At 70.5% G+C, this 56,205-nt stretch carries 50 protein-coding genes and 1 pseudogene (2 of these 51 only partly in view); 21 read left to right on the forward strand and 30 right to left on the reverse strand.

Annotation, left to right across the window (positions count from 1 at the left end):
- Position 1 carries a 1-nt sliver of a serine hydrolase domain-containing protein gene (locus tag OG386_RS22765; RefSeq protein WP_328789665.1) on the forward strand. 1,385 nt of this gene lie to the left of the window's left edge, so only 1 of the gene's 1,386 nt is visible here; its start codon lies beyond the left edge, outside the window; its stop codon straddles the left edge of the window (only 1 of its three bases is visible, at position 1).
- Between the two features lie 26 nt (positions 2–27).
- On the opposite strand, the gene OG386_RS22770 is transcribed toward OG386_RS22765, so the two are convergent.
- The 3 genes from OG386_RS22770 to OG386_RS22780 are packed head-to-tail and all read right to left on the reverse strand — an operon-like array spanning position 28 to position 2,624.
- The gene (locus tag OG386_RS22770; protein WP_328789666.1) at positions 28–1,197 is read right to left on the reverse strand and encodes a winged helix DNA-binding domain-containing protein; all 1,170 of its coding nucleotides are present in this window, start codon (positions 1,195–1,197) and stop codon (positions 28–30) included.
- A 57-nt stretch (positions 1,198–1,254) separates the two neighbouring features.
- Positions 1,255–1,716 carry a GNAT family N-acetyltransferase gene (locus tag OG386_RS22775; protein WP_328789667.1) on the reverse strand — a complete coding sequence of 154 codons (462 nt, stop codon included), beginning with the start codon at positions 1,714–1,716 and terminating at the stop codon, positions 1,255–1,257.
- 14 nt (positions 1,717–1,730) lie between these two features.
- Entirely contained in the window at positions 1,731–2,624 is an 894-nt protein-coding gene (locus tag OG386_RS22780) for a GNAT family N-acetyltransferase (protein ID WP_328789668.1), read from the reverse strand.
- 155 nt (positions 2,625–2,779) lie between these two features.
- Here OG386_RS22780 and OG386_RS22785 point away from each other — a divergent pair, with 155 nt between their 5' ends.
- Complete coding sequence (locus OG386_RS22785; protein WP_328789669.1) at positions 2,780–3,430, forward strand: HAD family hydrolase; 651 nt, start codon at positions 2,780–2,782, stop codon at positions 3,428–3,430.
- 142 nt (positions 3,431–3,572) lie between these two features.
- Complete coding sequence (locus OG386_RS22790; RefSeq protein ID WP_328789670.1) at positions 3,573–4,760, forward strand: globin domain-containing protein; 1,188 nt, start codon at positions 3,573–3,575, stop codon at positions 4,758–4,760.
- A gap of 33 nt (positions 4,761–4,793) precedes the next feature.
- Here the strand turns inward: OG386_RS22790 and OG386_RS22795 are convergent, their stop codons facing one another.
- The 5 genes from OG386_RS22795 to OG386_RS22815 form a co-directional block, all read right to left on the reverse strand.
- Positions 4,794–5,273, reverse strand: coding sequence for an NUDIX hydrolase (locus OG386_RS22795; protein WP_328789671.1), 480 nt, complete (start codon positions 5,271–5,273; stop codon positions 4,794–4,796).
- Between the two features lie 61 nt (positions 5,274–5,334).
- Positions 5,335–6,240 carry a LysR family transcriptional regulator gene (locus OG386_RS22800; protein WP_328789672.1) on the reverse strand — a complete coding sequence of 302 codons (906 nt, stop codon included), beginning with the start codon at positions 6,238–6,240 and terminating at the stop codon, positions 5,335–5,337.
- Between the two features lie 357 nt (positions 6,241–6,597).
- On the reverse strand, positions 6,598–7,752 hold the full coding sequence (locus OG386_RS22805; RefSeq protein ID WP_328789673.1) for a cystathionine gamma-lyase: 1,155 nt from the start codon (positions 7,750–7,752) through the stop codon (positions 6,598–6,600).
- Positions 7,749–8,240, reverse strand: a complete 492-nt coding sequence (locus tag OG386_RS22810) for a low molecular weight protein-tyrosine-phosphatase (RefSeq protein WP_328789674.1) — start codon at positions 8,238–8,240, stop codon at positions 7,749–7,751. The genes OG386_RS22805 and OG386_RS22810 overlap by 4 nt, the downstream gene beginning before the upstream one ends.
- A gap of 11 nt (positions 8,241–8,251) precedes the next feature.
- A complete protein-coding gene (locus OG386_RS22815) occupies positions 8,252–8,632 on the reverse strand; it encodes a phage holin family protein (RefSeq protein ID WP_327384372.1) in 381 nt (126 codons plus the stop codon).
- A gap of 89 nt (positions 8,633–8,721) precedes the next feature.
- On the opposite strand from OG386_RS22815, the gene OG386_RS22820 reads away from it, so the two are divergent.
- From OG386_RS22820 to OG386_RS22835, 4 genes are all read left to right on the forward strand, one after another.
- The gene (locus tag OG386_RS22820; RefSeq protein WP_301369093.1) at positions 8,722–9,039 is read left to right on the forward strand and encodes a cupin domain-containing protein; all 318 of its coding nucleotides are present in this window, start codon (positions 8,722–8,724) and stop codon (positions 9,037–9,039) included.
- A 155-nt stretch (positions 9,040–9,194) separates the two neighbouring features.
- Positions 9,195–9,422 (forward strand): DUF5326 family protein, encoded by a 228-nt coding sequence (locus tag OG386_RS22825; RefSeq protein WP_328789675.1) that lies wholly within the window; start codon positions 9,195–9,197, stop codon positions 9,420–9,422.
- Between the two features lie 299 nt (positions 9,423–9,721).
- A complete protein-coding gene (locus tag OG386_RS22830; protein ID WP_328789676.1) occupies positions 9,722–10,468 on the forward strand; it encodes an IclR family transcriptional regulator in 747 nt (248 codons plus the stop codon).
- Positions 10,469–10,565: 97 nt separating this feature from the next.
- On the forward strand, positions 10,566–11,015 hold the full coding sequence (locus OG386_RS22835; protein ID WP_328789677.1) for an SsgA family sporulation/cell division regulator: 450 nt from the start codon (positions 10,566–10,568) through the stop codon (positions 11,013–11,015).
- Positions 11,016–11,159: 144 nt separating this feature from the next.
- Here OG386_RS22835 and OG386_RS22840 read toward each other — a convergent pair whose 3' ends face one another.
- Positions 11,160–12,683 (reverse strand): YibE/F family protein, encoded by a 1,524-nt coding sequence (locus OG386_RS22840; protein ID WP_443053187.1) that lies wholly within the window; start codon positions 12,681–12,683, stop codon positions 11,160–11,162.
- Between the two features lie 179 nt (positions 12,684–12,862).
- On the opposite strand from OG386_RS22840, the gene thiC reads away from it, so the two are divergent.
- Entirely contained in the window at positions 12,863–14,650 is a 1,788-nt protein-coding gene (thiC, locus tag OG386_RS22845) for a phosphomethylpyrimidine synthase ThiC (RefSeq protein WP_266594783.1), read from the forward strand.
- Between the two features lie 168 nt (positions 14,651–14,818).
- On the opposite strand, the gene OG386_RS22850 is transcribed toward thiC, so the two are convergent.
- The 4 genes from OG386_RS22850 to OG386_RS22865 all read right to left on the reverse strand — a co-directional run bounded on the left by OG386_RS22850 (position 14,819) and on the right by OG386_RS22865 (position 18,818).
- A complete protein-coding gene (locus OG386_RS22850) occupies positions 14,819–14,983 on the reverse strand; it encodes a hypothetical protein (protein ID WP_327384379.1) in 165 nt (54 codons plus the stop codon).
- 198 nt (positions 14,984–15,181) lie between these two features.
- Positions 15,182–16,000 carry a hypothetical protein gene (locus OG386_RS22855; protein WP_328789679.1) on the reverse strand — a complete coding sequence of 273 codons (819 nt, stop codon included), beginning with the start codon at positions 15,998–16,000 and terminating at the stop codon, positions 15,182–15,184.
- 148 nt (positions 16,001–16,148) lie between these two features.
- Positions 16,149–17,432 carry a metallophosphoesterase gene (locus tag OG386_RS22860; RefSeq protein WP_443053318.1) on the reverse strand — a complete coding sequence of 428 codons (1,284 nt, stop codon included), beginning with the start codon at positions 17,430–17,432 and terminating at the stop codon, positions 16,149–16,151.
- Positions 17,433–17,702: 270 nt separating this feature from the next.
- Positions 17,703–18,818, reverse strand: a complete 1,116-nt coding sequence (locus OG386_RS22865; protein ID WP_266594788.1) for a LacI family DNA-binding transcriptional regulator — start codon at positions 18,816–18,818, stop codon at positions 17,703–17,705.
- Between the two features lie 361 nt (positions 18,819–19,179).
- Here OG386_RS22865 and hisC point away from each other — a divergent pair, with 361 nt between their 5' ends.
- The gene (gene hisC, locus OG386_RS22870; RefSeq protein ID WP_328789681.1) at positions 19,180–20,259 is read left to right on the forward strand and encodes a histidinol-phosphate transaminase; all 1,080 of its coding nucleotides are present in this window, start codon (positions 19,180–19,182) and stop codon (positions 20,257–20,259) included.
- A 10-nt stretch (positions 20,260–20,269) separates the two neighbouring features.
- On the opposite strand, the gene OG386_RS22875 is transcribed toward hisC, so the two are convergent.
- Positions 20,270–20,638 carry a cyclophilin-like fold protein gene (locus tag OG386_RS22875; RefSeq protein ID WP_328789682.1) on the reverse strand — a complete coding sequence of 123 codons (369 nt, stop codon included), beginning with the start codon at positions 20,636–20,638 and terminating at the stop codon, positions 20,270–20,272.
- 191 nt (positions 20,639–20,829) lie between these two features.
- Here OG386_RS22875 and OG386_RS22880 point away from each other — a divergent pair, with 191 nt between their 5' ends.
- The 4 genes from OG386_RS22880 to OG386_RS22895 all read left to right on the forward strand — a co-directional run bounded on the left by OG386_RS22880 (position 20,830) and on the right by OG386_RS22895 (position 28,928).
- A complete protein-coding gene (locus OG386_RS22880) occupies positions 20,830–22,335 on the forward strand; it encodes a cytochrome ubiquinol oxidase subunit I (protein ID WP_328789683.1) in 1,506 nt (501 codons plus the stop codon).
- A gap of 18 nt (positions 22,336–22,353) precedes the next feature.
- Positions 22,354–23,355 carry a cytochrome d ubiquinol oxidase subunit II gene (gene cydB / locus OG386_RS22885; RefSeq protein ID WP_327384385.1) on the forward strand — a complete coding sequence of 334 codons (1,002 nt, stop codon included), beginning with the start codon at positions 22,354–22,356 and terminating at the stop codon, positions 23,353–23,355.
- A 71-nt stretch (positions 23,356–23,426) separates the two neighbouring features.
- The gene (gene cydD, locus OG386_RS22890; protein ID WP_328789684.1) at positions 23,427–27,086 is read left to right on the forward strand and encodes a thiol reductant ABC exporter subunit CydD; all 3,660 of its coding nucleotides are present in this window, start codon (positions 23,427–23,429) and stop codon (positions 27,084–27,086) included.
- Positions 27,087–27,239: 153 nt separating this feature from the next.
- Positions 27,240–28,928, forward strand: a complete 1,689-nt coding sequence (locus OG386_RS22895) for a sensor histidine kinase (protein ID WP_328789685.1) — start codon at positions 27,240–27,242, stop codon at positions 28,926–28,928.
- An 8-nt stretch (positions 28,929–28,936) separates the two neighbouring features.
- Here the strand turns inward: OG386_RS22895 and OG386_RS22900 are convergent, their stop codons facing one another.
- Positions 28,937–29,824: a Cof-type HAD-IIB family hydrolase gene (locus tag OG386_RS22900; RefSeq protein WP_328789686.1), complete on the reverse strand. Its 888-nt coding sequence runs from the start codon at positions 29,822–29,824 to the stop codon at positions 28,937–28,939.
- Positions 29,825–29,929: 105 nt separating this feature from the next.
- Here OG386_RS22900 and OG386_RS22905 point away from each other — a divergent pair, with 105 nt between their 5' ends.
- A complete protein-coding gene (locus tag OG386_RS22905) occupies positions 29,930–30,835 on the forward strand; it encodes an LLM class flavin-dependent oxidoreductase (protein ID WP_327384388.1) in 906 nt (301 codons plus the stop codon).
- A 57-nt stretch (positions 30,836–30,892) separates the two neighbouring features.
- On the opposite strand, the gene OG386_RS22910 is transcribed toward OG386_RS22905, so the two are convergent.
- The 3 genes from OG386_RS22910 to OG386_RS22920 form a co-directional block, all read right to left on the reverse strand.
- A complete protein-coding gene (locus OG386_RS22910) occupies positions 30,893–33,925 on the reverse strand; it encodes a tetratricopeptide repeat protein (protein ID WP_328789687.1) in 3,033 nt (1,010 codons plus the stop codon).
- Complete coding sequence (locus tag OG386_RS22915; RefSeq protein WP_328789688.1) at positions 33,922–35,808, reverse strand: HSP90 family protein; 1,887 nt, start codon at positions 35,806–35,808, stop codon at positions 33,922–33,924. The genes OG386_RS22910 and OG386_RS22915 overlap by 4 nt, the downstream gene beginning before the upstream one ends.
- A 142-nt stretch (positions 35,809–35,950) precedes the next feature.
- Positions 35,951–36,490, reverse strand: a complete 540-nt coding sequence (locus OG386_RS22920; protein ID WP_030009826.1) for an RNA 2'-phosphotransferase — start codon at positions 36,488–36,490, stop codon at positions 35,951–35,953.
- Between the two features lie 143 nt (positions 36,491–36,633).
- Here OG386_RS22920 and OG386_RS22925 point away from each other — a divergent pair, with 143 nt between their 5' ends.
- Positions 36,634–37,437, forward strand: coding sequence for an aquaporin (locus tag OG386_RS22925; RefSeq protein ID WP_328789689.1), 804 nt, complete (start codon positions 36,634–36,636; stop codon positions 37,435–37,437).
- A gap of 193 nt (positions 37,438–37,630) precedes the next feature.
- On the opposite strand, the gene OG386_RS22930 is transcribed toward OG386_RS22925, so the two are convergent.
- The 4 genes and pseudogenes from OG386_RS22930 to OG386_RS22945 all read right to left on the reverse strand — a co-directional run bounded on the left by OG386_RS22930 (position 37,631) and on the right by OG386_RS22945 (position 42,116).
- On the reverse strand, positions 37,631–38,545 hold the full coding sequence (locus OG386_RS22930; RefSeq protein WP_328789690.1) for a MerR family transcriptional regulator: 915 nt from the start codon (positions 38,543–38,545) through the stop codon (positions 37,631–37,633).
- Positions 38,546–38,555: 10 nt separating this feature from the next.
- Positions 38,556–39,475, reverse strand: a pseudogene (locus OG386_RS22935) (metal-dependent hydrolase).
- Entirely contained in the window at positions 39,472–41,262 is a 1,791-nt protein-coding gene (locus OG386_RS22940; RefSeq protein WP_328789691.1) for an SDR family oxidoreductase, read from the reverse strand. Before OG386_RS22940 ends, OG386_RS22935 begins: the two are co-directional and overlap by 4 nt.
- Positions 41,259–42,116, reverse strand: coding sequence for a M24 family metallopeptidase (locus OG386_RS22945; protein WP_328789692.1), 858 nt, complete (start codon positions 42,114–42,116; stop codon positions 41,259–41,261). The genes OG386_RS22940 and OG386_RS22945 overlap by 4 nt, the downstream gene beginning before the upstream one ends.
- Positions 42,117–42,333: 217 nt before the next feature.
- On the opposite strand from OG386_RS22945, the gene OG386_RS22950 reads away from it, so the two are divergent.
- The 5 genes from OG386_RS22950 to OG386_RS22970 all read left to right on the forward strand — a co-directional run bounded on the left by OG386_RS22950 (position 42,334) and on the right by OG386_RS22970 (position 46,562).
- Positions 42,334–43,323: an ABC transporter ATP-binding protein gene (locus tag OG386_RS22950; RefSeq protein WP_328789693.1), complete on the forward strand. Its 990-nt coding sequence runs from the start codon at positions 42,334–42,336 to the stop codon at positions 43,321–43,323.
- Positions 43,313–44,200: an ABC transporter permease gene (locus tag OG386_RS22955; RefSeq protein ID WP_327384397.1), complete on the forward strand. Its 888-nt coding sequence runs from the start codon at positions 43,313–43,315 to the stop codon at positions 44,198–44,200. The genes OG386_RS22950 and OG386_RS22955 overlap by 11 nt, the downstream gene beginning before the upstream one ends.
- The gene (locus OG386_RS22960) at positions 44,197–45,108 is read left to right on the forward strand and encodes an ABC transporter ATP-binding protein (RefSeq protein ID WP_327384398.1); all 912 of its coding nucleotides are present in this window, start codon (positions 44,197–44,199) and stop codon (positions 45,106–45,108) included. Before OG386_RS22955 ends, OG386_RS22960 begins: the two co-directional genes overlap by 4 nt.
- A 15-nt stretch (positions 45,109–45,123) precedes the next feature.
- On the forward strand, positions 45,124–45,843 hold the full coding sequence (locus OG386_RS22965; RefSeq protein WP_328789694.1) for an ABC transporter permease: 720 nt from the start codon (positions 45,124–45,126) through the stop codon (positions 45,841–45,843).
- Positions 45,844–45,926: 83 nt separating this feature from the next.
- Positions 45,927–46,562 (forward strand): rhomboid-like protein, encoded by a 636-nt coding sequence (locus OG386_RS22970; protein ID WP_328789695.1) that lies wholly within the window; start codon positions 45,927–45,929, stop codon positions 46,560–46,562.
- 7 nt (positions 46,563–46,569) lie between these two features.
- Here OG386_RS22970 and OG386_RS22975 read toward each other — a convergent pair whose 3' ends face one another.
- Positions 46,570–47,226: a response regulator transcription factor gene (locus tag OG386_RS22975; RefSeq protein WP_328789696.1), complete on the reverse strand. Its 657-nt coding sequence runs from the start codon at positions 47,224–47,226 to the stop codon at positions 46,570–46,572.
- Positions 47,227–47,236: 10 nt separating this feature from the next.
- Complete coding sequence (locus OG386_RS22980; protein ID WP_328789697.1) at positions 47,237–48,229, reverse strand: sensor histidine kinase; 993 nt, start codon at positions 48,227–48,229, stop codon at positions 47,237–47,239.
- Positions 48,230–48,393: 164 nt separating this feature from the next.
- Between OG386_RS22980 and OG386_RS22985 the strand changes: the two genes are divergently transcribed.
- Entirely contained in the window at positions 48,394–48,936 is a 543-nt protein-coding gene (locus OG386_RS22985; protein WP_328789698.1) for a hypothetical protein, read from the forward strand.
- Between the two features lie 137 nt (positions 48,937–49,073).
- Here the strand turns inward: OG386_RS22985 and OG386_RS22990 are convergent, their stop codons facing one another.
- The 6 genes from OG386_RS22990 to OG386_RS23015 all read right to left on the reverse strand — a co-directional run.
- Positions 49,074–49,886, reverse strand: a complete 813-nt coding sequence (locus OG386_RS22990) for an HAD family hydrolase (RefSeq protein WP_189737834.1) — start codon at positions 49,884–49,886, stop codon at positions 49,074–49,076.
- Positions 49,883–51,160 (reverse strand): serine--tRNA ligase, encoded by a 1,278-nt coding sequence (gene serS / locus OG386_RS22995; protein ID WP_327384404.1) that lies wholly within the window; start codon positions 51,158–51,160, stop codon positions 49,883–49,885. The genes OG386_RS22990 and serS overlap by 4 nt, the downstream gene beginning before the upstream one ends.
- 526 nt (positions 51,161–51,686) lie before the next feature.
- Positions 51,687–52,622: a prephenate dehydratase gene (pheA, locus tag OG386_RS23000; RefSeq protein ID WP_030713748.1), complete on the reverse strand. Its 936-nt coding sequence runs from the start codon at positions 52,620–52,622 to the stop codon at positions 51,687–51,689.
- Positions 52,623–52,664: 42 nt separating this feature from the next.
- Complete coding sequence (efeB, locus tag OG386_RS23005) at positions 52,665–54,023, reverse strand: iron uptake transporter deferrochelatase/peroxidase subunit (protein ID WP_405787931.1); 1,359 nt, start codon at positions 54,021–54,023, stop codon at positions 52,665–52,667.
- Complete coding sequence (locus tag OG386_RS23010) at positions 53,948–56,011, reverse strand: copper resistance CopC/CopD family protein (protein WP_328789700.1); 2,064 nt, start codon at positions 56,009–56,011, stop codon at positions 53,948–53,950. The genes efeB and OG386_RS23010 overlap by 76 nt, the downstream gene beginning before the upstream one ends.
- A gap of 22 nt (positions 56,012–56,033) precedes the next feature.
- Positions 56,034–56,205 carry the 3' end of a copper chaperone PCu(A)C gene (locus OG386_RS23015; protein WP_328789701.1) on the reverse strand. It continues 308 nt past the right edge of the window, so the window shows 172 of its 480 coding nt (coding positions 309–480); the start codon falls outside the window, past its right edge; it ends in the stop codon at positions 56,034–56,036.

Genomic DNA, 56,205 nt, shown 5'->3' on the forward strand with positions numbered 1-56,205 from the left:
ACCGCGCGGGCCCGGCCCCGGTCCTGATCAGGCGACGAGTTCACGCTCCAGCGGAGTACGGAAGCGCGGGGTGATCCGGGCCTCTCCCACCCATGCGGCGAGCCGCGCGGCCTCGGCGTTGATCGCTTGCTTGGCGCCTCGGCCGGGGTCGCCCAGCAGCCGCCAGACGATCTCGCCGTCGGAGCGCTGCGCCCAGCCACCGACGATCTCGCCGTTCCACCACACGGTGGGGCCGATGTTGCCGGCGTAGTCGAACAGGGCGCTCCTATGGGCGGGGTCGAGGTGGAAACCCCGGTCGGCCCAGCCCATGGCGGTGGGGTCGAGGGCGGGCAGCAGCGCCGCCCAGGGCTCCGGCGCCGGTTCGGTCCCGGCGTCCCCGGGGCTGACCATGGCGGTGCTGCCGTCTTCCAAGCGGACCTGGTCGGGGCCCACGGCGGCGAGGGCCTTGCGGACGTCCGTGAGGGTCCATCCGGTCCACCACTTGAGGTCGGCCTCGGTGGCGGGACCGTACGCGCGCAGCCATCTGCGGGCGATCTCGGTGCGGGCCTCGGCGGCGGGTACGGCGGGCCAGGGTTCGGTGTGGACCCAGCGGTACTGGCTGGAGGTCCAGGAGCCGCGCGGTCGGGCACGGCGGATACGGCCGTCGGCAGCGAGCAGGCGGATGACCCGGGTGGCGACCCCCTGCTCGGCCTCGTACTTCTTGCCGCGGCTGATGGTGATCTTCTGGCGCAGCGCGGGTACGGCTGCGGACAGCTGGCTGCCGGTGGAGGGGCCGTGGGCGTCGAGGGCGTCGAGCGCGGCGGCCTCCGCGCTGGCGAGCCACGCGGCGTCGAGTCCCTGTCCGTCCTCGTCGAGGTGCTTGAGGAGGGTGCGGCGTTCCTTCGCAGCGATCGCGCGGGCCGTGGAGGCGTCGACGTACGGGGCGAGTTCGGCGGAGACCGCGAAGAGCGTGTTGCGCATGCTGAGCAGGCGCACGAGGCTCACGTCCTCGTAGAGCGCCCGCTCGATCGCGTCCGGGCCGCCTTCGGCGAGCCGGGCCCGGGCCGAGAGGAAGACGGTCGCGGCGTCGGTGGCGTGCAGGGCGACGACGGAGTCCGCCGCCTCCGCGACGGTCGCGGCGCGGGTCGACGGAGCCAGACGGTGGCGCCGGCCGAGCCGGCGGCGTCGCTCGGCGGTGGTGACGAGAGGGAGGCTCATCCTCCCGATCGTAGGCCGGGCCGCCGACACGGCGACCCGGCTTGCCGGGACGTCCGGTCAGAGCTGGAGCTTGAACCCGACGTGCGAGGCGGTGAACCCGAGCCGTTCGTAGAAGCGGTGGGCATCGGTCCGGGTCACGTCCGAAGTCAGCTGCACCAGCGTGCAGTTCTCGGCACGGGACTTCTCGACGGCCCATTCGACGAACCGGGTGCCCAGGCCGCCGCCGCGCTCGTCGGCGTGTACGCGGACGCCCTCGATGATGGAACGGGTGGCCCCCTTGCGGGAGAGCCCCGGGACGATCGTCAGTTGGAGGGTGCCCACGACACGGTCGGCGCGGACGGCGACGACCAGGTGTTGGTTCGGGTCGCCGGTGATGCGTTTCAGGGCTGCGAGGTACGGGGTGAGGTCGTCCGGGGACTCGCGGGTGGCGCCGAGCGGGTCGTCGGCCAGCATGGCGACGATGGCGGGCACATCGGCCTCGGTGGCCGGACGGATCGTCAGCTCGGGGGTGTCGGTCATGATGCGTTCTCCTCTCAGCCCGCGGCCACGGTGAGCGGCGCCCACCGGCGGGTCCAGTCTCCGGGCAGGCCGGGGATGTCCCGGGTCATGACGGCGTTGAAGGCCACGGAGGCCAGGCCCCGGTCCTTGAGCCAGGCGAGGAGTTCCTCGTGCCGTACGTCGACATCGGTGCGCAGCGCCCGGTCGGTGCCGATCGCGAGTGCGGTGACCAGTGACTGGGCGGTTGCGGTGTCGTGGGCGATCAGCGGGCCGATGACGTGGGTGTTCATGTTGGGCCAGGCTGCCGCGTAACCGGTGAGTGCGCCGTCTCCGGAGCGGTCCTCGGCGACGACCAGCCGGTCGGCGAAGGCGGGCAGCCGGGTGATCATGTGCGTGCGGTCGGTGCCGAAGACCTCGGCGTCCAGACGCAGGATGCGGGGGAGGTCCTCGGCGGTCGCCGGCCGCACCCGGGAGGTGCCGTACGTGCCGGGGGCGCCCTCGTGCCGGAAGGCGCCCGTCAGCATCTCGGTGCGGCCGATGGTCTCGAAGCCCAGTTCTTCGTAGAGGGGGCGCCCGGAGGGAGTGGCGTGCAGGGTGAGGGGGACGCCCTTGAGTACGTCGTCGCAGACGTGGGTCATCAGACCGCGGCCCAGGCCCATGCGGGCGAAGCGATCGGCCACGAGAACCATCCCGATCGCGGCGAGCTCCGGTCCGGCATGGGTGTCGCCGTAACGGGTGACGACGCAGGCGGCCGCGAGTCCCCGGCCGTCCGGGGCGTCGACGCCGTAGCCGTTTCCGGCGGCGAGGAGCAGACGCCACTTGTGTTCCTCGCGGAGCCATCCGCGATCTTCGGACAGGTCGGCGCAACGGTGGAGATCGTCCACGGTCAGCGCCCGGATCGGTAGATCGGTGAGGTGTGGTGGTGTCACCTGGCCCAGACTGGATCATGGACTGGGGGCCGTCCAGAGGATTTGGGGTCGAATGTTTCACGTGAAACACCTGGTACCCCCGCACGGTCGGCCGAACGGTGTTTCACGTGAAACACGGTGTTTCACGTGAAACGGACCGACTAGCCTCGTTGGCTATGACCCTCCTGCACCTCTTCGACCTCGACGGAACGCTGATGTACGGCTCGGCGGCGCCGGTCGAGATCTCCCGCCAGCTGGGGCTGAGCGCCGAGATCGCCGAGCTGGAACGGGCCTTCGGCGCGCAGAAGATGGGTCCGCACCAGTTCTCCGTGGCCGCCCACGCCCTCTGGGCCGATCTGACGCCCGCGCACGTCCGGGCGGCGTTCGACGGGGCTCCCTGGCTCGCGGGGATCCGGGACGTGTGGCAGGAGATCAGGGAACGCGGGGACTACTGCGCGGTGATTTCCCTGTCGCCGTCGTTCTTCGTGGAGCTGCTATTGGAGTGGGGTGCGCATGCCGCGCACGGCTCGGTCTTCCCGGAGGTGCCGTTCACCCGTCCCGTGGAGGAGTCCGGGATCCTGACGCCCGAGGGCAAGGTCATGGTGGCGGACCGGCTCTGCGCACAGTTCGGTGTGAGCCGGGCCGACTGCGTTGCCTATGGGGATTCGGTGACCGACGCGATGCTCTTCGAGGCGGTGCCGGTCTCGGTGGCGGTGAATGCGAGGCCCTATCTCGCCGAGCGGGCGACCCATGTCTACGAGGGCCGGGATCTTCGGGAGGCATACCAGCTCGTGGGGCTGACGCGCCCGGGAGTTGACGCATCTTAGGAGGAAAGTGGGTTCGAAACGCGGAATTTCTGCATTTCCCCGCAGGCCTCAGAGCCGGCTGGCACGCTGTGAGACCCGGAACCACGGATTCACAGGCCGTGGCGTGTGCAGACCGACCGAGATGCTCGAAGCGAGGCACCGCATGGACGCTCCGCCCACCAGATCGGACAGACGCGAATCGGCCCGGATATCCGGCGAGGACGGTGCGATCGAGCCCTCACCGGATGCCGTACTCATCCGCCGGACCCTCGCGGAGATCGCCCCCGTCGCCGACAAGGTGACCTCGTACTTCTACGCTCTGGTGTTCACCGGGCACCCGGAAGTGCGCGGCATGTTCCCCGCCGCCATGGACATACAGCGGGACCGGCTCCTGAAGGCACTGCTGACCGCAGCCGAGCACATCGACAATCCCGCCGTCCTCGTCCCCTATCTGCGCCGACTGGGCACCGGGCACCGCAAGTACGGCACGATGGCCGGTCATTACCCGGCGGTCGGCGAGGCCCTCGTCGGCGCACTGGCCCGGTACGCGCGGGACAGTTGGGGACCCGAGACGCAGGCCGCCTGGGTGCGGGCGTACACCGCGATCTCCCAGATCATGATCGACGCGGCGGCGGAGGAAGAGGCTAAGGCCCCCGCGTGGTGGCACGCCGAGGTGGTCTCCCACGATCTGCGCACCCCCGACATCGCGGTACTGACCGTCCGCCCCGACCAGCCCTACGCCTTCCTCGCCGGCCAGTACGCGAGCCTGGAGACCCCGTGGTGGCCGCGGGTGTGGCGGCACTACTCCTTCGCCTCGGCGCCGCGCGCCGACGGGCTGCTGTCCTTCCACGTCAAGGCCGTCCCCGCGGGCTGGGTCTCCAATGCGCTGGTGCGCCACGCCCGTCCGGGAGACGTACTGCGACTGGGACCGCCGGCCGGGTCGATGGTGGTGGACCACACCACGGACAACGGCATGCTGTGCCTGGGCGGGGGCACCGGGATCGCTCCGATCAAGGCGCTGATCGAGGACGTGGCCGAACACGGCGAGCGACGGCCGGTGGAGGTGTTCTTCGGGGCCCGCAGTGACAGCGACCTTTACGACAAGGACACGCTGCTGGGGCTCCAGCGCTCGCACCCGTGGCTGTCGGTGCGCCCGGTGGTCGGCGACGGGCTGGCCGGACAGTTGCCGCACGCGGTGGGGGAACACGGGCCGTGGAGCTCGTACGACGCGTTCATCTCCGGCCCGCCCGCGATGATCCGCAACGGCGTGGACGAGCTCCTGCGGATAGGCATCCCCTGCGAGCGGATCCGGCACGACGCCGTGGAGGAGCTGGCCGGCATCGCCGATTGAGACCGGAGGCAGCCCACCGGTCTCAGCCCGGCGTCAGCCCAGGTCGGGAGCGTGCATGGCGCGGACACCCTCGATGTTGCCGTCGAGATAGTGCCGCAGGGACAGCGGGACGAGATGGACGGCGGCGATGCCCACCCGGCTGAAGGGCACGCGGACGATCTCGTACTCGCCCTCGGGCTCGTCTACCTCGGGGCCGTGCCGGAGGTTCGGGTCCATCGATTCGAGGCGGCAGACGAAGAAGTGCTGCACCTTCACACCGGTCACCCCCCTGTCGGCGATGTGCTCGACGGTGTCGACGAAGCAGGGCACCACATCGGTGATCTTCGCGCCGAGCTCTTCGTGGACCTCCCGGTGGAGGGCGTCGACGACGGTGGGGTCCGAGGACTCCACTCCCCCGCCGGGGGTGAGCCAGTACGGGTCGACGCCGGGCCGGGTGCGTTTGATGAGGATCAGGTCGTCACCGTCGAGCAGGATCGCGCGGGCGGTGCGTTTGACCACGGGACGTTCGGTCATGGGAGAAGAGTGGCCCGCCACTCCGCTTCTGAAACGCGCCACGGGCCGGAAAAGAGCGGGCTCACCAGTGCACTGCGGCATCCAGCAGCCGGTCGTGCGCCCGAGCGAGGTGGGCGAGGGCCAGGCTCCCGGTGCGTACGACCAGGAACCAGGTGCGCAGCGGCGGCACGGCGGGCTCCGCCAGCGCCACGATCCGACCGCTGTCGAGGGCGTCCTGACACAGGTAGCGGGGCAGGACGGCGAGCCCGGCGCCGGCCCGGACGCACTCCAGTACGGCCCGCAGGTCGGGTACGACCACGGTGGCGGACAGGGACCTGGCATCGGGCAGGGTGTCGAAAACGGCGGCCCAGTAGCGGGTGACGAGCGGCAGGCTCTCGTGGACCTCGACCAGCGGGATGCCGTCCAGTGCGGCGGAGCCCTCTTCGCACAGCCGGTCCGTGTCGACGAGGGCGGCCCAGTAGGGCGCGGCGACCAGGACGTGCTCCTCGTCGCACAGCGCGGTGGCGGTGAAGAGCCCGCCCCGGGGATGGGCGGTGGTGACGACGAGGTCGTGGTGGCCGGCGGCGAGTCCGTCGAGGGTGGCCTCGGCATCGGTCTGCGGGGCGGCGCGCAGGGTGTGGCCCTGACCGACGAGGACGGCGAGCGCGGGAAGCACGCGCAGGCACAGGAACTCGGGAGGTCCGGCGACGTGGAGGGTGCGCAATGCGCCGGCGGCCTCCCGTTCGGCCTCGGTGATCCGCAGCAGGGCGTCGAGGTGCGGGGCGGCCTTGTGGGCCAGCTCGTCGCCGACGGCGGTGGGGGTGACGCCACGGGCCCGGCGGTGGAAGAGCGGGCGTCCCAGCTGACGCTCCAAGGTGCGGATCTGCGAGGTCACGGCGGGCTGGGACAGTCCGAGGAGGGTGGCTGCGCGCGTGAAGGAGCCGGCCCGGTGGACGGCGACGAAGGTGCGCAGCAGGGTCAGGTCCATCGCTGCACCTCTCGGTGGGGGCCTTCAACTATAAATATGCAGATAGCTCCCTGTCGTTACCGTGATTGGACTCTGACGCAGAGTCAACTAGCCTTGTCGCGTGGTTCTTCGCGCGCAGAACCCGGGGCGGTCCGAGCCACCAGGGGGGAGGCTCGGACCGCTTCACACGGCGACGGCCGTCCCCGGTTCAGCCCTAGGCCCTGTCGTCAAAGTCCCGTCGGGCCCGCGACGCCCGGCACCACACCTCGCTGCGTTGTCGGGGCACCCGAGTACGTCCAGTACACGGGCGCCCCTCCGCCTTGCGATGCACGGCACCGGACGCCGCGGGCTCGGCCGACGCCACTTTGACGACAGGACCTAGGCGCCCGCGTGGTCGAGGGCGCGCAGCACGTCCGCGACCAGGTCCTCGGTGTCCTCTGCGCCGGCGGAGAAGCGGATGAAGCCTTCCGGCACGGCGTCGCCGCCCCAGCGTCCGCGCCGCTCGGCGGTGGACCGTACCCCGCCGAAACTCGTGGCGTCCTCGACCAGGTCCAGGGCGGCCATGAACCGCTCCGCGTGCGCGCGGTCGGGCAGGGTGAAGGAGACCACCGACCCGAAGCCCCGCATCTGCCGGGCGGCCGTCTTGTGGGAGCGGTCCGTGGGAAGCCCCGGGTAGCGCAGTCCGCTCACGTCCGTCCGGTGCCTCAGTGCCTCGGCGACGGCCAGTGCGTTGGCCCACTGCCGGTGCGCGCGCAGCTGGATCGTGGCGAGGGAGCGGTGGGCGAGCCAGGCTTCCATGGGCCCGGGAATCGCGCCGACGATCTTGCGCCACCGCCGGACGCGGGCGGCGAGCTCCGGATCGCGGCAGACGACGTACCCGAGCAGTACGTCGCCGTGGCCGGTGAGGCCCTTGGTACCGCTCGCCACCGAGAAGTCCGCCCCCAGCTCCAGGGGTCGCTGCCCGAGCGGGGTGGCCAGGGTGTTGTCGACGGCGACCAGGGTCCGGCCGGCGTGCGCCGCGTCCACGAGGCGGCGTACGTCGCACACGTCGAGCCCGGGGTTGGAAGGGGTCTCGATCCACAGCAGCCGGGCCCCGTCGAGGGCCGTGAGCTGGGCGTCGTCGCCGGTCGGAGCGGTGCGCACGTGGATCCCGTACGCCTCCAGCTGCTCGCGCAGCAGGGGCAGGGCCTGGTAGCCGTCGTCGGGCAGGACCACGGTGTCGCCGGTGTGCGCCTGGGAGAGGAGGACGGCGGAGACCGCAGCCATGCCGGAGGCGAAGACGATGGTGTGCACGTCCTCGCCGGGGGCCTCCAGTTCCCCGATCGCCCGTTCCAGCAGCGTCCAGGTGGGGTTGGTGTCGCGCCCGTAGGCGTACGGGCCTTCGACGTCACCGGGGAGGTGGAAATGGGCGGCGAAGACCGGTCCGGGCAGGGGCGGTTCGTTCTTGACGGCCTCGGGCAGTCCGGCCCGGACGGCTCGGGTGCCGTCGCCGAGCGCGGCCGCTCCGGCTTCCTGCGGGGCGTATTCGTTCACGCGGTGTGCTCCTTCACGGCGGCGCGTACGGCGTCCAGCAGGCCGGGGCTCGCGGCCTCGACCAGCTCCAGGCACTCCTCGAACCCGTCGAGCGGCCCGTAGTAAGGATCCGGTACGTCGGTCTCCGCGGCCGGTGCCGCCGGGTCGTAGGACCGCAGCAGCCGCACCTTGGCGGCGTCCTGCGCAGTGGGTGCGAGTGCCCGGAGGTCCCGTAGGTGCCCGGCGTCGAGCGCGATGACGAGGTCCAGGCGGGCGAACCAGGAGGAGCGGAACTGGCGGGCCCGGTGGTCCTGCTCGTAGCCGGCCGCCTCGAGGACGGCGATGGTGCGCGGATCGGCACCGTCCCCCTCGTGCCAGCCGCCGGTGCCGGCGCTGTCCACCTCGACCAGGGTCTCGAGGCCGTCGGCCGCCACGTGGGCACGGAAGACCGACTCGGCCATGGGGGAGCGGCATATGTTGCCCGTGCAGACGAAGCAGACGCGGTACATGGCAGGCCCGTTCAGTTCTTGTCGGGCAGGACCATGTTCATGGCCCAGGAGACGATGGAGATGATCAGGCCGCCGAGCAGAGCGGTCCAGAAGCCGTCGACGTGGAAGCTGAGGTCGAGCTGCGAGGCCAGCCACGAGGTCAGCAGCAGCATCAAGGCGTTCACGACGAGTGTGAACAGGCCGAGGGTGAGGATGAACAGCGGCAGCGAGAGCAGCTTCACCAATGGCTTGACGAGCAAGTTGACCAGGCCGAAGACCAGCGCGACCAGGATCAGGGTGAGCGCCCGTCGGCCCGTGCTGCTGCCGTCGTCGAGGGTGATGCCGGAAAGCAGCCAGATGGCGACGGCCAGGGCCGCCGCATTGGCGAGCGTCTTGACTACGAAATTCGTCATGTGTCTGATCGTGGCAGAGAAGATCCCGGTGGAACATCCGCAGATCAGCGGATGCAAGGGAACGATCGAGTACAAGGGGCACAACGAGGATGAAAGCCTTCCGGCTTGACGAGCTCGAAGCGGAGCGGGCCGCGAACGACGGCGCCTATCTGCAGTTCCTGCGCGAGCGGAACATGTCGGTCGGGCTGTACGCGCTCGATGCCGGACAGATCGATCCGCAGCTGCCGCACCGCCAGGACGAGGTGTACTTCGTCGTCAGCGGCCGGGCCTCGATCACCGTCGGGGAGGAGACGACGACCGTGGCGCGCGGCAGCGTCGTCTACGTCCCGGCGGGTGTTGCGCACAAGTTCCACCACATCACCGAGGACCTGAGGGTGATGGTGGTGTTCTCCCCGCCGGAGGGCTGAGCGGCCCGCTCGGATGAGGGTCGCGGCCCTGATCCCCCTAAGGGGCGGATCAGGGGACTCCGAGGGCTCGCGGGCCCCGATACGAGGCCTTGGACTCCTAGCATCGAGAGCAGGAAGTAGCGGACGAAGCCACGGACGAAGAAGAGGTCGATGACATGGACGGCATCCGAGAGATATTCGCAGGCATGCCCTGGTGGGTTAAGTGGGTCGCGGTTCCGCTGCTGGCCATCTTCGTCTTCGGTGGTGTGATCACCAGCATCCTGGGCGCGCTGATCGGGTTCGTCTTCAAGCTGCTCCTCTTCGTCGGCCTCGTCGGCGGACTGATCTTCGTCGTGAAGAAGTTCAGCGGCGGCGGCTCGAAGGCCTCCTCCGGCAAGTGGTAGCCAGGAGCAGCGGTCCGGGCGGATCCGGGATTGAGCCAGGCGAGGGAACCTGACGCGCTGAACGGCTCACATCCCCGGAATCGGTGGATAGAGTGGCAATCTATGCCGTTCCCTGGGCACCGAAAGCCGGTACCGCCGCTCCGACCTGCCGCCCTGACCTGCGGCGACGCAAACGAGCCGCCCCAGTACGACCCCCAGGATCCACGGCACGCGCGGGGGCGGCCCCCGCAGGGCGGGCCTCCCCAAAGGCCCGCTGCCACGCCTGGGGGTGAGCTTTGTCTCCGGTTCACAACGCCGGTGTGCCGACTCTGATCGGTTCGGTGCAGCGCGCGCTGAGGCTGCTCGAAGCGGCGGGTTCCCATAGCGGGGGAGCCCCGGCAAAACAGCTGGCCCGCGAGGCCGGGCTCCCGCTTCCCACCGCGTACCACCTGCTGCGCACACTGACGCACGAGGGCTATCTGCGCAGGGTGCGCGGCGTGTTCGTGCTGGGGGAGGCCGCGGAGCGGCTCGCCCGTGGGGGACTCCAGCAGAAACGTCGCGGCATGATCCTCGACTCGCTCGCGTACTTCCGCGACACGGTCGGGGCCCCGGTCTACTTCGCGGTCTACCGCGAGGGCGAGATCGAGGTCGTGGGCGTCTCGGACACTCCGGCCAGCCCGGCCTGCGAGGAGTGGGCCGACTTCCGTGAGACCGGCCATGCGCACGCCATCGGGCAGTGCCTGCTCGGGCAACTCGACGAGAAGACGCGCAAGGACTACTACGACCGTCATCCGGTCGAGGCCATCACCCCCTATACCGTCCGCGATCTCCGGTCCCTGGAAAACCGGATCGGGGCGCTGGGGCGAATGCAGCCGGTGGTCGAACGTCAGGAATATGCCCTCGGCACGATCTGTGCCGCCATCCCGCTTACGGCCGGCGATACGGTCGCGACGATGGCCATTTCTCTACCCGTCCACCAAGAAGAACGATTGCTCTATGTAGTCAATCGGCTACGGAGTGAAGTAGGCGCGCTGTTGAGCACCCTCTCGTTCTCTATCAGTATCTGAAAACTCACTCCTTGTGATCTGCTACCGCTTCCACCACTCTTGTCAAGTGGGTCCTGGGGGATCATTCCTGGCCACTTCAACTACAGCGGGGTAGTCAATGCGCGAGTCGGTACAGGCAGAGGTCATGATGAGCTTCCTCGTTTCCGAGGAGCTCTCGTTCCGGATTCCGGTGGAACTCCGGTACGACGCACGCGACCCCTACGCGGTCCGCCTGACCTTCCACCTCCCCGGAGACGCGCCCGTGACCTGGGCGTTCGGCCGGGAGCTCCTCCTCGACGGCATCAACAAGCCGTGCGGTGACGGCGACGTGCACATCGCCCCCACCCACCCGGAGGACCTGTCCGACGTTCACATCCGCCTTCAGGTCGGCGGTGACCGGGCCCTGTTCCGCGCCAGCGCGGCGCCGCTCGTCGCGTTCCTCGACCGCACCGACCGGATCGTTCCGCTCGGACAGGAGCGCAATCTGGGCGACTTCGAGGAGAACCTCGACGAGGCCCTCGACAAGATCCTCACCGAATCGCAGCAGAACGAACAGAACGCCGGCTGACCGTCCGACCGGCCGTCGGTCCGGCCGACCAGCCGCCCGACCGGCCGTTGGTCCGGCCGACCAGCCGCCCGACCGGCCGTTGGTCCGGCCGGCCGGCCGACCGGCCGCCGGTCGGGCCGAACGACCTGCCGGCGCCTCGGCCGATCAGCGCTTGCGCCGCCGACCCCGGCCGCGGACCGGCCCCGCGGCCGGGGCGCCCGCCGGGGATCCCGGTCGGTCGGCAGAAACCACCAGCGCGGCCAGTGCCGTTGTCACGGGGACCGAGGCCACCAGACCGATCGAGCCCACCAGGGTCCGTACGATCTCCTCCGCCACCAGCTCGCTGTTGGCCACCGAACCCATGCTGCTGTTCGCGATCGAGAACAGTAGGAGCAGCGGCAGTGCGGCACCCGCGTAGGCCAGCACCAGAGTGTTGACCACCGACGCGATGTGGTCGCGACCGATCCTGATGGCCGCCCGGTAGAGCGCTCGCGGCCCCATCGAGGGGTCCGCGTGGTGCAGCTCCCACACCGCCGACGTCTGGGTGACCGTCACGTCGTCGAGCACGCCCAGCGATCCGATGATCACGCCTGCGAGCAGCAAACCGCTCATGTCGATGTCCGGGTACAGCCCGTGGATCAGCCCGGTGTTGTCGTCGGTGTTGCCGCTGAGGAACGCCCAGTCGATGAAACCCGAGCCGAGCAGCCCGATCAGCAGCAGCGACACCAGGGTGCCGAGGACGGCCACCGAGGTACGGGCGGTCAGCCCGTGGCACATGTAGAGCGCGATCAGCATGATGGCGCTCGCCCCGACCACCGCGACGACCAGCGGATTCGAACCCTGCAGGATGGCCGGGAGGATGAAGAGGGTCAGTACGCCGAAGCTGACCACCAGAGCGACCAGCGCGAACAGCCCGCGCATCCGCCCGACGACGACGACCGCGACGGCGAAGATGCCGGCCAGCAGCGCCATCGGGAGCTTGCGGTTCACGTCGATCACCGAGTACTGCAGGTCACGGGGGGCGTCCGGTGCGTACGCCACCACCACCTCCTGGCCGTCCTCCAACTGCCGCGGCGCGCCCGGCTGGACGACCTCCACGAAGGTGCGGCCCTTGTCCGGGCCGCTGGTGACCTCGACGGTGGCCTTCTTGCACTCACCGGTCGGCGCGGCCTGACCCCCACTGCCCCCGGGGGCGGCGGGGGTACCGGTCGTCGGTACCTGCGCGGCGTTCACGGATTTGCAGTCGACCTGTTCGATCGATACGACCACGCCCTGCTGGGTCTGCCGGTCGAACCCCACCCCCGTGCGCTCGTGGCCGGGGGCGCCGCCCGGCCAGAGCACCACCATGCCGACGAAGACGGCCACGGCGAAGGGGATCAGTACGGCGGCGATGACCTTGCGCAGGTGCTTCGAGACGGGGGCCGCCGGGCCGTGGCCATGACTGTGGCCGTGGCCGTGGCCGTGGGACGGACCCGGGGGGTGACCGTCCGAGCCGCCGTCCGAGACGCCCCTCGAGCCACCGTCGAAGTGGCTGTCGGAGGGTCTGTCGGAGTGCCCGCCGGGGTGCCCGTCGGACGGTCCGGGGCCCGCATGCGCGTGGCCGTTGTGGCCATGGGGCTCTGTGTGCTCGATGGGGGGCTGCGGCGAGGGCGTCACCAGCAGATCATCGCAAGAGATGAGGGGGCCCACTGTTCAGCACGCCATGGATGACGCTAGCGTGGGGGCACCTTTGCACAACGCGGGAGCTCGGAGCACCGGGCTGAGAGGACGCTGATCACCGTACGGGCATCACAGATGCGTACGGGAAGAGGCTGCGTCGACCGCCGAACCTGTTACCGGGTAATGCCGGCGTAGGGAGATCAGGTCTCATGACCATTCAGGACGCACGCACGCCTGCCGTCAGCCAGGACGCCGACGGCCAGACCGAGCGCCAGCCCGGCTGGCACAAGGGATACCTGGCGGGCTCCCGCCCCGACCTCCGGGTGCCGGTCCGCCAGGTCCACCTCACCAACGGCAAGGACGTGACGCTCTACGACACGTCCGGTCCGTACACCGACCCGCAGATCGAGACCGACGTGCGCCGCGGCCTCGCGCCGCTGCGCGAGAACTGGATCATCAGCCGCGGGGACACCGAGGAGTACGCGGGCCGCCCCGTGCGCCCCGAGGACGACGGCATCAAGCACACCTCGCCGCGCGGCGGCCTCAAGAACCTCGACGCGGTCTTCCCGGGCCGACCCCGCCAGCCCCGCCGAGGCCGTGGCGGCGCCGCCGTCACGCAGCTCGCGTACGCCCGCCGCGGCGAGATCACCCCGGAGATGGAGTACGTCGCGATCCGCGAGAACGTCTCCCCCGAGGTCGTCCGCGAGGAGATCGCCGCAGGTCGCGCCGTGCTTCCGGCGAACGTGAACCACCCCGAGATCGAGCCGATGATCATCGGCAAGCGGTTCCTGGTGAAGGTCAACGCCAACATCGGCAACTCCGCTGTCACCTCCTCCATCGAGGAGGAGGTCGACAAGATGACCTGGGCGACCAAGTGGGGCGCCGACACGGTCATGGACCTCTCGACCGGCCGCAACATCCACACCACCCGCGAGTGGGTGCTGCGCAACTCCCCCGTTCCGATCGGCACCGTCCCGCTCTACCAGGCGCTGGAGAAGGTCGACGGCCGCGCCGAGGACCTGACCTGGGAGATCTACAAGGACACGGTCATCGAACAGGCCGAGCAGGGCGTCGACTACATGACGGTCCACGCCGGCGTGTTGCTGCCCTACGTGCCGCTGACCGCCCGCCGCAAGACCGGCATCGTCTCGCGCGGTGGCTCGATCATGGCCGCGTGGTGCCTGGCGCACCACAAGGAGAACTTCCTCTACACGAACTTCGAGGAGCTCTGCGAGATCCTCGCGACGTACGACGTCACGTACTCCCTCGGTGACGGCCTGCGCCCCGGTTCGATCGCGGACGCCAACGACGCGGCCCAGTTCGCCGAGCTGAAGACGCTGGGTGAGCTGAACACGATCGCCAAGCGACACAACGTCCAGACGATGATCGAGGGCCCGGGCCACGTCCCGATGCACAAGATCAAGGAGAACATCGACCTCCAGCAGGAGATCTGCGAGGAGGCGCCGTTCTACACGCTCGGCCCGCTGACCACGGACGTCGCGCCCGCGTACGACCACATCACCTCGGGCATCGGCGCCGCGATGATCGCCTGGTGGGGCACCGCGATGCTCTGCTACGTCACGCCCAAGGAGCACCTGGGCCTGCCCAACCGCGACGACGTCAAGACCGGCGTCATCACGTACAAGATCGCGGCGCACGCCGCGGACCTGGCCAAGGGGCACCCGGGCGCTCAGGAGTGGGACGACGCCCTGTCCGACGCGCGGTTCGAGTTCCGCTGGGAGGACCAGTTCAACCTGGCCCTCGACCCGGACACGGCCCGCGAGTTCCACGACGAGACCCTCCCGGCGGAGCCGGCCAAGACCGCGCACTTCTGCTCCATGTGCGGTCCGAAGTTCTGCTCGATGAAGATCTCGCAGGACATCCGCCGTGAGCACGGTGGCGACCTGAAGGCGGAGGAGATCCAGGCGGGCATGGCGGAGAAGTCCGCCGAGTTCGCGGCCTCGGGCAGCCGCGTCTACCTGCCGCTGGCCGACTGACCTGGGCGAACGCGACCGCCCGACGGCACCGTGGGGGGAGCCGTCGGTCGGTCGCTCCCTCCTCGGGGCTGCTCACCCGCCTCGGGGCTGCCCACCTGCCTCAGGGCTGCTCACCCGACTCAGGGCTGCTCCCTCGCCTCGGCCGATGATCTGGCCGGATCACGATCATCAGCGCTTGCGAAGGAGCACGAGGAAGACGAGCGCGGAACTCGCGGCAGCGGCCGCCCACGGAGTGGGGCCGTCATCCCACGTGGCTGCGGCTGCTGCCAGGGTCAGGGCGGCGTTGAAGCCCGCAAGCCCCAGGACCGCCCCGGCCGTTCGCCCGTCTTCCATCTGCGTCCCCTGCTGTGGTCGTTCATCGCTACGGTCGTAAATGACCGTATGGGCGAGATAAAGCCCACTCAAGTGATGAACGGATCATCGTGATGGTTTCCGGACATCCCGAGGCGACCTTGCGGTATCCGGAGGGCGGACCAGGCGGCCCTCCGTACGGCCGGTGGCCGGTGCGGGTCACTGACGCCCGCACCGGGGTCACTCCGGTTCGTGTTCCGGGCCGCCGAAGTCCGGACTGGTGAAGTCCGGAGGCGTGTAGCCGGGCCGCGGACTCTCCGACGGGGATCCCGGGCTGGTGAAGTCGGGCCGGCTGTACCCCAAGTTGGGGATCCGGCCGGCCGCCGGGGTGCGGGGCGTGGGGAAGCCGGGGCCGGCGCTCGGATCGGCCAGTGCGTCCCGCAGGAAGGGCATGATGCCGCGCTCCAGCAGGGCGTGCCGCCAGGCCTCGCGGGCCCGGGCGACCTCGTCGGGTATCGCCTCCGTCTCGTCCGCCCCCACCTCGGTCGCGCTGTTGCGGACGGCCGTCACCAGCAGCCCGATCACGGCGAAGAGCAGGGCGGCCGCGGTGAGCCCGCCGAAGAGCCACCCCGCCGTCAGCATGGTTTCGGCGAAGGCCGGTTCGGGCTCGATCATCTTCAGGATGTAGCCCACGAGCAGGAAGATCAGCATGGCGGTGCCCGCCAGGACGGGCGCGAGGACCGCGACCACGGCGCCGATGCCGGCGCCGCCACCGCTGTCCTGGGCGCCGTCCTCGTCCCCCGTCGTGCCGGGCGGGGCCAGTACTTCGTCGCGTCGTTCCTCGCGGACCTTCACGTAGTGCCCGTACTCGGCGGCGGCCGCGGCCGCCAGCAGGGCGCTGGCCCCCTGGGCCATGGTGCGCAGCTGTTCGGCATTCAGCCGTTCGCCGAGGGTGGCGAGTTCGGGCCGCTCGTGCGCGGCGCGCAGCGCCTCGTCGACGAGCCGATCGAACTCCGGTCGGTCTTCGGTCAGCAGGTGCGGAGCGCTGGTCATGTGCATCCCCCGATGCTCCGTAGAAGCCGGTTTGCCCGCGTAGACCCGGGCGCCGGCACAAACGGAGGAGAGCCTGCTACGGATAGAGCGATGGTAGAGCGCCCACGCCACGCCGTGACAGGGGCTTTCCGGAAATACCCCTCTCCGTAAGCTCTCAGTCGCTCAGGGGAAGTTGTACGACAAGCAGTTTGCCCGCCATCGTCACCCCGCCGTCCATCGCGATGGCCAGCCCTTCCGCGTACACGTGCGGGCCGTCCACGGCCTCGGGGCCCCGCGACCCGTCGCCGTCCTCGGTGCCCACTTCACCGAGCAGGTACGGGATGGGGCTGTGCCCGTGGACGACGCGGCTGCCGCCGTAGGTGTCGAGGAGTTCGCGTACGGCCGCCGGGCCGGTCCCCTCGTCGCGGAAGGCGAACCGCTTGGTGAACTTGCGGAAGAGGTCCCAGGTGATGTCGGCGTCGGCGCGGTTGAGGAGCTCGTGGATGGTGTCGTTGACGTCCTCGATGGAGTCGCCGTAGTCGAGGTAGGCCGTGGTGTCGGAGTGCAGCAGCAGGTGGCCCTCCTCCAGGACGGCTGCGTCCAGGCGGGACATCCACTGCAGGTGGACGTCCTGCAGGCGCTCCATGTCGGTGCGCTGGCCGCCGTTGAGGAGCCAGGCGGCCTGGAAGGTGGCGGTGCCGGCGCCGGAGACGACCGGGGTGTCGCCGAACCGCTTGGCGCCGATGAGCAGGAGCTCGTGATTGCCCATCAGGGCCTTGCAGTAGCCGCCGGCGGCGGCGGCCTCCGCCGACAGCCGCATGACGAGGTCGATGACGCCGATGCCGTCGGGGCCGCGGTCGGTGAAGTCGCCGAGGAACCAGAGCCGGGCGTTGCCGGCGGACCAGCGGCGCTCCGCGTCGATCAGACCCTGGGCGTGGAGTTCGGTGACGAGCTCGTCGAGGTAGCCGTGGACGTCGCCGACGACGTAGAGGGGGCCGGGACCCGCGGCCTGTTCCTGGGGCACGTACTGGACCTGGACGGTGTCGCCGGGGCCGCCGAGTGCGCCGCGGCCGATGACGGGCAGGTCCCGGTAGGTCGGGGTGTAGCCCTCCAGGTCGTCCTCGTCCGGGCCCCGGGGCGCCGTGTGCGCCGGTTCGGCGTCGGGGCGCGCGTGGATGCGCGTGTCGGGGTACGGGGGCTGCTGCAGGGGCGCCTGCGGCGCGGCCGGCTGATGCGCGGGCGGCTGCGGCGGGTAGCCGGGCTGCGGCGGCACGTTCGGCGTGGCGTCCTCGTAGTACGCCGGGTATTCGCCGTACACCGGGGGCTCTCCGGGCAGCCCGGTGGACGTGGATACGGCGTACAGGGCGGGTTCGGTGACGGGAACCCGGAAGTCCCGCAGCGTGTCCGTCCGCATCGCGGGTCCCTGACCGGCCCCCTGAGTCATCGACCCCTCCACCACCGTCGCGCTGCCGTACACCTGCGGACCCTCCTGACCTCCAAGGAGGAGGGTCCGTGATGTCGTGCGCCCATCATAGGAATGCGGCTCGCGCTCTGTGACGCACCAGGGGTAGTGAATCCTTTACGGAGCCGATCGTTCCTGCCGTTTTCTCCCGATATCGGCGTTGCGGAAATCCTCGACCGGTCCCTGGTTGGTGCTCAGTCGGTCCTCGGATGGTCCTTGGACGGTCCGAGGTCGGCCCGTCGGCAGGCCGACCGGACGGTCTGTCGGTCAGTCCTGGGCCGGCGAACGGGGCGGGCTGATGGTCGTGCGGGGCTGCCTGCGCTGTGAAGAGGTACGGATGATGAGTTCGGTCGGGACGACCTGTTCGACGGGGCGTCCGGTGTCCACTCCCTCGATCGCATCGATGAGCAGTTGCACGACGGCGGTGCCGATGCGGCGGGGTTTGAGGGACAGGGTGGTGATGGGCGGCTCGGTGTTGGCGTAGACGGTGGATTCGCTGCAGCACACGAGCAGCAGGTCCTCGGGGACGCGCAGGCCGTAGCGGCGGGCGGCGGCGAGCAGATCGGTGCCGTTGGGGTCGAAGAGCCCGTAGACCGCGTCGGGCCGGTCGGGGCGGGCGAGGAGCCGGTCGGCGGCGACGGCGCCCGCGCACGGGTCGTGGGCGGGGTAGGACTCGTAGACGGGGTCCTGGCCGACGCGCTCGCACCAGCTGAGGTAGGCGGTGGTGGAGAGCCGGGTGTAGGTGTCGGTGGTGGTCCCGGTCAGCAGTCCGATCCGGCGGGCGCCGGCGGCGGCGAGGTGGTCGAGCAGGCCGAGTACGGCGGCCTCGTGGTCGTTGTCGACCCAGGCGGTGACGGGGAGGGAGCCTGCGGGGCGGCCGTCGGAGACCACGGGCAGGCCTTGGCGGACCAGTTCGGTGACGACGGGATCGTGGTCGGAGGGGTCGATGACGACGGTGCCGTCGAGGGCGACGTTGGACCACACGTCGTGTCGGGAGGTGGCGGGGAGGATGACCAGGGCGTAGCCGCGGGCGAGCGCGGCGGAGGTGGCGGCCCTGGCCATCTCGGCGAAGTAGGCGAATTCGGTGAAGGTGAAAGGTTCATCCCCGTACGTCGTCACGGTCAGGCCGATGAGGCCGGACTTGCCGGTACGGAGGGTGCGGGCGGCGGCCGAGGGGCGGTAGCCCAGCCGGTCGGCCACTTCGCGAACGTGGCGGCGGGTGGCGTCGGGCAGCCGTCCCTTGCCATTGAGCGCGTCGGAGACGGTCGTGATGGAGACGCCCGCCGCTGCGGCCACGTCCCTGATGCCGGCCCGGCCCTGTCGGCCGGCGGCCCGCCGGGTGGTCTCGGTCCGGCTCACCTGATGCTTCCCTGCTGCTGTCATGGCGAGCCGATAGTAGGGCTCGGTGGGGAGGGTGGTCTGGGTGCATATGCAGGCATGGACAGGCACGTTTCTGCATGGTTCGCCACCCCCAATGACCTTGGAAATGAAGGTCATTGGTCGCTGGGGGTGAGTGTGAAGCTTGTCGTCGGGTCCGGGCATGCCAAAACGATGTGATCTCGGGCCGTTCTCAACTCACCTGCACGAGGGATGCGCGCCACGGCGCAGGCCACCGGCGCGCGCATATATGCGTGCGCTCCCCCGCATTCCTGGCGCCCCCATTCTCGGAACGGCGGAATCCTCATAAGGTGAGCAGTATTGAGTCGACGGCGACGTCGTAGTGGACGGTCGAGGAGGACCTGCGGTGAGCGAGAAGAGCCCGAAGCTGCGCGCCGAGCTGGACGGCATTCCGACGTACAAGCCCGGCAAGCCGGCTGCCGCGGGAGGGCCTGTCGCGTACAAGCTGTCCTCGAACGAGAACCCGTACCCGCCGCTGTCGGGCGTGCTGGAGACCGCGGTCGCCGCGGCCGGGAACTTCAACCGGTACCCCGACATGGCCTGCACCGGCCTCGTGAACGAGCTCGCCGAGCGCTTCGGCGTGCCGGTCGAGCACATCGCCACGGGCACCGGCTCGGTCGGCGTGGCCCAGTCGCTGATCCAGTCGACCGCCGGGCCGGGCGACGAGGTGATCTACGCCTGGCGCTCCTTCGAGGCGTACCCGATCATCACGCAGATCTCGGGCGCGACCTCGGTGCGGGTCCCGCTGACCGACGGCGACGTCCACGACCTGGACGCGATGGCCGCGGCGATCACCGACCGGACCCGGCTGATCTTCGTTTGCAACCCGAACAACCCCACCGGCACGGCCGTGCGCCGCGCCGAGCTGGAGCGCTTCCTGGACCAGGTGCCCTCGGACGTCCTGGTGGTCCTGGACGAGGCGTACCGCGAGTTCGTGCGGGACGCGGACGTACCGGACGGCATCGAGCTCTACCGCGACCGCCCGAACGTCGCCGTGCTGCGTACGTTCTCCAAGGCGTACGGCCTGGCCGGTCTGCGGGTCGGCTTCGCGGTCGCGCACGAGCCGGTCGCGGCGGCGCTGCGCAAGACGGCGGTGCCCTTCGGCGTCAGCCAGCTCGCGCAGGACGCGGCGGTGGCTTCGCTGCGCGCCGAGGACGAGCTGATGGGCCGCGTCGGGGCGCTGGTGAGCGAGCGCACGCGGGTGCACGAGACGCTGGTCGCCCAGGGTTGGACCGTTCCGGACACGCAGGCGAACTTCGTGTGGATGCGGCTGGGTGAGCGGACCGCCGAGTTCGCGGCTGCCTGCGAGAAGGCCGGTGTGGTGGTCCGGCCCTTCGCGGGCGAGGGCCTGCGGGTCACGATCGGTGAGACCGAGGCGAACGACCTCTTCCTGCACACGGCCGAGGCGTTCTTCAAGGAGCTCTAGAAGGTAAGGGTCAGGCGAGTTCCACGCGGACGGGATCGCCGTCGCGGACGGTGGACAACAGGCGGGGGTCGCCGTCGAACGAGCCGAGCACGTTGCACGGGCTCGCGAGGCGGCTCTCGCCTCCGCGTGAGATGGGTGTGGGGCCGTAGGGCAGCGCGAGGGCGTCGCCCTCGGTCCAGAACGCGACCGTGCCGGGGGCGACGACCTGCTGGGCGTCGTCCTCCAGGGCGACAGTGACCCCGGTGTCGAAGTAGACCTCCTCGCCCCAGGTGTTGGCGGAGGCGGAAATCGGAAGGGCCTCGGCCAGCGCCTTGCTGGTCGGGGTCTCGTCGAGGGTTGCGGTGAGCTGGCCCGCGGGCCAGGAGATTCGTATCTGCATGAGCCGAATTCAACAATCTGTTGAATCGATTGGCTAGAGGGGTACCCCGCTCGAAGGTGGCCGAGAGTGGTGCGACATAATGCTTGTGAATGTGAACGCGTTCACAAGCGTGTCCTGCTTCCTCCCGATATGGAGGGAACCCGCCAGGCAGACTGCGGCTGTGACCACGGCGACGACAAGGAGAAGACGACGTGGACCTAGCTTTGGCGCCGGAGACATTGGCGCGATGGCAGTTCGGTATAACGACCGTCTACCACTTCCTGTTCGTACCCCTGACGATCTCGCTCGCCGCCCTGACGGCGGGCTTGCAGACGGCGTGGGTGCGCACCGAGAAGGAGAAGTACCTCAGAGCCACGAAGTTCTGGGGGAAGCTCTTCTTGATCAATATCGCGATGGGTGTCGTCACCGGCATCGTCCAGGAGTTCCAGTTCGGCATGAACTGGTCCGACTACTCGCGATTCGTCGGCGACATCTTCGGGGCCCCCCTGGCCTTCGAAGCGCTGATCGCCTTCTTCTTCGAGTCGACCTTCATCGGTCTGTGGATCTTCGGCTGGGACAAGCTGCCGAAGAAGATCCACCTGGCGTGCATCTGGATGGTGTCCATGGGCACCGTCCTGTCCGCCTATTTCATCCTGGCGGCCAATTCCTGGATGCAGCACCCGGTCGGGTACCGCATCAACGAAGAGCGGGGCCGGGCCGAGCTCACCGACTTCTGGCTCGTACTGACCCAGAACACCGCGCTCACCCAGTTCTTCCACACGATCACGGCCGCCTTCCTGGTCGGCGGCGCGTTCATGGCCGGCATCTCCGCCTTCCACCTGGCACGCAAGAAGCACGTCCCCGTGATGCGGAGCTCGCTGCGCCTCGGCCTGATCGTCATGATCATCGCTGGTATGGGCACGGCGATCAGCGGTGACCTGCTCGGCAAGGTGATGTACAAGCAGCAGCCCATGAAGATGGCCGCTGCGGAAGCGCTGTGGGACGGCGAGGCGCCCGCGCCCTTCTCCGTCTTCGCCTACGGAGACGTCGACAAGGGCCACAACAAGGTCGCGATAGAGATCCCCGGCCTGCTGTCCTTCCTGGCCAACGACGACTTCACCTCATTCGTCCCGGGCATCAACGACGTCAACAAGGCCGAGCAGGAGAAGTACGGCCCCGGCGACTACCGGCCCAACATCGCCGTCGCCTACTGGGGCTTCCGCTGGATGATCGGCTTCGGCATGGCCTCCCTCGGCATCGGAGCACTGGGCCTGTGGCTGACCCGCAAGCGGTTCATGCTGCCGGCGCAGCTGCGGACCGGGGAGGACGAGGTCCCGCACCTGGTCCTCTTCAAGAAGCCGCTGAGCCCGAAGTTCACCAACCTGTACTGGATCGTCGCGCTCTGGACGATGGGCTTCCCGCTCATAGCCAACTCCTGGGGCTGGATCTTCACCGAGATGGGTCGCCAGCCCTGGGTCGTCTACGGAGTCCTGCGCACCAGGGACGCGGTCTCGCCGAACGTGTCCCAGGCCGAGGTGCTCACCTCGATGATCGGGTTCACGCTCCTGTACGCGGTGCTGGCCGTGATCGAGGTCAAGCTCCTCGTCAAATACGTCAAGGCCGGACCGCCCGAACTCACCGAGGCAGACCTCAACCCACCCACCAAGATCGGTGGGGACGACAAGAACCCCGACCGGCCGATGGCCTTCTCGTACTGAGGCCGAGGAGCGCACACCATGCAACTCCACGATGTCTGGTTCGTACTCATCGCCGTCCTGTGGACCGGCTACTTCTTCCTGGAAGGCTTCGACTTCGGAGTCGGCGTACTGACCAAGCTGCTCGCCCGTGACCGCACGGAGAAGCGGGTCCTGATCAACACGATCGGGCCCGTGTGGGACGGGAACGAGGTCTGGCTGCTCACCGCGGGCGGTGCCACCTTCGCCGCCTTCCCCGACTGGTACGCCACCCTCTTCTCGGGCTTCTACCTGCCGCTGCTGCTCATCCTGATCTGCCTCATCATCCGTGGCGTCGCCTTCGAGTACCGGCACAAGCGCCCCGAGGACCGGTGGCAGACCAACTGGGAACACGCGATCTTCTGGACCTCGCTGATCCCCGCGTTTCTGTGGGGCGTCGCCTTCGCCAACATCGTGCGCGGCGTCAAGATTGACGAGAACAAGGAGTACGTCGGGACCTTCCTCGACCTGCTCAACGTCTACTCGATCCTCGGCGGACTGGTCACCCTCACCCTGTTCACCTTCCACGGCACGGTCTTCACCTCGCTCAAGACCGTCGGTGACATCCGCGACCGCTCGCGGAAGCTGGCGACCCGGCTGGGCGTGGTCACCGCCGTGCTGGCCCTGGTCTTCCTGATCTGGACCCAGGTCTCGCGCGGCGACGGCCAGAGCCTGATCGCGATGATCGTCGCGGTGCTGGCGCTGGTCGGGGCCCTCGGCTTCAACCTGGTCGGCCGCGAGGGCTGGTCGTTCGCACTGTCCGGGGTCACCATCGCGGCGGCCGTCGCGATGCTCTTCCTCACGCTCTTCCCGAACGTCATGCCGTCCTCGCTGAACGAGGCCTGGAACCTCACGGTCACCAACTCCTCGTCCAGCGCGTACACCCTGAAGATCATGACCTGGTGCGCGGCCGTGGCCACCCCGCTCGTACTGCTCTACCAAGGCTGGACGTACTGGGTGTTCCGCAAGAGGATCGGGACCCAGCACATCGTCGATGTGCACTGAGCCCTGAACCGAGTCCCCGCGACGTATGACCCGCCCGTCCGGCTGACGACTTCCCCGAGGGGATGTTTCACGTGAAACCGATCGACCCGCGCCTGCTGCGGTACGCCCGTTCCACCCGCCTCTTCCTGGGGGCGGTGGTGGCCCTGGGGCTTGCCAGGGCGGGGTTGGTCGTCGGTCAGGCGATGCTGATCGCCGAGATCGTGGTCGGAGCCTTCGAGCGGGGGCTCGACGGCCAGGCCCTCCGGACGCCACTGCTACTGCTCGCGGCGGTGGCGCTCGGACGCGGGCTGATCGCCTGGCTCACGGAACTGGCCGCGCACCGGGCGGGCGCGGCGGTCAAGTCGGAGCTGCGGGGCAGGCTGCTGGACCGGGCCGCGGAGCTCGGGCCCGGCTGGCTGGCCGGCCAGCGGACGGGATCGCTGGTGTCACTGGCCACCCGGGGCGTGGACGCGCTCGACGACTACTTCTCCCGCTACCTGCCCCAGCTGGGGCTCGCGGTGGTCGTGCCGGTCGCCGTGCTGGCCCGCGTCGTCACCGAGGACTGGGTGTCGGCGGCCATCATCGTGGTGACGCTGCCGCTGATCCCCGTGTTCATGATCCTCATCGGCATGGCCACCCAGTCCCGGATGGACCGCCAGTGGCGGCTGCTGTCCCGGCTCTCCGGGCACTTCCTCGACGTGGTGGCCGGGCTTCCCACCCTGAAGGTCTTCGGCCGGGCCAAGGCGCAGGCCGAGTCGATCCGCAAGATCACCGATGACTACCGGCGCGCGACGATGCGGACCCTGCGCATCGCCTTCCTCTCTTCCTTCGCCCTGGAACTGCTGGCGACGCTGTCGGTGGCCCTGGTGGCCGTGACCATCGGCATGCGGCTGGTCCACGGCGAACTGGACCTCTACACCGGGCTGGTCATCCTCATCCTGGCGCCCGAGGCCTACCTGCCGCTGCGGCAGGTGGGGGCCCAGTACCACGCTGCCGCCGAAGGGCTGGCGGCCGCCGAGGAGATCTTCGAGGTCCTGGAGACCCCCACCACCGGTACGGCCGGTACCGCCGAGCTGCCGGGCGGCGCTCCCCTGCGGATCGAGATCGAGGGGATCGCCGTCCGCTACGAGGGCCGCGGCGAGGACTCGCCCCGGCCGGTCTCGCTCACGGTCGGGCCGGGGGAGTGCGTGGCCCTCACCGGGCCGAGCGGAGCGGGGAAGTCCACCCTGCTCCAGGTGTTGCTGGGATTCGTGACGCCGACCGCCGGGCGGGTCCGGGTCGCGGGCGTGGACCTGGCCGAGCTGTCGCCGGCGCAGTGGCGGCAGCAGATCGCCTGGGTGCCACAGCGGCCGCACCTGTTCGCAGGAACGATCGCAGAGAACGTGCGGCTGGCCCGTAAGGGGGCCTCCGAGGCCGATGTGACCGAGGCGTTGAAGGACGCCGGGGCCTGGGAGTTCGTGACCGCGCTGCCGCGCGGGGTGGAGACCCCGCTGGGCGAGGGCGGTGTGGGACTGTCCGCCGGTCAGCGGCAGCGGCTGGCCCTGGCACGCGCGTTCCTCGCGGACCGGCCCGTGCTGCTGCTGGACGAGCCGACGGCGGCGCTGGACGGCGAGACCGAGGCGGGGATCGTGGACGCGGTCCGGCGGCTGTCCGTCGGGCGGACCGTGCTGTTGGTGGTGCACCGGCCGGCGCTGCTCGCCGTCGCGGACCGGGTGGTGGCGATGGAGGCGGGCGACGACCCCGAGGAGCCGTTCGCCGAGGGGACGCTCCCCCGCCGTGCCGCTTCCCCGGTCGGCGCCGAGCTGCTGTCCTCCTCCGGCGCAGCCGGTGACCGCGGCGAGCACGTCCCGGATGCCGGGGAGTGGATCCTCGGCGCGGCGCGCGAGCGGGCGGAGGCCGGCGGCGGCTCGGGCCCGGCCGGCTCGGGTGCGGCCGCGTCCGGTGCGGCTGGTTCGGGCCCGGTCGGTTCGGGCCTGGCAGGTTCGGGCGCGGCCGATGATCCGCTGCGCCGGGTGCGGGCGGTCGCCCGGGCGTGGCAAGGGCGGTTCAGGCTCGGGCTGTTGCTCGGGGCGCTGGCCGTCGGATGCAGCGTCGGCCTGATGGCCGTGTCGGGCTGGCTGATCTCGCGGGCCTCACAGCAGCCGCCCGTGCTCTACCTGATGGTGGCCGTCACGGCCACCCGCGCCTTTGGAATGGGCCGCGCCGTCTTCCGTTACGCCGAGCGGCTCGTCTCGCACGACGCCGTGCTGCGGATGCTCGCCGATCTGCGGGTCTCCGTCTACCGCCGACTGGAGCGCATCGCGCCCGCCGGGCTGCGCGAGCACCGGCGCGGGGACCTGCTGGCCCGGCTGGTGGCCGACACCGACACACTGCAGGACTACTGGCTGCGCTGGCTGCTGCCCGTCGGTACGGCCGTGCTCGTCGGATCGGGTTCGGTCGCCTTCACCGCATGGCTGCTGCCGGAGGCCGGAGCCGTACTCGCCGTCGGACTGCTCGCCGCCGGTGTCGCGGTACCGCTGGTCAGCGGTGCCTGCGCCCGCCGTGCGGAGCGAAGGCTCGCGCCGGCCCGGGGCGAACTCGCCACCCGGGTGGCTGATCTGCTCACCGGGACCGCGGAGCTGACCGTGGCCGGTGCGCTGGAGGACCGCAAGGGCCGGACGCGCGAGAGCGACGGCTTGCTGACGCGCATCGCCGCGCGGGGCTCGGCCGCGGCCGGGCTGGGTGGCGGCCTGTCGGCCCTGGTGTGCGGGCTCACCGTCGTGGCCGCCGCGGCCGTTGCCGCGAACGCAGTCCAGGACGGACGGCTGTCCGGGGTTGCCATGGCCGTCGCGGTCCTGACGCCGCTGGCCGCCTTCGAGGCGGTGAACGGACTTCCGCTCGCCGTCCAGTACCGCCAGCGGGTGCGCCGTAGTGCCGAGCGGGTCTACGAGGTCATCGACGCGCCGGTCCCGGTCGCCGAGCCGGAACAACCCGCCGCGGCCCCCGCCTCGCCGTTCCCGCTGCGGCTGACGGGGCTCACCGCCCGCCACCCCGGCCAGGAGCGTGCCGCGCTGCGGGACGTGGAGCTGACCCTGGAGGCCGGCCGCCGCATCGCCGTCGTCGGTCCCTCGGGGTCCGGCAAGACCACCCTGGCCCAGGTCCTGCTCCGGTTCCTGGACCCGGCCGAAGGCGCGTACAGCCTGGGCGGGAGCGACGCGCGCACGCTCGACGGCGACGACGTACGGGTCCTCGTGGGCCTGTGCGCCCAGGACGCGCACATCTTCGACAGCTCGGTACGGGAGAACCTGCGCCTGGCCCGGACCGGGGCGAGCGAGGAGCAGCTGCGGCAGGCGCTGGCCGCGGCCCGGCTGTTGGAGTGGGCCGACGGCCTTCCGGACGGGCTGGACACGTTGGTCGGCGAGCACGGCGAGCGGATCTCGGGTGGTCAGCGCCAGCGGCTGGCCCTGGCCCGGGCGCTGCTCGCGGACTTCCCTGTGCTGGTCCTGGACGAGCCGGCCGAGCATCTGGACCTGGCCACGGCGGACGCCCTGACGGCGGACCTGCTGGCCGCGACCGAGGGCCGGACCACCGTGCTGATCACACACCGGCTGGCCGGCCTGGAGGCGGTCGACGAGGTGCTCGTGCTGGACCGCGGCGAGGTCGTGCAGCGCGGCCCGTACGCGGAGCTGGCCGCCGCCGAGGGGCCGTTGCAGCAGCTGCTGGCGCGCGAAAGGGCAACGGACGGCACTTTGGCCAACTTTCCCCGCCAATAGGGACTAACTACGCTCAGGGCCATGTCAGCGCAGCAGTCGCAGGAATCGCCGGATCCTTCACCGGGTCCATCATTTGACCCGCTGCCGGGTCCGTTGCCGGGAACGCCGGGAAGGCCGGGAGCTGCGGAAACTGAGGGAGCTTCGGACCCCCTGATGGCTGCCACCCAGGCCACCAGAAGTCTGCAGGGACTGTCCACCGAGCTCACGGCCCGAGTACCGCAACTGCTGGAGGCCATGAGGTCGGTCGGGACCGGGCTGGAGCTGCACTCGACGCTGGACCGCATCTGCGAGACCGCGGCCGAGCTCGCAGACGCCCGCTACGCGGCGATCGGGGTCGTCGACACGGAGGGCCGCGGACTCTCGGACTTCGTCACCCACGGGATCAGCTCCGCGCAGGCCCGGAAGATCGGACACCGCCCCGACGGGAAACGGGGCCTGCTCGGAGCGCTGATCTCGCACTCCGACACGGTGCGGCTCGCCGATCTGACGAAGGACCCGCGCTCGGCGGGGTTCCCGCCGCACCACCCGCCCATGAAGACCTTCCTCGGAGTGCCGATCCGGGTGCAGGGAGAGATCTTCGGCAATCTCTACCTCGCCGAGAAGAACGGCGGCGGCGAGTTCAACGACTACGACGTCCACATGGTCCGGGTACTGGCCACCGAGGCGGGCATCGCCATCGGCAACGCCCGGCTGTACGAGGCCGCCACGCAGCGCGAGCGCTGGATCGACGGCTCGGTGGCCGTCACCACCGCTCTCCTGTCCGGCGGTGACGCGGACGATGCGCTCGCTGTGGTCGCCGAACAGGCCCGCCGGCTGGCCGACTCCGCCGCCGGGATCGTCATGCTGCCGGCCGAGGAGGGCGGGATGGAGATCGTCGCCGTCTCCTCCGAGAACCCGGCCACCTCGCTCGGTGTGGTGATGGGGGCCGAGAGCCCGGTGGTGGACCGGCTGCTGGAGGGCGAGCCGGTCTTCGTGGACGACGCCGCGTCCGATCCCCGCATGGCCAGCAAGCTCACCAGCCGGTACGGCCCGTGCATGCTGCTGCCGCTGCAGAGCGGCGGGCGGGTGCTGGGCGCGCTGGTCACCCCCCGGGCCCGCGGTGGGCGTCCGTTCACCGAGGCCGAGCGGACCCTGGCCACCCAGTTCGCCTCGCAGGCGGCGCTCGCCCTGATGATGGCCGAGGCACAGCGCGACCGCGAGCGGCTGGCGGTGTTCGAGGACCGCGACCGGATCGCCCGCGACCTGCACGACCTGGTCATCCAACGGCTCTTCGCCACCGGGTTGATGCTGGAGGGCGCCCAGCGCCGGTCCATCGTCCCCGAGGTGCGCGACGGCGTGGGCAAGGCCGTGGACGAACTGGACGTGACGATTCAGGAGATCCGCACCGCGATCTTCGCCCTCCAACAGGGTCCGGCGGAGGCTCCGTCCGGGTTGCGTACCCGAGTGCTGCGGGAGATCAACATGGCCGCGGTGCCCCTGGGCTTCAAGCCCGCGCACCGCTTCCTCGGCCCGGTCGACACGGTCGTCGGTGAGCTGGTGGGCAAGAACCTGATCGCCGCGCTGCGTGAGGCCCTGTCGAACGCCTTCCGTCACGCCGAGGCGACCCGGATCGACGTGGTCATCGACTCCACCATCACGCTCGCCGACGGCCGCCCTGGGGTCCGGCTGGAGGTAGCCGACGACGGGGTGGGCATCCCGCAGGGCGGCCGCCGCAGCGGGCTGCGGAACCTGCGCCGACGGGCCGAGTCGTTGGGCGGCGCGAGCTCGTACGGGCCGGGCATCGGCGAGGACGGAGGCGGGACCACCGTGGTGTGGGAGGCCCCGCTCCAACCCGATGTCTAGAGACGGCCTTAGGCCTGCTGTCCCGCGGTGCGTTCGGCCAAGATGCGCTCGATGACGAGGGCGACCCCGTCCTCGTTGTTGGCGACCGTACGGCCGGAGGCGGCCGCGATCACATCGGGGTGGGCGTTGCCCATGGCGTACGAGGTGCCCGCCCAGCTGAGCATCTCCACGTCGTTCGGCATGTCCCCGAAAGCGACGACCTCGGCGGGGGAAATGCCCCGCTCGGCGCAGCACAGTGCCAGGGTGCTCGCCTTGGACACGCCCGGCCCGCTGATCTCGAGCAGCGAGGTGGGACTGGACCGGGTGATCGACGCGTACCCACCGGCTGCGGACCGCGCCAGCGCCAGGAACTCGTCCGGGGCCAGCTCGGCATGGTGCGCCAACAGCTTCAGCACGGGCGCGGAGCTTTCGTCCGTGTCCTCGTGCAGCAGCTTCTCGGCAGTGGCGACCCGGGCACCCGGGTCCTTGAAGAAGGGCGGGTACGCCGGCTCGTAATTGATGCCGGTGGTCAGCTCGACCGCGAAGGAGGTGCCAGGTGCCGCGGCCCGTAGGGCATCGACGACGGCGAGGGCTGCCACCCGCGGAAGGGCTCTGACCTGCACGAACTCACGTCCGGCATGTAGATCGACCACCGCCGCGCCATTGGCGCAGATCGCCAGGCCGTGGCCGTGGACATGATCGCTGACCACATCCATCCAGCGGGCCGGGCGGCCGGTGACGAAGAAGACCTCGATCCCGGCCTCCTCGGCGGCGGCGAGTGCGGCGACCGTGCGGGGCGAGACGGACTTGTCGTCGCGCAGCAGGGTGCCGTCGAGGTCGGTGGCGATCAGCCGGGGCGTGGGGGTTGGCCCGTCCGGGCACTGGGGAGCCGAGGTCACGGCTCCATCTTCGCCCATGGCCGAAGAGGTCCTGACCATGGGCAGGGGCTCTGATCTCGGGTGATGTTTCACGTGAAACGGCGCCGTTTCACGTGAAACATCGGCTCACCGTAGGCTCGAAGCATGAGTCTGCGTCTGAGCACGGTGATCCTTCCGGTACGTCGATGGCACGAGGGAGGACGCGATCAGTGGCTCCGGGCCGAGCAGCTCGGGTTCCACACGGCCTACACCTACGACCACCTGTCCTGGCGCACGTTCCGCGACGGCCCGTGGTTCGGCGCGGTGCCCACCCTGACGGCAGCGGCCACCGCCACTGAGCGGCTGCGCCTGGGCACGCTCGTCACCTCGCCGAACTTCCGTCACCCGGTGACCCTCGCCAAGGACCTCATGAGCCTGGACGACGTCTCCGGCGGGCGCATCACCCTCGGCATCGGCGCGGGCGGCAACGGCTTCGACGCGACCACGCTGGGCCAGGAGGCATGGTCCCCGCGTGAGCGCGCCGATCGCTTCGCCGAGTTCGTGCCGCTGCTGGACCGCCTGCTGACCGAGGGCTCGGTGACCCACGAGGGGACCTTCTACTCCGCCGAGGAGGCCCGCAACATCCCCGGCTGTGTGCAGCGGCCCCGGCTGCCGTTCGCGGTCGCCGCGACCGGACCGCGCGGCATGCGGCTCGCCGCCCGACACGGCCAGGCCTGGGTGACCACGGGCGACCCGAAGCTCTTCGAGGAGGGCACGCCCGAGCAGTCGCGCGAGGCCCTGCGCGGGCAGCTCGAGCGGCTCGGCAAGGCCTTCCTGGAGATCGGGCGGGACCTGGAGCCCGTGGAGAAGATCCTCTTGACCGGCTTCACGCCGGAAGCCAACACCGTGCTGCAGTCCGTGGACGCGTTCGTCGACTTCGCCGGCCGGCACCGCGATCTGGGGTTCACCGAGGTGGTGATCCACGCCCCGATCCCGGACTCCGAGTTCGCCGCCGACGAGGCCGTGTTCGAGAAGATCGCCACCGAGGCCCTGGCCCAGCTCGACGGCTGATCCACCGGTCGTCGTCGCCACTCGCACGAGCAGCGACGACGACCGACAAGACGCCCCCTAATCCCTGTCGTTCAACTGCGCGAGCAGGCGCTCCGCGGACGGCAGGAGCCAGTCCGGCACGTCGTCCTTGGGCAGCGCCCGCGCCTCGTCGATCAGCGCGGAGACGCGCGCGGCGCCCGCGTCCGCGTCACCCCGCTCCTGCTCGGTCCAGGCCGCGTTGTTCAGGCACTGGAACCGGTCCCGCAGATGGTCGGGGCCGAGCTCGGCGTAGACCCGGGCGGCCCGGTCCCACAGTTCGATCTCCTTCAGGCGCAGCCCGTCGACCTCCGCGGGGCTCAGCCGGGACGCCGATTCCGCCCGTGCATCGGCGATGCCCTGGTCCTCGTCCCCGCCCTTCTCGTCCTCCTGGTCAGCGGCTTCGTCGGACTGCTCGTTCGTGTTGACGTGCCGGTCGAGCACTTGCGCCAGCTGGTGCCAGGTCTGGGCGAGTTCGGACCGCAGCACAGCGGCTCCGGGATCCGCCGCCAGGGCCGCCTCCAGTACCTCGGCAGCCTCCTCGATCCGCTTCCGGGCCTGCGACACCGTCGTGACGGTGACCTCCTCACGCAGTCCCAGCCAGGCCAGGGAGCGCAGGATCCGCACCTCGGCGACCGGGACCTCGCCGGTCAGCCGGTGCAGCTCCAGGGCCCGCTCGTACGCGGCGACCGCCTCCACGGCCAGTCCCGCGTCGTCCAGGGTGTCGGCGGCCGAATGCGCGAGGCTCGCCTGTGGACGCGGATCCTCCCAGCCCTTGGTGACCTCTGCCGCCAGCAGGTACTGCTCCGCTGCCGGCCGGGGTTCGTTCAGCCGGCGCAGCAGATCGCCCAGGAGCTCCCGCACGGACACCGCCTGCTGGTCGCCGTGCTCCAGCAGGTCCGCCAGCGCCGACTGCAGGACCTCCGCCGCCTCGGCGTTCCGGCCGTGCTCCGCGTACGCCCGGGCCAGCAGCAGCCGGGCATGCGCACCGCCGTCGGCCGTGAGTGCGGCCTGGTCGAACCAGTGGGCTGCGGCCAAGGCGTGCTCCGCGCTCTCCGTGGCCGCGTCGCCCCGCCGCAGCAGGATGTCCGCGAGGGTCAGCCGTACGACGCCCTGCGTCTCGGCGTCGGTCACCTCGGCGACGTGCTCCAGTGCGGAGCGCGCCGCGGCCTCCGCCTCCTCGGGCCGCTCCAGCGTCATCAGCACCCCGGCCCGCAGTACCAGCGGGTCCACGGCCTGCCACGGCCGGCCGGCCCCGGCGGCCCGCGCGGCGGACGACGCGAGCAGGGGCACGGCCCGTTCCGGGTCGCCCTGTGTCAGGGCCACCCGGCCCAGCATCTCCTCGGCCTCAGCCACCAGGTCCGCCAGGGTGCCCTCGTGAGTGGCGATGAAGTCGGTCAGCTCGGCGGCCAGCTCCCCGTGGTGGTCGTCGTGGTCATGGTCGTGGTGGTCGTGGTCGTCGTCCGTCTCCACCGAGCGCAGGTACGACTCCATCCGGATCGTCCACAGTTCCACGAGCGCGATGCGCCGGGCCCGCAGCGGCTCGGCGGCGTCCAGTGCCTGGGCGGACCGCAGGGCGACACGCAGCAGCTTCCGGACCTCCGTCGGCGCGGCTGCGGACTGTGCTGCCACACCGGCCAGCCGCAGCTCCGCGAGCGCCGCGCGCTCGGCGAGGCCGAGCGCGCGGTAGTCGTCCCGGACCGCCCTCAGCAGCTCCGGCGCCTCCGCGGCTCCGCTCCGTCCGGCGGCCAGGGCCTGCTGGTCCGCGAGGTCGGCGCGGAGCAGCGGATCGGCCTCCGGGTGCGCGTCCAGTCGTACCGCCACCTCGGCCCACAGCGCGTCCGTACCCGGATGGCTCAGGTCCCGGGCACGGCGGGCCCGCTCCACCAGCTCGGTGAAGGCGGCGGCCGTCCCGGCCGTCCCGGGCTCGGGACGAGCAGGGGCCGAGGCGGTCTGCGGCAGCGCCGCACTGCGCACCCCCAGCGGCAGCTCGGTCAACAGCGGCTCGCGGCCCATCTGTGCGAGGAACCGGTCCGAGACCCGGGTCGTGCCGTTGCGCGCGTCGAACTGCCGGGCGATGTCCAGGCAGCCCGCGTACAGGACCTCGTACAACTCGTCGATGGTTCGAGGGCTTCCTTCGTAGGGCACGGCCGGGGTCCGCCCGTGCCCCAGCTCCCGCAGGCGGCGCAGCAGCACGAGGATGCTGCCGTGGAAGTCCAGCCGGTCGTCGAGGTTGGCGAGCGGAGCCACATGGGCGGCGTGTTCGGCCAGGATCTCCAGGCCGCGCGATTCGTTGCCGGTGAGTGCGCAGAACTCGATGTGCTTGCCGACCGACGGCAGCAGGCTCTCGTTGCCGCGGGCCATGCGGTAGCCGCGCAGGTGGTGGGAGCGCGCCTCGTCGGCCCGGCCGAGCCGCAGCAGTGGCAGCAGCGAGGTGGCGAGCAGCCGGTGGGGCTCCTCGGCGCAGGTCAGTTCGCCGTCGAGCACCGGCTTCCACAGCTCCAGGGCCTCGGCGTCGTCGCCGTGCAGGGCGGCGTATTGACCCTGCCCGTTGAGTTCGCAGGCCCGGCAGTCGCTCATGTCGTCGCGCTCGGCGGCCAGCCAACTCCGGAAGGCCCGCTCGGCGCGCTCGTCCTCGCCGATCGCGTCGGCCAGCCACATCTCGGCCTCGCGAACGGGCCGCTCGCTGTAGCCGGCGATCCGGTAGCGGCGTTCCATCTCGTCCAGCCAGCCGGTGGCCGACTCCAGCGGGATCCCGGGAGAGTCTGAGATGGCCGTGGCCACCCACTTGAACTGCCAGAACAGCGAATGAGCCTCCCAGTGGGAGAAGGCGCCCGGGTCCTTGTCGTACTCCTGGAGCAGCCGGGCGAAGGGGACCAGCATGTTGGACGACTCGGAGCTGTAGAGGTAGGCGTTGATCAGGTTGTCCAGGGCCTCGCGGAACAGGGCCCGGTCGCCGCTCGTCTCCGCCGCGCCGGCCAGGGCTTCGGCGTGCGCGTTGCGTACGGCGCCGTTCGGCGATTCGCGGTTCTCCGCCAGACCCCGCACGATCTCCTCGCGCGTCAGCGTCGTCATTTCTGTTCCTCCTGGGCGTCGCGGGAATCGGTGGAGTGGGTCGCCCATTCCAGGAGTCCGAGGAAGGCCCGGTTGAGCAGGGTGGAGTCGGCGGGGCGCAGCGGCCGCTGGGACATCAGCAGGGCCTGCCCGTAGAGCGATTCGACGGCCGTGCCGGTCAGCGCCTCGTCGGGCAGCGCGGAGATCCGGCGGATGAGCGGGTTGTTGTGGTTGAGGACCAGACGGGCGCGCGGCGCGGAGCCGCGCAGCGCGCCGAGGATGCCGCTCCATAGGGAGTCGGCGCTCTCCAGCGCGGCGGTGCGGTCGCGCTCCTGGCGGGCCTGCCGGTCGTCGAGGTACAGCGCGGGCACGGCGACGGGCTGGAAGGCGCGCAGCACCACGTCGCAGCCCTGGGCTTCCAAGCGGGTGCGCGCGGTGGCCAGGAAGGGGGCGAGCGCCAGTTCGGCCGCGGTCGGCACCGGGTCCAGCCGCTCGGTTACGGCCCCGGCGTCGAGTTCGGTGACCTTGAGTTCCGGCCGTACGGAGGGCAGCAGGGCCAGCAGGTCCGCATCGTAGGTGTATCCGGCGTTGATGACGCCGAGCCCGTGGGCCGCGGCGATCGGTGCGATCTGCCGGAACTCCTCGACGGTGCGGGTGAAGTGGATGTCCGTGTGGGCGGCCGCGAACTCCTGGAGGCTCATCGAGCCGTCGCTGGTCTCGAACGGCAGCCACGGCAGCATCAGCCCGAGCAGCTCGGAGTCGTGCCGGGCCATGGACTTCACGCCGAGGTGGTGGACCTGCAGGAAAGCGGCCAGGCGCTCCGGATCGCTGGCCGCGAGTTCGGCGAGCCAGCCGCGGACGCGGGCGCCGAGGGCGTCCCGTACGGCGGCGAGGGTCTCGTCGTCGTACAGGTTCTCGCGGGAAGCGGTGGGGCGCAGCGTGTCCGTGTCGAGTACGGCGCGGACGAAGAACGCCCAGTCGGGCAGCAGGTTGTCGGCCCGGTCGGTCAGCAGCATGCCCTTGAGGTGGACGCGGTGTCCGGCCCGGTGGGCGGGGCTGGTCGGTTCGGGAAGGACGTAGGCCACTCCCCGTACGCCGGCGACCGGCAGGTCGAGGTCGATGCTGTCGAGCGGGGTGAAACCGAAGAGCTGCGCGCAGTGCCCGGCGAGCGCGACGCGACGGGCGGCCGGCGTGGGGAAGGGACGGTCCCATACGGCGGGCCGGTCGGTGAGGGGGCGCGGCTCGCCGCCCTCGCCGTCGTCGAAGGTGATCTCGTACGGCAGCAGGGAGCCGTAGTCGCGGGCCAGTTCTTCGACCTTGGCCGGGACGGCCCATTCCGCGGCGCCCGGGCGGGCCTCCAGCACGACGGTGGTGCCGGGCTCCGGCCGTGCCTCGTGGGGCAGTTCGCGGACGGTGTACGAACCGTCGTCCGTGGCCAGCCATTCGACGGGCGCGGCCTGGGGGTCGCGGGCGGAGCGGGTGAGGACCCGGATCTGGCGGGCCACGACGAAGCACGCGAGCAGGCCGATGCCGAACTGACCGAGGAACTCCTGGCGGGTCGCTTCCAGGCCCTGCTCGTTGAGATCGGCGCCGTCGCCACCGCGCTTGGAACTACGGCCGATGGTGGCGAGCAGGGAGTGGGCCTCGGCAGCGGTCAGGCCGATGCCGCTGTCCTCGATGGTCACGCGGCCGCCGGACGCCGAGAGCCGGATGCGGACCTGTGCCGACGGTTCGAGGGCGTGGCGCGCGGTGATCGCGTCCACCGCGTTCTGCAGGAGCTCGCGGACGTAGACGCGCGGGCTGGAGTAGAGGTGGTGGGAGAGGAGGTCCACCAGGCCGCGCAGATCGACCTGGAAGCTGTGGGGTGCCGACGGGGGCGTGGACGGGGCCGGGGACGTGGACATGGGGCGTCACCTCGCGTGCGTGCAGGGATGGTTCGGTGATCGCGAGGTCCCCCCCTCACAGATCCCGGAGTGGTTCACACATTAGGGGGATGGTCGGACAATCTCTGCGTGAATTCCGGCGCCCTGGATGCCCGGCCCGGGATTACTGGAAGCGCAGGAACTGCGGCGGTACGGCGTCCACCAGCCACACCCCGTTGGCGCTGATCCGGAAGACGTGTCCGGCCGCTCGCATCGCCCCGGCGTCCACGCTGAGCACGACGGGCCGGCCGCGTCGCGCGCCGACCCGGGTGGCGGTCTCCCGATCGGGGGACAGGTGCACGTGGTGGCGGGCCATCGGGCGCAGGCCCTCGGCGCGGATCGGCTCCAGGGCGGCGGCGACGGTGCCGTGGTAGAGGTAGGCGGGCGGTTCGGCCTCCGGCAGGTCCAGGTCCACGGCGACGGTGTGCCCCTGGTTGGCCCGGATCCGGGTGCCGTCGACGGCGAACCGCTGTTTGTCGTTGGCGGCGACGACGTGGTCGAGCTCGGCCCGGCTGAAGCGGAAACCGTGCGCGGCGGCCGCGCGCAGCAGGTCGTCGATCTCCACCCAGCCGTGGGGATCGAGCACCAGTCCGATCCGTTCCGGCTGGTGGCGTAGGTGTTTCGAGACGTACTTCGACACCTTCACGGTGCGTCTTTCATCCATGGCCCCAGCGTGCCCGGTCGGACGGCCCCGCGGCAGGGATTTTCCGGGGGCGGCCGGTGGCGACACGTGGTGGACACCCCCTATCGCCCTTCCAAGATGCGGAATATATTTTCCACTATCGCTTCTGTCGAGAGGGAGAAACCATGACAGCCCAACCCTCACCCTCGCTGTCACGCCGCGCCGCTGCTGAGCTGGTCGGTACCGCCGGCCTGCTCGTGGTCGTGATCGGCTCCGGGCTCAAGGCCGCCGAGCTCAGCCGCGACACCGGTGTCGCCCTCATCGCCAACTCGTTCGCCTCGGCCATCGGCCTCGGGCTGATCATCACGATCTTCGGGCCGTTGTCCGGCGCCCACCTCAACCCGGTCGTCACCCTCACCTCCTGGTGGTCCCGGCGGACCGGCGGTCAGGGTCTGGGCGGCCCCGAGGCCCTCGTCTACACCGTGGCCCAGAGCACCGGAGCCATCGGCGGCGCCCTCGTCGCGGACGTCATGTTCGGACGGACCCCGGGCACCTTCGCCACCCAAGTGCGCGACGGCGGTCATCTGCTCATCGGCGAGGTGGTCGCCACCGCCGGTCTCGTCCTCCTGATCCAGGGCCTCGGCCGGATCGGCCGCTCCGGGCTCGTCCCGGCGGCGGTCGCCGCGTACATCGCGGCCGCGATCTGGTTCACCTCCTCCGGTTCCTTCGCCAATCCGGCGGGCACCATCGGGCGCAGCTTCAGTGACTCCTTCACTGGCATAGCTCCCCAGTCGCTGCCCGGATTCGTCGGCGCCCAGCTGGTCGGCGGGATCCTCGGCCTGGCCCTGGCCGCCTTCCTGTACGGGACCGGGAGGGGAGCCGGGACAGGGACGAGGGCTCGGTACGGGTCCAGGTTCGGCCGGAGTGCGAAGGCGGCGCCGGTGGACGGAGCGAGCCCGGCCAAGGTGGCGTACGAGACCGTCGGGTGAGACGCCGGCTCAGTTGCCCACAGGAAAAGGGGACTTGTCCACAGCCGTTTGGGTGGGTTTTGACGGCAAACGCGTGATCCGCCCTGTGGACCCTGTGGAACCAGGGGACCGGCCCCGACCGGCCCCGACGGGCCCGACCGGGCGTGACCTGCCCCGACCGGACCTTCCGCCGTGACCACCCTCCCCGGCGTCGTCACCGCTCTCGTCGGCGCGCCAGATCGTTCATCGTCCGGGCCTGGAGCTCCCGCTCCGTCGCGGCCCGGACGAACTCCGCCACATGGTCGGCACCCACCAGATCCTGCACGGCCCGTACTGTTGCGGCCGGCAGCGCCACCGGCGAGGGCCCCGTCGGCCCCGGTGGGCCCGCCGACCCCAGGTGCCGCTGGAGGTGCCGGGTCGCGAAGAGCCGCATCGCCCGCGCCAGCTCCGCGTCCACGGTCTGCTGGGCCAGCGGCCGCAGCCTCCGGACCATCGTCGCCGCCTCCGCCGCGTCCGCGTCCGTGGGCGGCACCTGCCCGAGGTAGCGCGCGAAGACGTGCTCGGTGGTGAACTCCAGGAACCGCGAGGCGATGTGCTCCACCTGTCCCCGCAGCTCCCGCAGGTGCCCGGTGATCGCCGACAGCGGCACCCCGGCCGCATGCAGCTCGGCGGCCACCGCCAGCTCTTGCGGTGAGGGCACCAGGAACTGGTCCGGGCGCCCAGGGATCCGCTCCAGCACCCCGAGCTCGCACGCCTCGTCCACGGCGCCGTCGTCCGGGCGGCCGCCGAACCGCTCGTCCAGCTCCTCCCTGCTGATCCGGGCCGCCTCCTCGTCGGTCCACGGCCCGTGCACCTCGGCGACCAGCCCGAGTACGCCGCCCAGACCTCGCCCGGCGTCCCAGGCCTCCAGCAGTTCCTTGATGGAAGCCAGGGTGTAGCCGCGGTCCAGCAGGTCCGCGATCTGGCGCAGCCGCGCCAGATGCGTGTCCCGGTAGACGTTGGAACGGCCCCGCCGCTCCGGTTTCGGCAGCAGGCCACGATCCTGGTACGCCCGGATCGTGCGCACCGTCGCCCCGCTGTGGTGTGCCAGATCCTCGATCCGGTACTCGGCTACCGCCTGATCGGACAATCCCGGCTCCCTACGACATCGCGGCTCGGCCGACCGCGCCCGCCGCGGCCCGGGCGGCAGGTGAAGCCGCAAGGTACTCGACCGCCCTGCGCAGCGAGCCCTCCTGCGAGGGATGGTACGACCGCCGGAAGTAGCGGGGTATGGCCGTGCCGAGCTCTCTCCACGGAGGCAGCAGGCCCTTGGCCACCGCGCGGTTGTGCGCGCCGAGCGAGTAGCGCAGCCGGCCGCCCAGCTCGGGGTCGTTGCGCATGAGGTACGAGGCCCCCACACCCACAGCCACGCCAGCACGGGCGCGACCACGACCATCCCCTCGACGCGGCGCGCGTAGCGGGGCAGACCGGCTCCCCCGCAGTGCTGGTACATGTCGAAGGCGACGGAGCGGTGCTCCACCTCCTCCGCGCCGTGCCAGCGCAGCAGGTCCAGCATGATCTCGTCGGCCCCGGCCCGGTCGAGCCCGTCGGCCCGCAGCACCCAGTCCCCGAGGACCGCCGTGAACTGCTCGATCGCGGCGACCACGGCCAGCCGGAAGCGCAGCCACTCCCGCGCCGTGACCGGTACACCGAACGGCGGTGCCTCCCCGAGCAGTTTCTCGAAGAGGAAGTCCACGTGCCGCGTGTACGCCTCCGTCGGCAGCTGCTGCTCGGCGAGGTGGTCCAGTACGTAGGAGTGCTGCACGCTGTGCGTGGCCTCCTGACCCATGAACCCCTTGACGTCGCTGCGCAGCTCGGGGTCGGTGACCAGGGGCAGTCCCTCCTTGAGGACCCTGACGAACCACCGCTCCCCGGCGGGCAGCAGCAGGTGGAGCACGTTGATGACGTGCGTGGCGGTGGGCTCGTCCGGTATCCAGTGCAGGGGGGTGGTCTTCCATGCGAAGGCCACCCGGCGCGGGCTGATCGGGTGCCGGCCGATCGGGTCCGCAGACCCGTTCACAGCTTTGGCTCCAGCCTTGCGATGCGCCGCAGGGCACGCGGGGCGAAGCGGGACATCCACAGGGCGCCCTTGGACTCCGGAGTCACGGGCACGACGGCCTCGTTGCGCACGACCGCCCGCAGGATCGCGTCGGCGACCTTCTCCGGCGGGAAGTTGCGCAGCCCGTACAGCCGTGAGGAGCGTTCCTGGCGGCGCTTCTCCTCGGCCTCGTCCACCCCGGCGAAGCGCGAGGTGGCGGTGATGTTGGTGTTGATGATGCCCGGGCAGATCGCGGAGACGCCGATCGACTTCGACGCCAGTTCCGCGCGCAGGCACTCCGACAGCATCAGCACCGCGGCCTTCGAGGTGCTGTAGGCGGGCAAGGTCCTGGACGGCAGGTAGGCGGCGGCGGAGGCGGTGTTGACGATGTGCCCGCCCTGGCCGCGCTCGGCCATCTGCTTCCCGAAGATCCGGCAGCCGTGTATGACCCCCCACAGATTGACGTCCAGGACCTTCTTCCAGTCCTCGGCGGTGGTGTCGAGGAAGGCGCCGGACAGGCCGATCCCGGCGTTGTTGACCAGGACGTCGACGATTCCGTACTCGGCGGCGACCTTCGCCGCGAGCTTCTCCATCGCCTGCTCGTCGCTGACGTCCACGCACTCGGCCCAGGCCTCGGCGGCACCGACGAGCCGGGCCATGTCGGCCGTGCGTGCAGCGCCTTCCGCGTCGCGGTCGACGGCGACCACTCGGGCCCCGGCCTCGGCGAAGGCGAAGGCGGTGGCCCGGCCGATGCCACTGGCCGCGCCGGTCACCAGGACCAGTTGGCCCGCGAACCGGTCTGCGTACTTGCCCGGGGCCTTCTGTTCCGGTGCCCGTGTCGCGGGCTCCTCCCGGTCGGTGACGAACTCGGTGATCCAGGCGGCCAGCTGGTCGGGGCGGGTCCGGGGCACCCAGTGCTTGGCGGGCAGGGTCCGCCGCAGCAGGTCCGGGGCCCACCGCTCCAGACCGTCGTAGAGCCGCTCGGACAGGAAGGCGTCCCCGGTCGGGGTGATCAGCTGCACCGGTACGTGGGCGTACGCATCGGGGCGCGGCCGGCGCATTCGAGGCCGCACGTTGTCGCGGTAGAGCCAGGCTCCGTGTGCTGCGTCCGAAGGCAGTGAGGCCGTCGGATAGGCGCCGGCCGGAACCTTCTCGATCCGCTGGAGCATCGCGGGCCACCGCTTGCCGAGCGGCCCCCGCCAGGCGAGCTCCGGCAGCACGGGGGTGTGCAGCATGTAGACGTACCAGGACTTGGCGCCCTGGCCGAGGAGCTGCGCCGCCGCCCGCGGGGTGGGCCGCGCCATCCGCTTCTTGATCCAGTGCCCGAAGTGGTCGAGGGAGGGACCCGACATCGAGGTGAAGGAGGCGATCCTGCCCTCGGTGCGGGCGACCGTGGCGAACTCCCAGCCCTGTACGGAGCCCCAGTCGTGGCCGACCAGGTGTACGGGCCGGTCCGGACTGACCGCGTCCGCCACCGCCAGGAAGTCGTCGGTCAGCTTCTCCAGGGTGAAGCCGCCGCGCAGCGGCTGCGGCGCGGTGGAGCGCCCATGGCCGCGTACGTCGTAGAGCACCACGTGGAAGCGCGTCGCGAGTCGCTCGGCGACCTCCGACCAGACCTCCTTGCTGTCCGGGTAACCGTGCACCAGCAGCACCGTCGGCCGGCCCGTCTCACCGAGCTCGACGACGCACAGCTCGATCCCACCGGTGCTCACCCGGCGCTCGCGCGCACCCGCCAGGCCCACCGCTCCCGCTCCACCCATGTCGCTCATGCTGCCTTCTCCTCGGCCCAGCGCCGCACGTGCGGCAGATCGTCGTCCAGCCAGAACGCGCTTTCCTCGGGGTCCCGGGAGTCGGTGACGACCAGGATCTCCTCGAACTTCGCGCCTGTACCCCGGAATCCGAGGTGGGGTTCCACCGCCCACAAGCCGGGCTGCGGCGGATGGTCGGAAAAGCGGTACGGACTCCACAGCGGGGACCAGCCCTCACGGTGGCCGTGCAGGGCGTCACTCGCCAGCCCCTTGAGGGACTGGGTGCCGAAGCCGAAGGCGGTCGGCGACCAGCGCCGCTCCTTGACCCGGTCGATCTTGTGCGCGATCACCCCGAAGGGATAGGCCCGGTGCCGGTTGGCGTACCCCTGCCGGGTCATCAGCCGTTCGACGTTCTCGTAGATCTCGCGCAGGGAGCGGCCCTCGCGCACCTGCTCCAGGATCAGCACGCGGTGCGCCTGGAGATCGGACATGAGCCGGTCCTGCACCGGATTGAGCCCGAGGCTGCCCGAATAGCCGATGTCCGCCGCGTACCCCTTGTAGACCGGCGCCATGTCGAGGATGAAAGGCATCCCCGGCTCCAGCTTCCGGTTGGTGGGGAAGAACTGCAGCGGGATCCTGAAGTTCGCGAAGGCGGTGCGGTCCCCGAACCAGGCGAAGGGCAGGTGGAACCAGTCCCGTACCCCGCGCTCCCGCAGCCATTCGCGTTGCATCCGCGCGGCCTCGCGCTCGGTCACCCCGGGACGCAGCTGGGCCGCGACGGCCTCGGCGCACTCGTACGAGAGTCGCTGCACCTCTCTGAAGCCGCTCAGGTCGGCGGAGCGTCGCGCGGTGCGTTGCTTGGTGTCCCCAGCCATGTCAGCCCGTCCATCCGTGTAGCCGTACGCGCCCGTAAGTTGACACTGATGAATGTGACAATGACCGGAGATCACGTCAAGGGTCGTGCACGGACCTGTGGACAAAGCTGTCGGGTCCACGTCAGCCTCCAGTACGGGCATGTACGCCTGAAGGCTGAGACGGGATCCAGCTCCAGGTCTGACGTTTCACGAGAGCTGCGCCACTAACGTCGAACCCGTGACTGTCATTGCGACCGAAAGCCTGAGCAAGCGGTACCCCCGAGTGACCGCCCTCGACCGGCTCTCCCTGGACATCGGGCCTGGTGTGACCGGCCTCGTGGGTGCCAATGGAGCCGGCAAGTCCACGCTGATCAAGATCTTGCTGGGACTGTCCCCCGCCACCGAGGGCAGCGCCGCCGTGCTCGGCCTCGACGTCCACACGCATGGCAGCGCCATCCGTGAACGCGTCGGCTACATGCCCGAGCACGACTGCCTGCCACCCGACGTCTCGGCCACCGAGTTCGTCGTCCACATGGCGCGCATGTCCGGGCTACCGCCGACCGCGGCCCGCGAGCGCACCGCCGACACCCTGCGCCACGTCGGGCTGTACGAGGAGCGCTACCGTCCCATCGGCGGCTACTCCACCGGCATGAAGCAGCGCGTCAAGCTCGCCCAGGCCCTCGTCCACGACCCCCAGCTGGTCCTCCTCGACGAGCCGACCAACGGCCTGGACCCGGTCGGCCGCGACGAGATGCTCGGCCTGATCCGCCGGATCTACACCGACTTCGGCATCTCCGTCCTGGTCACCTCCCACCTCCTCGGTGAGCTGGAGCGGACCTGCGACCACGTGGTCGTCGTCGACGGCGGCAAGCTGTTGCGCTCCAGCTCCACCAGCGACTTCACCCAGATCACCACGACCCTCGCGGTCGAGGTCACCGACTCCGACGCCCACCCGGACGGCACCGCCGCCCTGCGCAAGGCGCTCACCGAAGCCGGCGTCACCCTGCACGTCGGAGAGGAGCAGGGCCTGCCCGGAGCCGGCCACATCCTCCTCGTCGAGGCCACCGGCGAGCAGACGTACGACATCGTCCGCGACACCGTCGCCGACCTGGGCATCGGCCTGGTCCGCATGGAGCAGCGCCGTCACCACATCGCGGAGGTCTTCCGCGACAACGAGCAGCCCTCGCCCACCGTCCAGCAGAAGGGAGCCGGTTCCGATGGCGCCTGACACCTCGACCCAGATCCACAACATCGGCTACCGGTCCTACGACGGACCCCGGCTCGGCCGCGCCTACGCCCGCAAGTCGCTGTTCTCGCAGTCCCTGCGCGGCGCCTACGGACTCGGCCGCTCCGCCAAGTCCAAGGTCCTCCCGATGATCCTCTTCGCGGTGATGTGCGTGCCCGCGCTGATCATCGTCGCGGTCGCCATCGCGGTGCCCAACTCCACCGACCTGCCGATCAAGTACACGACGTACGCCCTGACCACGCAGGTGATCATCGGCCTCTTCCTCGCGTCCCAAGCGCCGCAGTCGGTCTCGCGCGACCTGCGCTTCAAGACGGTGCCGCTCTACTTCTCGCGGCCCATCGAACGCGTCGACTACGTCGTGGCCAAGTACGCGGCCATGGCCTCGGCCCTGTTCATCCTCACCGCGACGCCGCTGCTGATCATGTGGATCGGCTCGCTCCTCGCGAAGTTCGACTTCGCCGACCAGACCAAGGGATTCGGGCAGGGGCTCGTGTCGGTTCTGCTGCTGTCGCTGCTCTTCGCGGGCCTCGGCCTGGTCATGGCCGCGCTCACCCCGCGCCGCGGGTTCGGCGTCGCCGCGATCATCGCGGTGCTCCTGATCCCGTTCGGCGCGGTGACCGCGGTCCAGGGGATCGCCTCCAGCACCGGGAACACCGGAGCCATCGAGTGGATGGGCCTGTTCTCCCCGATCACCCTCATCGACGGCGTACAGACCGCCTTCCTGGGCGCGACCTCCGCCTTCCCCGGCGGCGAGGGCCCCTCGGCCGGCGTCGGCGTCGTCTACCTGATCGTCGCCCTCGGCCTCATCGCCGGCTCCTACGCCGCCCTGATGGCCCGCTACCGGAAGGCCGGGCTGTGACCACCATCGACATCGACCACACCTCCCGCTGGTTCGGGAACGTCGTCGCCGTCAACGACGTGACCATGAGCATCGGCCCCGGCGTCACCGGGCTGCTGGGTCCCAACGGCGCCGGGAAGTCCACCCTCATCAACATGATGGGCGGCTTCCTCGCTCCCTCCACGGGCACCGTCACCCTCGACGGCGCACCGATCTGGCAGAACGAGCAGGTCTACAAGCAGATCGGCGTCGTGCCCGAGCGCGAGGCCATGTACGACTTCCTCACCGGCCGGGAGTTCGTCGTCGCCAACGCCGAACTCCACGGCCTCGACGACGCCGCGGCCCAGCGGGCGCTCGCCACCGTCGAGATGGAGTACGCGCAGGACCGCAAGATCTCCACGTACTCCAAGGGCATGCGCCAGCGCGTGAAGATGGCCTCGGCCCTCGTCCACGAGCCGTCCGTGCTCCTCCTCGACGAGCCGTTCAACGGCATGGACCCGCGCCAGCGCATGCAGCTCATGGACTTGCTGCGGCGCATGGGCGACGAAGGACGCACCGTCCTGTTCTCCTCCCACATCCTGGAGGAGGTCGAGCAGCTCGCCTCGCACATCGAGGTGGTCGTGGCCGGCCGGCACGCCGCTTCCGGCGACTTCCGCAAGATCCGCCGCCTGATGACGGACCGCCCGCACCGCTACCTGATCCGTTCCTCCGATGACCGGGTCCTCGCCGCGGCCCTGATCGCCGACCCCTCCACCGCCGGCATCGAGGTCGACCTCAAGGAAGGCGCGCTGCGCATCCAGGCCGTCGACTTCGGCCGCTTCACCGAGCTGCTGCCCCGCGTGGCCCGGAAACACGGCATCCGGCTGCTGACGGTCTCGCCCTCCGACGAATCCCTCGAGTCGGTCTTCTCCTACCTCGTCACGGCCTGAAAGGAGCTGGCACCCATGTACGAACCCACCGTTGCCCGGCTCACCTACCGGGCCCTGCTCGGCCGGCGCCGCGCGCTGATCCTCTTCGCCCTGCCGGCCCTGCTGATCGTCATCGCCCTCGTCGTCCGTACCTTCGTCGGCGCAGACGACAAGGTCGCGGCCGACCTCCTCGGGGGTTTCGCCCTCGCCACCATGGTTCCGCTGATCGGTGTCATCGCCGGCACCGGAGCCATCGGTCCCGAGATCGACGACGGCTCCATCGTCTACCTGCTCGCCAAGCCGGTGAAGCGTCCGACGATCATCATGACCAAGCTGATCGTGGCGATCGCCGTCACGATGGTCTTCTCCGCGATCCCCACTCTGATCGCCGGATTCATCCTCAACGGCAACGGCCAGCAGATCGCCGTCGCCTACACGATCGCCGCCCTCGTGGCCTCGATCGCCTACAGCGCGCTGTTCCTGCTGCTCGGTACCGTCAGCCGGCACGCGGTCGTCTTCGGCCTGGTCTACGCCCTGATCTGGGAGTCGCTCTTCGGCAGCCTGGTCTCCGGAGCCAAGACCCTCAGCGTCCAGCAGTGGGCGCTGTCCGTCGCCGAGAAGGTCGCCGGGGACGGGTACGTCGACGCCACCGTCGGCCTTCCCACCGCCGTGATCCTGCTCTGCGCGGTCACCGTCTGCGCCACCGTCTACGCGGGCCAGAAGCTGCGCCGCCTCACCCTGGCGGGCGAGGAGTAGGTCCTGCCGCAGCGCATGCGAACCTGTGCCCCGCCCGGCCCACCGGCCGGGCGGGGCACAGGTTCGCGCGGCATCATCGGTGCATGGTCGCGCACACCGAGCCGGAGCCGTCCAGGCCACTGCGGTCCTGGATACGTTCCTCGCCCGGAACGCACATCTGGCTGCTGATCATTGCCGTCACCAGCATCATCGTCGCGATCGCACCCGACCAGGTCGACAGCGTCCTCCTCCACCGCAACAGCAGCAACATCAACCAGCTCGTCAAATACCCGGTCCGGGCACTCGTCAGCAGTGCCTTCTGGATCGCGAACCCGACCTCTCTCGCCCTCTACGCCGTGCTCTTCGAGCTGTTCCACGCCCCCGTCGAGCGCTGGCTCGGCACCCTGCGCTGGCTCCTGATCGTCGCGACCGCCCACGTCGTCGCCACCCTGGTCAGCCAGAAGATCCTCCTGACGGCCATCCAGGACCATCGTGCCCCGCGCAGCATGACCCACGTTGTCGATATCGGCGTCAGCTATGGGCTCGCGGCCTCCATCGGTGTGCTCACCTACCGGCTCCCCGGCCCCTGGCGATGGCTCTACTTGGCCGGAGCGGTCACTTTCTTCGGGATGCCGTTGGTCACCGGTGGCACCTTCACGGACCTCGGCCACGCCATCGCGCTCTCCGTCGGCCTGCTCGCCTGGCCGCTCACCCGCAACGTTGTTTCACGTGAAACATGACGCGGATCTAGTCGGCCTCTGCCTCCGGCTCCGCTTTGGCGATGCCGTGCTCCCAGGCCCAGGCGGCGATTCCCACTCGGTTGCGGGCCCCCAGCTTGGCCTGAACGTTCGCGATGTGGGTCTTTGCCGTTCCCGCGCTGATGAACAGTTCTGCGCCGATCTCGGCGTTGGTGAGCCCCCGCGCCACCAGGCGCACGATGTCCACCTCCCGCTCCGTCAGCGGATGCGCCGCGGGCCGGGCGACCGGGCCCTCCTGCGTCAGCCGGCTCAGTAGCCGCACCGTGATCTGCGGACTGATCAGCGTGTCCCCCGCCATTGCCGCCCGCACCCCCTCGATCAGCAGCGCCGGCCCGGACCGCTTCAGCAGGAAGCCGCAGGCGCCGTTGCGCAGCGCGGTGTGCACGTACTCGTCCAGGTCGAAGGTGGTCACCACCACCACCCGCGTCTGCGGCGCCAGCAGCCGGGTCACCTCCAGCCCGTCGAGCCGAGGCATCCGGATGTCCGCCAGCACCACATCAGGCCGCAGTTCTCTCGCCAGCGCCACCGCGCTCTCCCCGTCCGCGGCCTCCCCCACCACGGTCATGTCCGGCTGTGAATCGAGGATCAGCCGGAAACCGCTGCGGATGTCCTCTTGGTCGTCGGCTATCAGGATGCGTGTGGTCACGCCGTCATGATCACCCGAGGGTGTGTCCCTGCGCCGGGAAGACGGCGCAAACCCGCCACCCTCCGTCGGCGCTCGCGCCGGCCCGCAGTGTCCCGCCCGCCGCCTCCACCCTGCCGCGCAGACCCGCCAGCCCGGTTCCGCTCCGACGCAGCCCCAGTCCCCGCAGCCCGCCCGCGCCCCGGGCCGGCGCGGAGTTGGCCACGCTCAGCTCGATCCCCTCCGCGGCCCGGTGCAGGCGCACCCGTACGACCGACGCCCCGGGCGCGTGTCGGCGTACGTTCGTCAAGGCTTCCACGGCCACCCGGTAGGCGGTGGTGTCCGCTTCCCGTGACAACTCTCGGGCCGCCGCCGGATCGGCCTCCAGCACCCCGCCCTCGAACCGACCCACCAGGGCCGGAAGTTCCGAGGTTCCCGGGACCGAGGTGGACCGCGCACCGGCTGCCTCCCGCAACGCGTGCACCGTCCGGTCCATCGAGGCGAGCGCACCGAGCCCCGCCGCCTCGATGCGTTCCAGCGCGCGGACCGCCTGCTCGGGGTCCTGGTCCGCCACGAACCTGGCCGCCTGGGCCTGCACCACGATGGCGCTCACGTCGTGCGCCACGAAGTCGTGCAGATCCCGGGCCAGTTCCAGCTGCTGGTCGCGCCGGCCGTCCCGGACGGCTTGGCGCATCCGGCTCGCCTGACGGCGCAGATATCCCCCGGCCGTCAGGGCCCCGAGCGCGGGCACCGCCCAGAACGCCGCAGCCCCGCAGGCCTCCAGCCACGACGCCGTCCCCCACATCAGCGGTACCGGCCACATCGCGACGGCCGTCACGCCCAGCGAGGCCGCGACGGCCCCCGAACGCACCGGGGACCAGCGGGCCACCAGAGCCAGCAGCGGCAGCAGCAGCCCCACCCAGATCAGCAACCACGCCGGGGGCGCTCCCAGGAACACCGCGAGGAGGCAGCCGACGCCGGCAAGGGCCAGTAACGGGGCATACGCGGTACGAAGGTTGACGGTCATGACCCGACCCTACGAGCGCACCCCGGAGAGCGGCCATCTGCCGATCGGCAGATCAGCAGCGACATCGCGGGACCCACCGGCCTGCTGATCGGCGGATGGTTCCGAAGGCCCCGTCCGACCAGGCTTCGGTCATCAACCAGAAGCCCCTGAAAAGGACTTGGCAGATGAGTTCCCACACCGTGGTTCGTGCCTCGCACATCGTTCCCGGAGTCTCCCCACGGCTTCGCCTGCTCGCCCGGCTCACCTCGCTGACCGTGCTTCCCAGCTGCCTGTGGCGGCTGGCGATCGCGGTCGGGATTCCCATGGGCTGGGGCCCGGGCAGCGACCTGCACCACTCGTACTACCCGGGTACCGCGTCCCTGGTGCTCGTCTTCGTCTGCGTCCTGCAGGAGTGTCTGGGCCTGTTGAGCCTCGGTATGGTCCAGCGCTGGGGCGAGGAGCTGCCCGGCTGGATTCCCGTGCTGGGCGGACGCCGGATCCACCCCCTGGTGGCGGTCGTTCCCGCGACGCTGGGCGTGATCGCGCTCACCGGCATCACGGTCCTGGGTGCCTGGACCTGGAGCGAGACCAACGCCGCGAATCCCGATGCGCCCACCGGACTCGCCCTCCGGATCTTCGACCTTTCCTACGCACCGCTGTTGCTCTGGGGCCCGCTGCTGGGCATCCTCACAGTCGCTTACTGGCGCCGCCGCCGCATCCACGGCTGATGCACGGAAATTCGCTGGTAAGGGACCTGCGCCAGGTGCAGAGTGGGACGTGCGGGGAGCAACAAAAGGTCCGGGGCAGCCACTTCGAGCGCGCCTTGCGGCGCGGGCTGTCCCGGACCTCTCCTACGTCATGCGCGCTACGCGGCGCCCAGCAGACGCTCCAGCACCACCGCGATGCCGTCCTCCTCGTTGGAGGTCGTCACCTCGTCGGCCACGGCCTTGAGCTCGGCGTGGGCATTGGCCATCGCCACCCCGTGTGCGGCCCAGCCGAACATCGGGATGTCATTGGGCATGTCACCGAAGGCGATCGTCTCCGCCGCCTTCACTCCCAGCCGCCGCGCGGCCAGCGACAGGCCCGTGGCCTTGGTCAGACCCAGCGGCAGGATCTCGACGATGCCGGGCCCCGCCATGACGATGTCGACCAGGCTGCCCACGGTTTCCCGGGCCACCTTGACGAGCGCGTCGTCGTCCAGCTCCGGGTGCTGGATGTAGAGCTTGTTCAGCGGGGCCGCCCAGAGCGCCTTGGCGTCCTCCAGGTAGAGGGCCGGGAGGCCTTCCTGCACCTGGTACCCGGGCCCGAACAGGACTTCGCCGTCCACCCCGTCCCGGCTGGCCGCCAGGGCCAGCGGGCCGATCTCGGCCTCCAGCTTCGACAGCGCCAGACCGGCCAGCTGCCGGTCCAGCGTCACCGAGGTCAGCAGACGGTGCGCACCCGCGTCGTAGACCTGCGCGCCCTGCCCGCAGACCGCGATCCCCTTGTAGCCGAGATCGTCCAGTACGTGCCGTGTCCAGGGCACGGCGCGACCGGTGACGATGATGTGTGCCGCGCCCGCCGCGGTGGCCGCGACGAGCGCTTCACGGGTGCGTTCCGAGACGGTGTCGTCGCCACGCAGCAGCGTGCCGTCGAGATCGGTCGCGACGAGCTTGTACGGGAACGGGGCCGGGCTCACTTGGTGATCGGCTCCAGGACCTCGCGGCCGCCGAGGTAGGGACGGAGCACCTGGGGCACCCGAACCGAACCATCGGCCTGCTGGTGGTTCTCGAGGATCGCGACGATCGTGCGCGGTACGGCGCACAGCGTGCCGTTCAGCGTCGACAGCGGCTGCGTCTTCTTGCCGTCGCGGTAGCGGATCGACAGGCGGCGGGCCTGGAAGCTGTCGCAGTTCGAGGCGGAGGTCAGCTCGCGGTACTTGCCCTGGGTGGGGATCCACGCCTCGCAGTCGAACTTGCGCGAGGCGGAGGATCCCAGGTCACCGGTGGCGACGTCGATCACCTGGAACGGCAGCTCCAGGCTGGTCAGCCACTGCTTCTCCCATTCCAGGAGCCGCTGGTGCTCGGCCTCGGCGTCCTCCGGCGCGACGTACGAGAACATCTCGACCTTGTCGAACTGGTGGACGCGGAAGATGCCGCGGGTGTCCTTGCCGTACGTACCGGCTTCGCGGCGGAAGCACGGGGAGAAGCCGGCGTACCGCAGCGGCAGCTTCTCGGCGTCGATGATCTCGTCCATGTGGTACGCGGCGAGGGGGACCTCGGAGGTGCCGACCAGGTAGAAGTCGTCCTTCTCCAGGTGGTAGACGTTCTCGGCGGCCTGGCCGAGGAAGCCGGTGCCCTCCATGGCGCGCGGGCGGACCAGCGCCGGGGTCAGCATCGGGATGAAGCCGGCCTCGGTGGCCTGGGCGATGGCCGCGTTGACCAGCGCCAGCTCCAGCAGGGCGCCCACACCGGTCAGGTAGTAGAAGCGCGAGCCGGAGACCTTGGCACCGCGCTCGACGTCGATGGCGCCCAGCAGTTCGCCGAGCTCCAGGTGGTCCTTGGGCTCGAAGCCCTCGGTGGAGAAGTCTCGGATGGTGCCGTGCGTTTCCAGGACGGTGAAGTCCTCTTCGCCGCCGACCGGGACGTCCTCGTGGACGATGTTGCCGAGCTGGAGGAGAAGCTGCTTGGCGGCTTCGTCGGCCTCGTTCTGCTCGGCCTCGGCCGCCTTGACGTCCTGCTTGAGGTGCTCGGCCTTCTTCAGCAGTTCGGCCCGCTCTTCGGGAGAGGCCTTGGGGATGAGCTTGCCGAGGGACCTTTGCTCATTGCGCAGTTCGTCGAAGCGCATGCCGGAGGACCTGCGGCGCTCGTCGGCGGAGAGCAGCGCGTCGACGAGTTCGACGTCCTCTCCACGGGCGCGCTGCGAGGCGCGGACACGGTCAGGGTCTTCACGGAGCAGCCGGAGGTCAATCACCCCTCCAGGCTACCGGGCTGGGCTTCCTGGGATCACACCGATATCACGCTGCGTGTCGCTATGTCCTAATTGCAACGAATGGATAAGTCTTGACGGCTGACCGGAAGTGGTCCTTCTCGGAGCGTCAATAAAAGCGGTCCCATTCCCCGAAAAGGGGCAGAATGTCGGCGGCCGGGCGGGCTCTGAGCAGGGCTGGAGGGGCTTCTTGTCCACAGGAATTGCCGTGGCCCGCATCTTATCCACAGGCTGTGCGCCGTCTCTGTGGACACAGGAATAGATCATTCCTGATCGGTGGGCGGTCGGGGTGAATCAGGGTTCAAACCACCCTCACACACTCATTCGGGTGGGAATGACTCGCCCCAAAGAGTTGATCGGCGATGCAGGGGTGACATCGTTCACCTCCCGCTCCCCAAGGCGAAACCTGAGCCTCCCGGGCGATTTGTCGACCTTGTCGCGCCGTTCTGTCGACTTGTCCCCAGGTCCCCATCTCTGCCTGTGGATAACTCTGTGGACAGTGGACTACGTCCTACGCACGCCCGTCGAGGCAACGCCCCAGCCAGTCGGAGGCGGCCGTGAAGTCACCGTCGGAGGTCCCGGGCCGAGGAGCCCGGACATCACTCTGAGCGACACCGGCCCGCGGGTAGGACCCGAGGAAGCGGACTTGGGGGCAGGTCCGCTTGAGGCCCATGAGCGCCTCGCTGACCCGCCGGTCGGAGATGTGGCCCTCGGCGTCGACGGCGAAGCAGTAGTTGCCGATGCCCTGTCCGGTCGGACGGGACTGGATCAGCATCAGGTTCACCCCCCGGACCGCGAACTCCTGGAGGAGCTCCAGCAGCGCACCGGGGTGGTCGTCGCCGAGCCACAGCACGACGGAGGTCTTGTCCGCGCCGGTCGGCGCGGCCGGCCGGGCCGGGCGACCCACCAGCACGAACCGGGTCTCGGCGTTCTCCGCATCGTGGATCTCGGTCACCAGCGGGACGAGCCCGTAGGTGGCGGCGGCGAACTCGCCCGCGAAGGCGGCGTCGAAGCGGCCCTCCTGGACCAGCCGGGCGCCGTCGGCGTTCGAGGCGGCCGACTCCCACACCGCGTCGGGCAGGTTCGCCCGCAGCCAGTTGCGTACCTGCGGCTGGGCGACCGGATGCCCGGTGACGGTCTTGACGTCCGACAGGGCGGTTCCGGGTCGTACGAGCAGTGCGAAGGTGATGGGGAGCAGCACCTCGCGGTAGATCATCAGTGGTTCGCCCGAGGCCAGCTCGTCGAGGGTGGCGGTCACCCCGCCTTCCACGGAGTTCTCGATCGGGACGAGGGCAGCGGCCGCCTCACCGTTGCGCACGGCGTCCAGGGCGGCCGGGACCGACACCATCGGGACGAGTTCCCGGGTCGCGGCTTCCGGCAGGGTGCGCAGGGCGGCCTCGGTGAAGGTGCCCTCGGGACCGAGATACGTGAAGCGGGTGGCTGACATGCGATCAGCCTAATGCCGGGGTGCCGCCCGCCGGGTCGCCGTTCATCCTTCGAGCAGCCGCTGCCCCACGTACTCTCCGCTGCGGGGTCCGGGCGGAACCGCGTACAGCCCGCTGGACTCGTGCCGGATGAACGCCGACAGCGCGTCGCCGCGGTCGAGCTTGCGTTGTACGGGCACGAATCCGCGCAGCGGATCGGCCTGCCAGCAGACGAAGAGGAGCCCCGCGTCGGGGGCGCCGTCCGGGCCGATTCCGTCGTGGAAGGAGAAGGGCCGCCGGAGCATGGCGGCCCCGCCGTTCTGTTCGGGGGCGGAGATCCGGGCGTGGGCGTTGGACGGGATGACCGGCTTTCCGTCGGTGCCGAACTTGTCGAGCGCCATTTCGGTGGTCTCGGTGCCACCGGTCAGAGGGGCGCCGGTGGCCTTGGTGCGGCCGATGACCTGCTCCTGCTGGGCGAGGGACTGCTTGTCCCAGTCGTCGAGGAGCATGCGGATGCGCCGGACGACGGCGTACGAGCCCCCGGCCATCCAGGCGTGCTCGGCGGGGCCGGGGCCCGCGCCGGGAACGAAGATCCGCTTGTCGAAGTCGGGCTCCGCGGGCTTCGGGTTGCCGGTGCCGTCGACCTGGCCCATCAGGTTGCGGGCGGTCATCGGGGTGCCGGTGGCGCCGGGAGACCGGTTGAAGCCGTTCATCTGCCAGCGGACGCGGGCGGCCTCCCCGGCGTCCTTCTGCAGGGCCCGCAGGGCATGGAAGGCGACGAGGCCGTCATCGGCGCCGATCTGGACCCACAGGTCACCGTTGCTGCGCTGGGCGTCCAGCCGGTCCGAGGAGAAGTCCGGCAGCGGGTCGAGAGCGGCGGGGCGGCGGGCGGTGAGCCCGGTGCGCTCGAAGAAGGAGTGGCCGAAGCCGAAGGTGACGGTGAGGGAGGACGGACCGGCGTCCAGGGCGATCCCGCTGTCGGAGGCTGAGGCCGGCTCGCCCGCCATCAGCCGGCGGGCGGTGTCGGACCAGCGCCGCAGCAGCGCGGCAGCCTCCGTACGGCCCGCCCCGGCGGCGAGGTCGAAGGCGACGAGGTGCCCCTTGGCCTGCAACGGGGTGGTGATGCCGGCCTGGTGGTCTCCGTGGAAGGCCACCTGGGTGGCGCCCAGGGAGGCCAGACTGCCGGCCGAGCCGGGAGCGGAGCCGCTCCCGGAGCCGTCCAGCGCGGAGTGCGCCAGGGCGCCGCCTGTGGCTCCGAGGGCGATCCCGACGGCGCCTGCGGCGCCGACGGTACCCAGCAGCCTGCGCCGGGAGATCTCGATGTCGGGGTTGCTCTCGGTCACGCTGGTCAGCCGATCTTCACGGTCTTCTGGATGGTGGTCTGGTCGATGTCGGAGGTACGGACGGTCACGTCGATGCGCCATTCACCGGCGAGCGGCAGCTGGACCCCGGAGGCGGTCCAGTGTCCGGGGGCCGCCTGCTCGGGGACGAGCGGCAGGGGGCCGATGTCCTTGGCGGGAAGCGTGAAGGCGACCTTGATCTCGGGGAGGTCGAAGGGGGCGCCGTCGGCGGAGTCGGCCCAGAGGTGCAGGGTGTTCGCCCCGACCCGTCCCGGGTCGAGTTCGAGCCGGACGGAGCCCTTGCCGTTCGGACCGCCGGTGTCGAAGGGCAGGGTGATCTTGACGGCCCGGTCGGGGACGGCGGTGGCGGTGGAACCGCGGCCCGTCTCCTGTTCCACGGTCCGCCCGGGCTCGGTACTGGTGAGCACGGTGGTGACGGCGAGCAGGATCACCGCGATGGCCGCCTCGGCGAGGACCGAGCGGCGCAGGCCGGCGCGGTCCGGGTCGGCGTCCCGCACCCGCTTCTCCAGCGCGCTCTCGCGTGCGGCGCGCTGCCGGGCGAGCTGGGCGGCACGCTCGGGGCCGGCGGGGACGGGAACGGGCACGGGCTCTGTTTCACGTGAAACATCTGTGGCTTCGGAGACGGCGCCGGTGGCCGTTTCACGTGAAACATCCGCCGAGGTCTGCCCGACGGTGGTGACGGCGGTCGCGGCGTCCGCGGGAGCATCGGCGAGCCGCGCGGTCCACGTGCGGGACATGTAGGCGATGCCGAGGAGGACGGCGACCAGGCCGATCTTCAGGAGTAGCAGCTGCCCGTATTCGGTGCCGGTGAGGGCGGACCAGCTGCCGAGCTGGCGCCAGGACTGGTAGACGCCGGTGACGGCGAGCACCAGGACACTGACGAAGGCGACCCGAGAGAAGCGGCGGACGGCTGCGCGCTCGATCCCGGGGACCTTGTGGAGGGCGACGAGCAGCGCGGCGAGACCACCGAGCCACATGGCGACGGCCATCAGGTGCAGGATGTCGGCGGGCATGGCGATACCGGGCTGGATCCCGGTGGAGGCGTGCTCCGAGAGGGCCCAGGTGGCGGCGATACCTCCGGACACGACGGCGCCGCCGATGGCCAGCCCGAAGGTGAGGTCGCTGGTGTCGTCCGGGTGCCCGGCTTCATCGGACCCGTTAGGGCCGTCGGCCTGGTCGGCCCCTTCGGCCTCCCTCTGGGCCCGCTCGGCCTCATCGGGGCCGAGGCCCGCCACGCGGCGCGCGTAGACGCCGAAGAGCACCGCGACGAAGAGGGCGGCCGCGCCCAGCAGGAGCAGCCTGGAGACGAGCGAGGCTCCGGTCTTGGTCTGCAGGACGGCTCGGAGCCCGTCGAGATCGAACAGGTCGGAGAAGTTGCCGGACCCCGTGTACGGGGTCCGCAGCACCAGCATGGCGAGGGTGGCGACGGTCAGGGTGACCCAGGCGCGCACGACGAGCTTCTGGAGCGGCCGTTCGGCGGCGCCCCTGCGCCAGCACAGCAGGATGAAGGCGGCGCCGCCCACGAGGACGGTGAACCCTGCGTAGGCGGCGTAGCGGGCGATGCCGTACGCGATGCCGACGGGGCCGCCGCCCGCCTGGGCGGTGGGCAGGGTGACATCGGTGGCCGAGGGCGCGCCGATGGAGAAGGTGAAGGCGCCGGAGATCGGATGACTGTCGGCCGAGACGGCCTGCCAGGCGACGGTATAGGTGCCGTTCGGCAGGCCGGTGTGCAGTGCGGTGCCGTAGCGGATGGTGTTCCCGCTGCACATGTCGCGCAGTTCACCGGTGTCCACGCGCTTGCCCTGGGGGTCGAGCACGCGAATGGAGTCGTCGCCCATGGCGACCTGCTCCGAGAAGGAGAGCGTGACCTGGGCGGGGGCCGTGGCGACCACCGCCCCGTCCTTGGGGTCGCTCGCGGTGAGTGCGGCGTGCGCCGTGGCCGGTGAGGCCGCGGTGAACAGGACTGCCAGCAGGGCTGCGAGGACCAGCGCGAGCCGTGGCAGGAATGCCGGGGCGCGAGCCGTGGAGGGAGCGGGGGCGGTGGCCGTCATGGCGTGTCAGTTCCTCGGTCCGTCAGTGGGCGTTGCCGGACGTATCTGTCGGAGCCTGAGCGTTGTACGTCCGGTCCTTCACGTCCAGCTCGACCTTGACCGGAGCGGCCTTCTCGAAGCGGAGCTCGACGGTGACCTTGTCGCCGATCTTGGGAGTGCTCTTGAGCCCCATGAACATGATGTGGTTGCCGCCG

The organism is Streptomyces sp. NBC_00273, assembly GCF_036178145.1.
Lineage (GTDB): Bacteria > Actinomycetota > Actinomycetes > Streptomycetales > Streptomycetaceae > Streptomyces.

Excerpts from the sequence above, each read along its gene's own strand:
- OG386_RS22770 (WP_328789666.1), bottom strand. The coding sequence starts at position 1,197 with ATGAGCCTCCCTCTCGTCACCACCGCCGAGCGACGCCGCCGGCTCGGC.
- OG386_RS22775 (WP_328789667.1), bottom strand. The coding sequence starts at position 1,716 with ATGACCGACACCCCCGAGCTGACGATCCGTCCGGCCACCGAGGCCGAT.
- OG386_RS22785 (WP_328789669.1), top strand. The coding sequence starts at position 2,780 with ATGACCCTCCTGCACCTCTTCGACCTCGACGGAACGCTGATGTACGGC.
- OG386_RS22790 (WP_328789670.1), top strand. The coding sequence starts at position 3,573 with ATGGACGCTCCGCCCACCAGATCGGACAGACGCGAATCGGCCCGGATA.
- OG386_RS22795 (WP_328789671.1), bottom strand. The coding sequence starts at position 5,273 with ATGACCGAACGTCCCGTGGTCAAACGCACCGCCCGCGCGATCCTGCTC.
- OG386_RS22800 (WP_328789672.1), bottom strand. The coding sequence starts at position 6,240 with ATGGACCTGACCCTGCTGCGCACCTTCGTCGCCGTCCACCGGGCCGGC.
- OG386_RS22810 (WP_328789674.1), bottom strand. The coding sequence starts at position 8,240 with ATGTACCGCGTCTGCTTCGTCTGCACGGGCAACATATGCCGCTCCCCC.
- OG386_RS22815 (WP_327384372.1), bottom strand. The coding sequence starts at position 8,632 with ATGACGAATTTCGTAGTCAAGACGCTCGCCAATGCGGCGGCCCTGGCC.
- OG386_RS22820 (WP_301369093.1), top strand. The coding sequence starts at position 8,722 with ATGAAAGCCTTCCGGCTTGACGAGCTCGAAGCGGAGCGGGCCGCGAAC.
- OG386_RS22825 (WP_328789675.1), top strand. The coding sequence starts at position 9,195 with ATGGACGGCATCCGAGAGATATTCGCAGGCATGCCCTGGTGGGTTAAG.
- OG386_RS22835 (WP_328789677.1), top strand. The coding sequence starts at position 10,566 with ATGCGCGAGTCGGTACAGGCAGAGGTCATGATGAGCTTCCTCGTTTCC.
- thiC (WP_266594783.1), top strand. The coding sequence starts at position 12,863 with ATGACCATTCAGGACGCACGCACGCCTGCCGTCAGCCAGGACGCCGAC.
- OG386_RS22850 (WP_327384379.1), bottom strand. The coding sequence starts at position 14,983 with ATGGAAGACGGGCGAACGGCCGGGGCGGTCCTGGGGCTTGCGGGCTTC.
- OG386_RS22855 (WP_328789679.1), bottom strand. The coding sequence starts at position 16,000 with ATGCACATGACCAGCGCTCCGCACCTGCTGACCGAAGACCGACCGGAG.
- OG386_RS22865 (WP_266594788.1), bottom strand. The coding sequence starts at position 18,818 with ATGACAGCAGCAGGGAAGCATCAGGTGAGCCGGACCGAGACCACCCGG.
- OG386_RS22875 (WP_328789682.1), bottom strand. The coding sequence starts at position 20,638 with ATGCAGATACGAATCTCCTGGCCCGCGGGCCAGCTCACCGCAACCCTC.
- cydB (WP_327384385.1), top strand. The coding sequence starts at position 22,354 with ATGCAACTCCACGATGTCTGGTTCGTACTCATCGCCGTCCTGTGGACC.
- OG386_RS22895 (WP_328789685.1), top strand. The coding sequence starts at position 27,240 with ATGGCTGCCACCCAGGCCACCAGAAGTCTGCAGGGACTGTCCACCGAG.
- OG386_RS22900 (WP_328789686.1), bottom strand. The coding sequence starts at position 29,824 with ATGGGCGAAGATGGAGCCGTGACCTCGGCTCCCCAGTGCCCGGACGGG.
- OG386_RS22905 (WP_327384388.1), top strand. The coding sequence starts at position 29,930 with ATGAGTCTGCGTCTGAGCACGGTGATCCTTCCGGTACGTCGATGGCAC.
- OG386_RS22910 (WP_328789687.1), bottom strand. The coding sequence starts at position 33,925 with ATGACGACGCTGACGCGCGAGGAGATCGTGCGGGGTCTGGCGGAGAAC.
- OG386_RS22915 (WP_328789688.1), bottom strand. The coding sequence starts at position 35,808 with ATGTCCACGTCCCCGGCCCCGTCCACGCCCCCGTCGGCACCCCACAGC.
- OG386_RS22920 (WP_030009826.1), bottom strand. The coding sequence starts at position 36,490 with ATGGATGAAAGACGCACCGTGAAGGTGTCGAAGTACGTCTCGAAACAC.
- OG386_RS22925 (WP_328789689.1), top strand. The coding sequence starts at position 36,634 with ATGACAGCCCAACCCTCACCCTCGCTGTCACGCCGCGCCGCTGCTGAG.
- OG386_RS22940 (WP_328789691.1), bottom strand. The coding sequence starts at position 41,262 with ATGAGCGACATGGGTGGAGCGGGAGCGGTGGGCCTGGCGGGTGCGCGC.
- OG386_RS22945 (WP_328789692.1), bottom strand. The coding sequence starts at position 42,116 with ATGGCTGGGGACACCAAGCAACGCACCGCGCGACGCTCCGCCGACCTG.
- OG386_RS22955 (WP_327384397.1), top strand. The coding sequence starts at position 43,313 with ATGGCGCCTGACACCTCGACCCAGATCCACAACATCGGCTACCGGTCC.
- OG386_RS22965 (WP_328789694.1), top strand. The coding sequence starts at position 45,124 with ATGTACGAACCCACCGTTGCCCGGCTCACCTACCGGGCCCTGCTCGGC.
- OG386_RS22970 (WP_328789695.1), top strand. The coding sequence starts at position 45,927 with ATGGTCGCGCACACCGAGCCGGAGCCGTCCAGGCCACTGCGGTCCTGG.
- OG386_RS22980 (WP_328789697.1), bottom strand. The coding sequence starts at position 48,229 with ATGACCGTCAACCTTCGTACCGCGTATGCCCCGTTACTGGCCCTTGCC.
- OG386_RS22985 (WP_328789698.1), top strand. The coding sequence starts at position 48,394 with ATGAGTTCCCACACCGTGGTTCGTGCCTCGCACATCGTTCCCGGAGTC.
- pheA (WP_030713748.1), bottom strand. The coding sequence starts at position 52,622 with ATGTCAGCCACCCGCTTCACGTATCTCGGTCCCGAGGGCACCTTCACC.
- efeB (WP_405787931.1), bottom strand. The coding sequence starts at position 54,023 with ATGGCGCATCGACGTGACCGTCCGTACCTCCGACATCGACCAGACCAC.
- OG386_RS23010 (WP_328789700.1), bottom strand. The coding sequence starts at position 56,011 with ATGACGGCCACCGCCCCCGCTCCCTCCACGGCTCGCGCCCCGGCATTC.